The 56,841-nt window shown below is 66.6% G+C and carries 49 protein-coding genes, 1 pseudogene and 2 riboswitches (2 of these 52 running past the window's edge); of the genes and pseudogenes, 27 read left to right on the forward strand and 23 right to left on the reverse strand.

The window, feature by feature from the left end; all coding sequences use genetic code 11:
• Positions 1–286, reverse strand: partial view of an SDR family NAD(P)-dependent oxidoreductase gene (locus tag ACSQ3N_RS11555; protein WP_436146320.1) — the beginning only. It extends 479 nt beyond the left edge of the window; 286 of the gene's 765 nt are visible here — the first part of the coding sequence; its start codon is at positions 284–286; its stop codon lies off the left edge, out of view.
• Positions 287–335: 49 nt separating this feature from the next.
• Entirely contained in the window at positions 336–851 is a 516-nt protein-coding gene (locus tag ACSQ3N_RS11560; protein ID WP_436146321.1) for a MarR family winged helix-turn-helix transcriptional regulator, read from the reverse strand.
• Positions 852–927: 76 nt separating this feature from the next.
• On the opposite strand from ACSQ3N_RS11560, the gene ACSQ3N_RS11565 reads away from it, so the two are divergent.
• Positions 928–1,812, forward strand: coding sequence for an EamA family transporter (locus ACSQ3N_RS11565; RefSeq protein ID WP_436146322.1), 885 nt, complete (start codon positions 928–930; stop codon positions 1,810–1,812).
• Positions 1,813–1,914: 102 nt separating this feature from the next.
• On the opposite strand, the gene ACSQ3N_RS11570 is transcribed toward ACSQ3N_RS11565, so the two are convergent.
• Together ACSQ3N_RS11570 and ACSQ3N_RS11575 are read right to left on the reverse strand one after the other, a co-directional pair.
• The gene (locus ACSQ3N_RS11570) at positions 1,915–2,586 is read right to left on the reverse strand and encodes an RluA family pseudouridine synthase (RefSeq protein ID WP_436146323.1); all 672 of its coding nucleotides are present in this window, start codon (positions 2,584–2,586) and stop codon (positions 1,915–1,917) included.
• Positions 2,587–2,602: 16 nt separating this feature from the next.
• Complete coding sequence (locus ACSQ3N_RS11575) at positions 2,603–4,825, reverse strand: PAS domain-containing hybrid sensor histidine kinase/response regulator (RefSeq protein WP_436146324.1); 2,223 nt, start codon at positions 4,823–4,825, stop codon at positions 2,603–2,605.
• Positions 4,826–5,174: 349 nt separating this feature from the next.
• Here ACSQ3N_RS11575 and ACSQ3N_RS11580 point away from each other — a divergent pair, with 349 nt between their 5' ends.
• Entirely contained in the window at positions 5,175–5,849 is a 675-nt protein-coding gene (locus tag ACSQ3N_RS11580) for an NAD(P)H-dependent oxidoreductase (RefSeq protein WP_436146325.1), read from the forward strand.
• A gap of 69 nt (positions 5,850–5,918) precedes the next feature.
• On the opposite strand, the gene ACSQ3N_RS11585 is transcribed toward ACSQ3N_RS11580, so the two are convergent.
• The 10 genes from ACSQ3N_RS11585 to ACSQ3N_RS11630 all read right to left on the reverse strand — a co-directional run bounded on the left by ACSQ3N_RS11585 (position 5,919) and on the right by ACSQ3N_RS11630 (position 18,703).
• Positions 5,919–7,322: an MFS transporter gene (locus tag ACSQ3N_RS11585; RefSeq protein WP_436146326.1), complete on the reverse strand. Its 1,404-nt coding sequence runs from the start codon at positions 7,320–7,322 to the stop codon at positions 5,919–5,921.
• A complete protein-coding gene (locus tag ACSQ3N_RS11590) occupies positions 7,312–8,598 on the reverse strand; it encodes an acyltransferase family protein (RefSeq protein WP_436146327.1) in 1,287 nt (428 codons plus the stop codon). The genes ACSQ3N_RS11585 and ACSQ3N_RS11590 overlap by 11 nt, the downstream gene beginning before the upstream one ends.
• Positions 8,599–8,647: 49 nt before the next feature.
• A complete protein-coding gene (locus ACSQ3N_RS11595) occupies positions 8,648–9,745 on the reverse strand; it encodes a MerR family transcriptional regulator (RefSeq protein ID WP_082516939.1) in 1,098 nt (365 codons plus the stop codon).
• A gap of 11 nt (positions 9,746–9,756) precedes the next feature.
• Positions 9,757–10,161 carry an FKBP-type peptidyl-prolyl cis-trans isomerase gene (locus ACSQ3N_RS11600; protein WP_056168522.1) on the reverse strand — a complete coding sequence of 135 codons (405 nt, stop codon included), beginning with the start codon at positions 10,159–10,161 and terminating at the stop codon, positions 9,757–9,759.
• A 702-nt stretch (positions 10,162–10,863) separates the two neighbouring features.
• On the reverse strand, positions 10,864–13,773 hold the full coding sequence (gene gcvP / locus ACSQ3N_RS11605) for an aminomethyl-transferring glycine dehydrogenase (RefSeq protein ID WP_056168526.1): 2,910 nt from the start codon (positions 13,771–13,773) through the stop codon (positions 10,864–10,866).
• A gap of 74 nt (positions 13,774–13,847) precedes the next feature.
• Positions 13,848–14,222 carry a glycine cleavage system protein GcvH gene (gene gcvH, locus ACSQ3N_RS11610; RefSeq protein ID WP_056168529.1) on the reverse strand — a complete coding sequence of 125 codons (375 nt, stop codon included), beginning with the start codon at positions 14,220–14,222 and terminating at the stop codon, positions 13,848–13,850.
• A gap of 105 nt (positions 14,223–14,327) precedes the next feature.
• Positions 14,328–15,470, reverse strand: a complete 1,143-nt coding sequence (gene gcvT, locus ACSQ3N_RS11615; protein WP_056168531.1) for a glycine cleavage system aminomethyltransferase GcvT — start codon at positions 15,468–15,470, stop codon at positions 14,328–14,330.
• 55 nt (positions 15,471–15,525) lie between these two features.
• Positions 15,526–15,661: riboswitch (glycine riboswitch) on the reverse strand.
• Between the two features lie 13 nt (positions 15,662–15,674).
• A riboswitch (glycine riboswitch) is annotated at positions 15,675–15,765 on the reverse strand.
• Positions 15,766–15,806: 41 nt separating this feature from the next.
• Positions 15,807–17,102: a TRAP transporter large permease gene (locus ACSQ3N_RS11620; RefSeq protein WP_056168535.1), complete on the reverse strand. Its 1,296-nt coding sequence runs from the start codon at positions 17,100–17,102 to the stop codon at positions 15,807–15,809.
• Positions 17,099–17,611 (reverse strand): TRAP transporter small permease, encoded by a 513-nt coding sequence (locus tag ACSQ3N_RS11625; protein ID WP_056168538.1) that lies wholly within the window; start codon positions 17,609–17,611, stop codon positions 17,099–17,101. The genes ACSQ3N_RS11620 and ACSQ3N_RS11625 overlap by 4 nt, the downstream gene beginning before the upstream one ends.
• Positions 17,612–17,728: 117 nt before the next feature.
• Complete coding sequence (locus tag ACSQ3N_RS11630) at positions 17,729–18,703, reverse strand: TRAP transporter substrate-binding protein (RefSeq protein ID WP_056168540.1); 975 nt, start codon at positions 18,701–18,703, stop codon at positions 17,729–17,731.
• A gap of 548 nt (positions 18,704–19,251) precedes the next feature.
• On the opposite strand from ACSQ3N_RS11630, the gene ACSQ3N_RS11635 reads away from it, so the two are divergent.
• From ACSQ3N_RS11635 to ACSQ3N_RS11680, 10 genes are all read left to right on the forward strand, one after another.
• Entirely contained in the window at positions 19,252–19,710 is a 459-nt protein-coding gene (locus ACSQ3N_RS11635) for an Lrp/AsnC family transcriptional regulator (protein WP_056168542.1), read from the forward strand.
• 101 nt (positions 19,711–19,811) lie between these two features.
• Positions 19,812–20,717: a LysR family transcriptional regulator gene (locus ACSQ3N_RS11640; RefSeq protein ID WP_056168545.1), complete on the forward strand. Its 906-nt coding sequence runs from the start codon at positions 19,812–19,814 to the stop codon at positions 20,715–20,717.
• Between the two features lie 508 nt (positions 20,718–21,225).
• Positions 21,226–21,984, forward strand: a complete 759-nt coding sequence (locus ACSQ3N_RS11645) for a putative hydro-lyase (protein ID WP_056169316.1) — start codon at positions 21,226–21,228, stop codon at positions 21,982–21,984.
• Between the two features lie 49 nt (positions 21,985–22,033).
• Positions 22,034–23,299: an ABC transporter substrate-binding protein gene (locus tag ACSQ3N_RS11650; RefSeq protein ID WP_056168547.1), complete on the forward strand. Its 1,266-nt coding sequence runs from the start codon at positions 22,034–22,036 to the stop codon at positions 23,297–23,299.
• A 32-nt stretch (positions 23,300–23,331) separates the two neighbouring features.
• On the forward strand, positions 23,332–24,198 hold the full coding sequence (locus tag ACSQ3N_RS11655) for a branched-chain amino acid ABC transporter permease (protein ID WP_056168550.1): 867 nt from the start codon (positions 23,332–23,334) through the stop codon (positions 24,196–24,198).
• 5 nt (positions 24,199–24,203) lie between these two features.
• On the forward strand, positions 24,204–25,226 hold the full coding sequence (locus ACSQ3N_RS11660; RefSeq protein ID WP_436146328.1) for a branched-chain amino acid ABC transporter permease: 1,023 nt from the start codon (positions 24,204–24,206) through the stop codon (positions 25,224–25,226).
• On the forward strand, positions 25,226–25,939 hold the full coding sequence (locus ACSQ3N_RS11665; protein ID WP_436146329.1) for an ABC transporter ATP-binding protein: 714 nt from the start codon (positions 25,226–25,228) through the stop codon (positions 25,937–25,939). Before ACSQ3N_RS11660 ends, ACSQ3N_RS11665 begins: the two co-directional genes overlap by 1 nt.
• 2 nt (positions 25,940–25,941) lie before the next feature.
• Positions 25,942–26,646, forward strand: a complete 705-nt coding sequence (locus ACSQ3N_RS11670) for an ABC transporter ATP-binding protein (protein ID WP_056412445.1) — start codon at positions 25,942–25,944, stop codon at positions 26,644–26,646.
• Positions 26,647–26,714: 68 nt separating this feature from the next.
• Positions 26,715–27,698, forward strand: coding sequence for a TRAP transporter substrate-binding protein (locus tag ACSQ3N_RS11675; RefSeq protein ID WP_436146330.1), 984 nt, complete (start codon positions 26,715–26,717; stop codon positions 27,696–27,698).
• Positions 27,699–27,753: 55 nt separating this feature from the next.
• A complete protein-coding gene (locus tag ACSQ3N_RS11680; RefSeq protein WP_056412439.1) occupies positions 27,754–31,410 on the forward strand; it encodes a hydantoinase B/oxoprolinase family protein in 3,657 nt (1,218 codons plus the stop codon).
• Positions 31,411–31,497: 87 nt separating this feature from the next.
• On the opposite strand, the gene ACSQ3N_RS11685 is transcribed toward ACSQ3N_RS11680, so the two are convergent.
• On the reverse strand, positions 31,498–33,198 hold the full coding sequence (locus tag ACSQ3N_RS11685; RefSeq protein ID WP_436146331.1) for an electron transfer flavoprotein-ubiquinone oxidoreductase: 1,701 nt from the start codon (positions 33,196–33,198) through the stop codon (positions 31,498–31,500).
• A gap of 139 nt (positions 33,199–33,337) precedes the next feature.
• Between ACSQ3N_RS11685 and ACSQ3N_RS11690 the strand changes: the two genes are divergently transcribed.
• Positions 33,338–34,120: an SDR family oxidoreductase gene (locus ACSQ3N_RS11690; RefSeq protein ID WP_056168565.1), complete on the forward strand. Its 783-nt coding sequence runs from the start codon at positions 33,338–33,340 to the stop codon at positions 34,118–34,120.
• 140 nt (positions 34,121–34,260) lie between these two features.
• Positions 34,261–34,683 (forward strand): acyl-CoA thioesterase, encoded by a 423-nt coding sequence (locus tag ACSQ3N_RS11695; RefSeq protein ID WP_436146332.1) that lies wholly within the window; start codon positions 34,261–34,263, stop codon positions 34,681–34,683.
• A gap of 119 nt (positions 34,684–34,802) precedes the next feature.
• Here the strand turns inward: ACSQ3N_RS11695 and garD are convergent, their stop codons facing one another.
• The 3 genes from garD to ACSQ3N_RS11710 form a co-directional block, all read right to left on the reverse strand.
• Positions 34,803–36,380 carry a galactarate dehydratase gene (gene garD, locus ACSQ3N_RS11700; RefSeq protein WP_436146333.1) on the reverse strand — a complete coding sequence of 526 codons (1,578 nt, stop codon included), beginning with the start codon at positions 36,378–36,380 and terminating at the stop codon, positions 34,803–34,805.
• 110 nt (positions 36,381–36,490) lie between these two features.
• Positions 36,491–37,654 (reverse strand): L-talarate/galactarate dehydratase, encoded by a 1,164-nt coding sequence (locus ACSQ3N_RS11705; protein ID WP_436146334.1) that lies wholly within the window; start codon positions 37,652–37,654, stop codon positions 36,491–36,493.
• Positions 37,655–37,760: 106 nt separating this feature from the next.
• Positions 37,761–38,720 carry a Bug family tripartite tricarboxylate transporter substrate binding protein gene (locus ACSQ3N_RS11710; protein ID WP_436146335.1) on the reverse strand — a complete coding sequence of 320 codons (960 nt, stop codon included), beginning with the start codon at positions 38,718–38,720 and terminating at the stop codon, positions 37,761–37,763.
• A gap of 431 nt (positions 38,721–39,151) precedes the next feature.
• Here ACSQ3N_RS11710 and ACSQ3N_RS11715 point away from each other — a divergent pair, with 431 nt between their 5' ends.
• Entirely contained in the window at positions 39,152–40,162 is a 1,011-nt protein-coding gene (locus tag ACSQ3N_RS11715) for a LacI family DNA-binding transcriptional regulator (protein WP_436146336.1), read from the forward strand.
• A 56-nt stretch (positions 40,163–40,218) separates the two neighbouring features.
• Here the strand turns inward: ACSQ3N_RS11715 and ACSQ3N_RS11720 are convergent, their stop codons facing one another.
• Together ACSQ3N_RS11720 and ACSQ3N_RS11725 are read right to left on the reverse strand one after the other, a co-directional pair.
• Positions 40,219–40,797 (reverse strand): peroxidase-related enzyme, encoded by a 579-nt coding sequence (locus ACSQ3N_RS11720; RefSeq protein WP_056412419.1) that lies wholly within the window; start codon positions 40,795–40,797, stop codon positions 40,219–40,221.
• A gap of 182 nt (positions 40,798–40,979) precedes the next feature.
• Complete coding sequence (locus tag ACSQ3N_RS11725) at positions 40,980–41,819, reverse strand: IclR family transcriptional regulator (RefSeq protein ID WP_436146337.1); 840 nt, start codon at positions 41,817–41,819, stop codon at positions 40,980–40,982.
• A 134-nt stretch (positions 41,820–41,953) separates the two neighbouring features.
• On the opposite strand from ACSQ3N_RS11725, the gene ACSQ3N_RS11730 reads away from it, so the two are divergent.
• From ACSQ3N_RS11730 to ACSQ3N_RS11760, 7 genes and pseudogenes are all read left to right on the forward strand, one after another.
• Positions 41,954–42,958, forward strand: a complete 1,005-nt coding sequence (locus tag ACSQ3N_RS11730; RefSeq protein ID WP_436146338.1) for a Bug family tripartite tricarboxylate transporter substrate binding protein — start codon at positions 41,954–41,956, stop codon at positions 42,956–42,958.
• Positions 42,959–43,008: 50 nt separating this feature from the next.
• Positions 43,009–43,950, forward strand: a complete 942-nt coding sequence (locus ACSQ3N_RS11735; protein ID WP_436146339.1) for an amidohydrolase family protein — start codon at positions 43,009–43,011, stop codon at positions 43,948–43,950.
• A gap of 19 nt (positions 43,951–43,969) precedes the next feature.
• Positions 43,970–44,989 (forward strand): Bug family tripartite tricarboxylate transporter substrate binding protein, encoded by a 1,020-nt coding sequence (locus ACSQ3N_RS11740; protein ID WP_436146340.1) that lies wholly within the window; start codon positions 43,970–43,972, stop codon positions 44,987–44,989.
• A gap of 66 nt (positions 44,990–45,055) precedes the next feature.
• Complete coding sequence (locus ACSQ3N_RS11745) at positions 45,056–45,742, forward strand: diguanylate cyclase (protein WP_056168586.1); 687 nt, start codon at positions 45,056–45,058, stop codon at positions 45,740–45,742.
• Positions 45,739–46,683, forward strand: coding sequence for an NAD(P)-dependent oxidoreductase (locus ACSQ3N_RS11750; protein WP_436146341.1), 945 nt, complete (start codon positions 45,739–45,741; stop codon positions 46,681–46,683). Before ACSQ3N_RS11745 ends, ACSQ3N_RS11750 begins: the two co-directional genes overlap by 4 nt.
• A gap of 137 nt (positions 46,684–46,820) precedes the next feature.
• A pseudogene (locus tag ACSQ3N_RS11755) lies at positions 46,821–47,440 on the forward strand (Bug family tripartite tricarboxylate transporter substrate binding protein).
• Positions 47,441–47,565: 125 nt separating this feature from the next.
• Complete coding sequence (locus ACSQ3N_RS11760) at positions 47,566–48,501, forward strand: SMP-30/gluconolactonase/LRE family protein (RefSeq protein WP_056168596.1); 936 nt, start codon at positions 47,566–47,568, stop codon at positions 48,499–48,501.
• Between the two features lie 262 nt (positions 48,502–48,763).
• On the opposite strand, the gene ACSQ3N_RS11765 is transcribed toward ACSQ3N_RS11760, so the two are convergent.
• The gene (locus tag ACSQ3N_RS11765) at positions 48,764–49,231 is read right to left on the reverse strand and encodes a DUF1348 family protein (protein WP_056168599.1); all 468 of its coding nucleotides are present in this window, start codon (positions 49,229–49,231) and stop codon (positions 48,764–48,766) included.
• An 82-nt stretch (positions 49,232–49,313) separates the two neighbouring features.
• Here ACSQ3N_RS11765 and ACSQ3N_RS11770 point away from each other — a divergent pair, with 82 nt between their 5' ends.
• Complete coding sequence (locus tag ACSQ3N_RS11770) at positions 49,314–49,880, forward strand: TetR/AcrR family transcriptional regulator (RefSeq protein WP_056168602.1); 567 nt, start codon at positions 49,314–49,316, stop codon at positions 49,878–49,880.
• A gap of 80 nt (positions 49,881–49,960) precedes the next feature.
• Here ACSQ3N_RS11770 and ACSQ3N_RS11775 read toward each other — a convergent pair whose 3' ends face one another.
• Complete coding sequence (locus ACSQ3N_RS11775; protein ID WP_436146342.1) at positions 49,961–51,088, reverse strand: NADH:flavin oxidoreductase/NADH oxidase; 1,128 nt, start codon at positions 51,086–51,088, stop codon at positions 49,961–49,963.
• A gap of 134 nt (positions 51,089–51,222) precedes the next feature.
• On the opposite strand from ACSQ3N_RS11775, the gene ACSQ3N_RS11780 reads away from it, so the two are divergent.
• The 4 genes from ACSQ3N_RS11780 (at position 51,223) to ACSQ3N_RS11795 (ending at position 56,251) form a co-directional block, all read left to right on the forward strand.
• Positions 51,223–52,164: a LysR family transcriptional regulator gene (locus ACSQ3N_RS11780; protein ID WP_436146343.1), complete on the forward strand. Its 942-nt coding sequence runs from the start codon at positions 51,223–51,225 to the stop codon at positions 52,162–52,164.
• Positions 52,165–52,257: 93 nt separating this feature from the next.
• On the forward strand, positions 52,258–54,456 hold the full coding sequence (katG, locus tag ACSQ3N_RS11785; RefSeq protein ID WP_436146344.1) for a catalase/peroxidase HPI: 2,199 nt from the start codon (positions 52,258–52,260) through the stop codon (positions 54,454–54,456).
• A gap of 162 nt (positions 54,457–54,618) precedes the next feature.
• Positions 54,619–55,011, forward strand: coding sequence for a 4-carboxymuconolactone decarboxylase (gene pcaC, locus ACSQ3N_RS11790; RefSeq protein WP_436146345.1), 393 nt, complete (start codon positions 54,619–54,621; stop codon positions 55,009–55,011).
• Between the two features lie 286 nt (positions 55,012–55,297).
• A complete protein-coding gene (locus ACSQ3N_RS11795; RefSeq protein ID WP_436146346.1) occupies positions 55,298–56,251 on the forward strand; it encodes an IS110 family transposase in 954 nt (317 codons plus the stop codon).
• A gap of 78 nt (positions 56,252–56,329) precedes the next feature.
• On the opposite strand, the gene ACSQ3N_RS11800 is transcribed toward ACSQ3N_RS11795, so the two are convergent.
• A protein-coding gene (locus ACSQ3N_RS11800; RefSeq protein WP_056168618.1) for a PAS and helix-turn-helix domain-containing protein crosses the window boundary here: on the reverse strand, positions 56,330–56,841 show its 3' portion. It continues 34 nt past the right edge of the window; 512 of the gene's 546 nt are visible here — the last part of the coding sequence; its start codon lies beyond the right edge, outside the window; its stop codon occupies positions 56,330–56,332.

Here is a 56,841-nt window from a genome sequence, read left to right on the forward strand (position 1 = left end):
GCGGGATCATGCCGGCGTTGTTGATCAGCGTGGCGCTGGCAAACGCCTGCGGGCCCTGCGTTGCCAGCCAGGCCTGCAGCTTGTGCGCGGCCTGCTCGCCCTGCGACAGGTCGAGCTGCCATTGTTCGATGGTGACGCCTGCGGCCTTGGCCTCGGTGGCCAGGTCTGCGCTGGCGCTGCGGGCGATGCAGATCAGGGTGTTGCCGCTACGCAAAAGCTGCTGGACCATGGCCAGGCCCATGCCGCGCGATGTGCCGGTCAGGATGTAGAGGTGGTTTTGGGGCATCCCGCCATGTTACTGCGCAGTACGCATCGCCGAGCATGCCGGTGGGTAACTACTGCCCCGTGGGGGACTCCAGCGCCGACAGCAGCAACGACAGCCGTGCGTCCAGCGCGGCCAGGTCGGCGGCCTTGAGCGGCGCCAGGATGCGGTGCTCGTTGGCTACATGCGCCTCCACGGCCCGGTCGATGAGCGCCAGGCCCGCAGGCGTGAGCTGCACCAGCGAGCTGCGTGCGTCCTGAGGGTTGGGCAGCCGGGTGATCCAGCCGCAGGCTTCGAGCTTGCCCATGCGGTGCGTCATGGTGCCCGAGGTGACCATGAGCGTGGAAAACAGCGTGGTCGGCGCCAGGCAATACGGCGCGCCAGAGCGGCGCAGCGTGGCCAGCATGTCGAACTCCCACACGCTCAGGCCGAACTCGGCAAAGGTCTCGTCCAGCCGGCGCTCCAGCAGGGCGGTGCAGCGCTTGATGCGGCCGATCGGCCCCATGGGGCTGACGTCGAGGTCGGGGCGCTCGCGGTGCCACTGAGCCAGGATGGCGTCCACGGCGTCGGGTTGGCGTTGTGTGGCCATCGTGTCGGGCTTCAAAGTATCTTGATTTCAAGATTGTATGGTAGAGTTATTTATCTTGAATTGAAGATAAATAACCATGCAAGACACCCGCTCCGCTCCCTGGCTCGATGCGCTGACCACCGCGGTGGGCCCTGTGATCTGGGGTTCCACCTACATCGTCACCACCGAGCTGCTGCCGCCCGACCGGCCCTTCACCGCCGCGCTGCTGCGCACGCTGCCGGCCGGCCTGCTGCTGGTGCTGTGGTGCCGCCGCTGGCCGGCATGGGGCGACTGGACCGGCTGGCGGCGCCTGGTGGTGCTGGCGGCGCTGAACATCGGCGTGTTCCAGGCGCTGCTGTTCGTGGCGGCGTACCGGCTGCCGGGTGGCGTGGCCGCGGTGGTGGGCGCCATCGGCCCGCTGGTGGTGATGGGGCTGAGCTGGGCGATGGACCACCGGCGCCCACCCGCCGTGGCCCTGGCGGCCGGTGCCCTGGGCGTGCTGGGCATGGCGGCGCTGCTGCTGTCGCCCGGCGCACGCTGGGACATGGTGGGCGTGGCCGCAGCGCTGGTGGGCACGCTGTGCATGGCGGCGGGCACGTTCTGGTCGCGCCGCTGGCGGTCCGACCTGCCGGTGCTGGCCTTCACGGGCTGGCAACTGCTGGCGGGCGGCATCATGCTGGCGCCCGTGGCCTGGCTGGTGGACCCGCCGCTGCCCCCGCTGACCGCTGCCAACGTGGCCGGCTATGTGTACCTGAGCGTGGCGGGCGCTCTACTGGCCTATGCGCTGTGGTTCCGCGGCATTGCGCGGCTGCCGTCGGTGGCGGTGTCGTCGCTGGGCCTGCTGAGCCCGGTGACCGCCGTGGTGCTGGGCTGGGCGCTGCTGGGGCAGTCGATGCGGGGCATCTCGCTGGTGGGCATGCTGGTGGTGCTGGGCAGCATCCTGGCGGTGCAGTGGGCGATGTCGCGGCCGGCGGCGGCGTAGCCAGGAGTGCGGCTACCCGGACTGCTGCACGGAGCGGTCACATGCAGTTGCTATAGAAATAATAGCTGATAGCGCTTTATCAGAGCGCGGTAGGCCCTTCTTTTATTCAAAATTTGCAGGCCATTCCAGCGCCACCTCTGCCCCTGTGGCCGGGTGCAAAAAGCGCAGGTGGCTTGCATGCAGCAGCAGCCGCGGGGCTTGGGTCTGCGTGGCGGCATCGGCGTACAGCGCGTCGCCCAAAATGGGGTGGCCCACTGCGGCCAAGTGCACGCGCAGCTGGTGGGTGCGGCCGGTCACGGGCTCGAGTTCGACGTGGGTGGTGCCGGTGGCCGCGTTGTGACGCAGGGGCCGCCAGCGGGTGAGGCTGGGCTTGCCCAGCACGGCGTCGATCACGCGCAGCGGACGGCGCTCCCAGTCGGCGGCAATCGGCAGGTCGATGTCCTGCCAGGCCGTGGCATCGCCTGGGTGGGGCTGCATGCAGCCTTGCACCACCGCCTGGTAGCGCTTATGTACTTGGCGCTCGGCAAACGCGTGGCTCAGCCGCCGCTGGGCGTCGATGTGGCGCGCCATGATCACCAGGCCCGAGGTCGCTTGGTCAAGCCGGTGCACGATGAGCGCGCCGGGCCAGCGCTCTTGCGCGCGGGCGCTCAGGCAGTCCTGCTTGTCCGGCCCGCGTCCGGGCACGCACAGCAGGCCTGAGGGCTTTTGCAGCACCAGCAGGTCGGCGTCTTCGTACACGGCGTGCACCCCGGGCGCAGCCGACTCGGCGTGCATAGCGTGCACCGCCTGCTCAGGCCGAGTCATCGCCTGCTGCGCTACCGGCAATGAGCCGCTGCACCGTGGCGCAGAGCTCTTCCACATCGTTGGGCTTGTGGATCAAAGCGCGTGCGCCTTCGGCCAGCGCTTCCTGTTCGATCTCGGCCGTCACGTAGCCCGACGCCAGTGCCACCGGCAGGTCGGGGCGGATGAGCCGGGCCTCGCGCACCAGGTCCACGCCGCAGAACCCGGGCATGTTGTAGTCGGTCACCAGCAGGTCGTAGCAGTGGGGGGCGGCCCGCAGCGCGTCCGTGGCCTCGTGCGGGTCGGTGAAGCCGCTGACTTCGTAACCCCGGCGGCGCAGCAGCCGCTGCACCAAAAACACCAGCGCCTGGTCGTCGTCCACGTACATCACATGCGGCTTGCGCGGTGGCGGTGCGCAGTCGGCCACCTCGGGCTCGGGGGGCGGTGCGGCTGGCGGGGTGTGCGGCACAGGGGGCGGGGTGGGCAGGGTGCTGGCCGGCGCCACCGGAAAGTACAGCGTGAACCGGCTGCCCTGGCCGGGCGCGCTTTGCACGTCCACGCCGCCCTCGTGCGTGCGCATCACGCCATGCACCACCGCCAGGCCCAGGCCCGTGCCCTGGCCCACGGGCTTGGTGGTGAAGAAGGGCTCGAAGATGCGCTCCAGCGTGCCGGCGTCCATGCCCTGGCCGCTGTCGCGCACTGTCAGTGCCACGTAGTCGGCGGACGCCAGGCCCAGCCGCTCGGACAAGCGCAGGTCGGGCTGCACCGCGGCGGCCTCGACATGGATGCTGCCCCGCTCGGAACCCTGGCCCTGGATGGCGTGGACGGCATTGGTGCACAGGTTGAGCAGGGCCTGTTCTACCTGCGTGGCGTCGCCCAGTACGGGCGGCAGGCCCTGCTGCAGGTGCATGTGCAGCTCCACCGCCGGGGGCAGCGTCACGCGCAGCAGGCGCTCGGTGTCATGCACCACCTCGGCCAGCGACACGGCGGTGCGCCGGGGTGGCTCGTTTCGGCTGAAGGTGAGGATCTGGCGCACCAGATCGCGCGCGCGGCGGCCGGCTTTATCGATCTCCAGCAGGCTCTCCAGCACGGGCGAGTCGGGTGTGCAGTCGGCCTTGGCCAGCTCCACGTTGCCCAGGATCGCGCCCAGGATGTTGTTGAAGTCGTGCGCAATGCCGCCGGCCATGGTGCCCACGGCCTGCATCTTCTGCGACTCGCGCAGCTGCGCCTCCAGCTCGTTGCGGTGCGCCTCGGCCTTCTTGCGACCGGTCAGGTCGCGGGCGAACACCGTGGTGGTCTCGCCCTCGGCGTGGCGCTCGAACGAGACGCTGACTTCCACCGCCAGCTCCTTACCGCTGGCTGTCAGCGCCGTCATCTCGCCCAGCATGGCCTGCGTGGTGAGCTGCGCAAACGCCAGCGCTTGCGATGCGTCGGGCAGAAAGCGGTCGAGCGTGCTGCCCAGCGCGTCGCCTGCGCTGCACTGGAACAGCGCCGCCGCCGTGGGGTTGAATACGGTGATGCGCTGGTGCTGGTCCACACACAGAATGGCGTCGAGCGCCGAATTGATGATGGCCTCCAGCCGCTTTTCGCCGGCGTACAGCTGTTGGTTGCGCTGCTGCAGTGCCTGCGCGCTGTGCTGCAACGCCTGGCGCTCGGCCAGCACGGGGCCCTGGTCGATCACGGCGCACAGAAACTGCGGCATTGGCGGCCCGCTGGCCTGCGGCGCCTCGATGTGCGCGATGTGCAGGTCGCCGATGATGCGGGTGTCGTCGTTGATGCTGAACACCACCTCCTTGACCTCGCTGTGGCCCAAGTCCTCGGCCAGTGCGAAGGCCTCGCGCACGCGGCGGGCGTCCTGCTCGCGCACGAAGGGCATCAGCGCGGTCAGTGGCCGGTCGCGTTCGGTGGGCTGAAACGACCGGTGGGCCATGGAGTTGGCCTGCACCACCAGGTCGTGCTCGTCCACCACCATCAGCGCCAGGGGCACGCTCGCAAACAACGTCTCGAACCGCTCGTAAGCGCTCTCGGCCACGGTCTGGCTGTAGCGCAGCACCTTGTTCTGGCTTTCCAGCTCGGCCTGGTAGGCGCGCAGCTCGGCCACCAGGCCGTCGGCAGGCGCGCCAGGCTGCAGCGCGGGCGGGCCGGTGCGCACCACCGGTGGGCCCGGCCCACCGGCTGCCTCGGCGGGCATGCGGCGGGAAGGGTCCAGAAAAGACAGATCGGGTTCGCTCATGGGAAGAAGGCCGCGCGGTCTCCACGCAAATGCAGTGCAGGGCCAGTACCGTGCGCTGCCGGCAGTGCTGGGCTTGCGGAAGGGCCGCAAGGCATGCGCCGAAGTGTACGCCCGCAGGTGGCGGCGCGGCAGCGGGCGCCTGCAAGACCACAGGCTGCCAGGTGCGTTGCCCACGGCGCTTTTGGCCGCACCGGGCTGCTGCAAAAGCAGCGATTGTTGACCAAACGCGAACAATCCTTTTCCCGTTGATGGCTTACCGGGCGGCCGGGGCTTGCATACATTTCATATGCCGCAGCCTGACACAAGGCACGCGCAACCATCACGGCCCAGATCACAGGACTATTCCAACATGACCACTGCCAACAACAACACCACCACCGCTGCCGCTGCACAGCCGCTGCTCGACCAACTGCAATGGCGCTACGCCGCCAAGAAGCTGAACCCTGAAAAGAAGGTTCCGCAAGACAAGGTCGAGCGCATCCTGGAGGCCGCACGCCTGGCCCCCACGTCCAGCGGTCTGCAACCGTTCGAGATCATCGTTGTGACCGACCCCGCCGTGCGCGCCAAGATCCAGCCCATCGCCTGGAACCAGGCGCAGATCACCGACGGCTCGCACCTGCTGGTGTTCGCCGCGTGGGACAACTACACGGCCGATCGCATCAACATGATGTTCGACCTGACCAACGACCAGCGCGGCTTCAAGAACGAAGGCTGGGAGAACTACCGCCAAATGCTGCTGAGCAGCTACCCCCAGCGCGATGCGGAAGTGAACTTTCAGCACGCGGCCCGCCAGGCCTACATCGGCCTGAGCGCCGCCCTGATCGCTGCCGCTTTCGAGCAAGTGGACTCCACCCCCATGGAAGGGTTCGACCCCAATGCCCTGGACGAGATCCTGGGCCTGCGGGCACGCGGCCTGCGCAGCGTGTCGATCCTGCCACTGGGCTACCGTGCCGACGAAGGCGACTGGCTGGTGAACCTGAAGAAGGTGCGCCGCCCCCGCGAACAGTTTGTGACCGAGGTCTGAACCTGAGGCTTCAGGCGACCCATAAAAAAAATGCCGGGCACACGCCCGGCATTTTTCATGAAGCGGCGCTCAGCGGGCCACGGGTGCCGCATCCGTCACGCGGCGCATGGGCGTCAGCACCAGGGCCAGCGCAGCCAGCACCACCAGCGTGCCGCCGCTGGCAACGAACAGCTGGGTCAGCGTGACGCTCTTCATCAACCAGCCGGTGACGGCGGCAGAGATGGGCGCCAGGCCCATGAAGATGAACATGAACAGACTCATCGCGCGGCCCAGCAGCATGGGCGGCACGCGCTGCTGGATCCAGGTGAACACGCTCACCTGCATGAAGCCGCCCAACAGGCCGATGGCCAGCATCAGCGCAGCCCCCTGCCACACGGCGGTGATCAGGCCCATGGGCATGAACAGCGCGCCGATGATCGCGTCAAACGCGAGAATGGTCATGCCCAGGCTGCCGATGCGCAGCTTCGGCACCATGCCCGACACCACCATGCCGAGCAGCGTGCCTGCGCCATGCGCGCCCACGATGATGCCGAAGGCGGCCGCGCCCAGCCCGGGCGCGCTGCTGGCCAGCACCGGAATGGCAATGTGGATGGGCCCCATGATGAACAGCGCAATCGCGCTCCAGTAGAGAAAACAGGTGCGCAGTTCGGTGTCGCGCCAGAAGTGCACCAGGCCCTGCGCCACCGATGCCAGCACGGCCTGTGGTGGTGCTGCAGGTGCTGCGGCAGACGGTGCACCGCCACCGCCGAGCGTGCGCACCTGGGCTAACGTCCAGGCCGACACCGCAAAGCTCAGCGCATCGAGCGCAAACGCCAGGCCGATGCCGGTGGCGTTAGCGCGCGCTTCACTGCCGCCGCTGGGGTGCGCTGCGGTGGCATCCCCGAACAGCGCGATCAGCACGCCCGCCAGCAGCGGCCCGAGAAACATCGTGAGCTGGCGCAGGCCCAGGTTCACGCCGTTGGCGGCCTGCAGCTGGTGGCGGGCCACCACGTGCGGCATCATCGCAACGCCCGCCGGAATGCTGAACGCCGTGGCCAGGCCAATGGCCAGCGACAACGCATACACCATCCACAGCGTGAGGCTGCCGGCCAGCACCAGGGCGGCCAGCACGGCCAGCAGCACCAGGTTGATGTACTTGGTGATCATCAGCACCTGCTTGGGCGAATGGCGGTCCACCAGTGCACCGCCGATCAGGATGAACAGCGCACGCGGCACGCTGATGAGCGCCAGCACGGTGCCCAGCACCAGGGTGTCGCCGGTCATCTGCAGCACCAGCCAGGGCAGGGCGATGAGCGTGAACTGGTCGCCCAGCATCGACAGGAAGGCGCCGCCGGTCAGCCAGCGGAAGTTGCGGTCCTTGAGCAACGCGGCGCGCTGGTCCTGGCCTGCGGGGTTTGCCGGGCTTGAGGGGGCAGGCTGGGCATGTCCAGCGCGCGGCGGCGGGTTGTTGCGGGTGGGGCTGTCAGTGGGCATGGGCAGGTTCTCCAGATAAGGTGCGGGAATGGCGGTGGCCGTTGAGCAACTGGCCCACCGCGGTAAAACGAACGAACAGGTGGTAGCTGGCCAGGCACAGAGCCGTGGTCGCCAACACGTTGAGAAAAATCTTGGCAATCGCAGGGATGGGCACGCCATACAGCAGCGCGCCAAAGCCCACCGTCAGCGGCAGGTGCACCAGGTACACCCAGTACGCGCTGTCTGCCAGGTAGGCCAGCCAGGCCCGGGGCCGCGCCACATGCCGCAGAAACAGGCCGATGAGCGCAAAGCTCCACAGCCACGACGCCGCGTTGTAGGCCAGCGCCATCCAGAACTGCAGATGCCGGATGGCCGACACCGGCGCGGCCAGCACGTCGGTGAAGCCACCGGTCAGCAGCACCAGCGCAAAGGCCGATGCTTCGGGCTGGGCCAATATCTCTGACAGGAACCCGGTCACCACAAAGCACGCCAGCCCTGCAGCGGCGAACACCGGCCAATGCCTTTCGTAGCGCGCCATCAGCAGGCGCCGCTGGCTGTACAGGCACAGGCCGAACGCGTAGAACAAGCCGTTGTGCACCCATTCCGCCAGCGGCGGCAAAAACGACCCGCTCGGCGTGACGATGCCGTGGTCGTACTGCGCGCCGATCCACCCCAGCGGCAGCGTGAGCAGCACGCCACCCAGCGGCGATGCGCACAGCCATGCCACCGCAGCCTGCAGCGTGCGCTGCACCGCCTTGGGCAGCGCACGGGCCGCAGCCCACACCGGCGGGGTGAGCAAGGTCAGCCACAGCAGCATCCACAAAAACCACAGGTGCATGGTGGGTGGGCCCTGCGGCACATTGGGGCCGCGCGGCAGCAGGCTGCGGTCCAACCCCCAGACCCCCCAGGTGCCGTGCGCCATGCGGTGCAGGAACATCAGCCCGAGCAGCGCCGTCGCCATGAACAGCGGCGGCCAGAACACCACGAACGGCAGGCCCAGGCGGCGCACGCGGTGGCGGGCCATGCCGGCCAGGCCCCGCTGCTGCACCAGCAGCGCCACGAAGAAGCCCGCCAGGATGAAGAACAGCGGCATGCGAAACGCATGGATCACCGCCACCAGCAGGTCGGCCACCGGCGTGGACAGGTCGTCGTGCCACGGCAGGGGCGACGGTGCTGCCATGTACGCAATGGAGGCGTGCAGCACGATGCCCAGCCACATCATGGTGGCGCGCAGGTGGTCCAGCGCGTGCAGGCGCCCGGAGGCCGCGGCGGGAGAGGGGGAGGGGTCAGCAGTCATGTGTCGGTCAATCAAGAGACCGACTGTCAAGCCTCACGTTGCGTGAGGGTCAAGCGATTTTTGCTGCTTTTTTGCGTTGGGGTGGCGAGGACGCTTTCGCCGCCGTCTTCGCATCCGCTGCTGTGCCGTGTGCATGGGTGTGCGCATGACCGTGGGCCAGCGCGGCGTGCAGGTAGGCCCGCACGGGCGCGCTCAGCGGCGAGCCCGCCTGCAGCAAGGGCTCCTGCATCGACGCGGTGAGCAGCTTTTGGCGCAGTGCGGCGTCGCTGCGAGTCAGCTGGTTGAACAAGGCGTCCCAGTGCCGCACGGCGGCCGCACCGTCAGCGTGCTGCGGGGCCACGCCGCGCGCCAGCAGTTGCTGCACCCAGTCTTCCAGCGCCGCCCACTGCGTGTGGGATACATGACCCAGCGCGCGCAGGTCGTCGCGGGTCAGGTACTTGTCCAGCAGGTTCATGCGCAGCTTGATGGCCACTTCGACGTACTCGATCATCTCGCCCGGCGGCGCATGGTTGCGGCCATGGGTCGTGGGCTCGGTGCGGAACATGTGGCCCCAGCGCTCCAGCAGGTCCATGTCGCCGCCCATCCAGTGCAGCATCAGCGCCATCCAGCGGTATGCCAGCGCCTGCACCTCGGGGTCTTCGGGTGGCAACTGGCGGTCCATGGCACTCTGCACCAGCTCCTTCACCACCAGCCAATCGGACTCGATCAGGCTCCAGTTGGTGAAGATCTGCTTGAGCTCGGCCGAGCTGAAGTACTTGCCGTAGGTGGTCATCAGCGCCAGCGCTTCGAGCCAGTTGCCCATGTCGGGCTCGGCCCCCGCCATGAGCCCGTCGCGCAGCATGGTCAAGCGCCCCCGCAGTTCGGTGGCCTGCGATATCTGCTGGTCCAGCGCGCGGATCTGCTGGCCGATGATGCGTTCGGGCGCCATCGTGTCGCCCACCAGCAGGTCGCCGATGTCGCTGAGCGCCAAGCCCATCTGCCGCATCGTCTGGATGCCGTGCAGCCGCTGCACGTCGGCCTGGCTGTACAGCCGATAGCCCGCGTCCGACCGGCCCGAAGGCTTGAGCAGCCCGATCTCGTCGTAATGGTGCAGCGTGCGCACCGTGAGGCCGGTGCGCCGCGCGAGATCACCGACCTTCAGCAGCATGGGTCTTCTTCTTACTTGCGCACCGAGATCAGTTCGATCTCGAAGTTGAGCGTGCTGTTGGGCGGAATCACGCCACCTGCGCCCGCAGCGCCGTACGCAATGGCAGGTGGGCAGGTCAGCTTGGCCTTGCCGCCGGGCTTCATGCGCTGCACACCTTCGGTCCAGCAGGGGATCACGCGGTTGAGCGGAAACTCGGTGGGCTCGCCGCGCTTGTAGGAACTGTCGAACTCCTTGCCGTCGAGGAATGTGCCCTTGTAGTGCACCTTCACGGTGTCGGTGGACTTGGGCGAATCGCCTGAGCCTTCCTTCAAGGATTCAAACACCAGGCCGCTGGCGGTGGTGACGGGCTGGGCGGTTTGTGCCTGAGCAACTGGGGCAAAGGCAAGAGAGGCGAGCAGTGCGAGAAGAACACGCATGAAGAAAACTCCAGGAAAAAACAAAGGCCTGATGTTAGGGCCTTTCGCTTTTAGCGCATTGCATATTGCCGCAGTGTGTTTGACCCGTTGGTGAGTCTCACGGCGTCATGGCGACCCAAGACATGCGGTTGCTTGAGGTAGCAGAGGACCCAGTGATGCTGTTGGTATTTTTTCCGTCTGAATCGCTGATGGGGTTGGCGGAATTCCAGTCAGATTGAGCTCAGCGGACTCAATGCGCCACTCCGACTTGCGCAATGTGAAGTAGAGGATCTTTCTTGCGTAGAACTCAGTGGATTCATCTCCTGGCTTTGCGGGAGCCGTGCGACAGTTGAACCGTACCTCCATTTGAGTGCGATGGCGTTTTTTCGGACCCGACGAAACCTGCCGTGTCTCGCAAGTGGCGCGGACCCGACGTTGACCTTCGGCGATCGGAATATTCAATTCGAAATCGGAGTCGTGAAGGACGCTCTTGCAGGGCGCTACCAACGCGTGATAGCTGTCAGCCGCGTCTGCAATTGAAGTGATCGAGAGGGCAAGAAGCACAGTCAATGCGGTGAACGCGCAACGGAGCTTTTGGCCGTCCCGACAGACCGTTCGGATAGGCAAAACAGACGGTTGTGACTTACTCATTGTGTGAAGATGGTCTGCAGAATGAGAGTCCTTGTGATAGCCCAGGCTTGGGTGCGGTGCGCGATATTTGGCTTACGCCAGGTCACCTACCGGCACACAACTGCAGAACAGATTCCGATCCCCATACACATTGTCCACGCGTCCCACAGGCGACCAGTACTTACCTTGTCGCAGGGCCGCCACAGGGTAGGCAGCAGCTTCGCGCGTGTACGGGCGGGCCCACTCGCCGGTCAGAAGATTCTCCGCCGTGTGCGGCGCGTTCTTCAGCGGGTTGTTGTCCTGCGGCAGTTTGCCCGCCTCGATCTGGCGGATCTCTTCGCGGATGGCGATCATCGCGTCGATGAAGCGGTCGATCTCGAACAGCGTCTCGCTCTCCGTGGGCTCCACCATCAGCGTGTTGGGCACGGGAAAGCTCAGCGTGGGCGCATGAAAGCCGTAGTCGATCAGGCGCTTGGCGACGTCCTCGGCCATCACGCCGCTGGTCTCCTTCAGGCCGCGCAGGTCCAGGATGCACTCGTGCGCCACATGGCCGTTGGCGCTGGCGTACAGCGTGGGGTAGTGGTCCTTCAGGCGCGCGCTGATGTAGTTGGCAGACAGGATGGCCGTCTCGGTCGCGGCCTGCAGGCCTTCGGCGCCCATCATGCGGATGTACATCCAGCTGATGGGTAGCACAGCGGCGTTGCCCAGCGGGGCTGCGCTAACCGGGCCCACCTTGCCGTCGGCGGGGGACAGCGGCTGGTCGCCCTGGCCTGGCAGGCCGGGCAGGTAGGGCACGAGGTCTTCGACCACGCACACGGGGCCGACGCCCGGGCCGCCACCGCCGTGGGGGATGCAGAAGGTCTTGTGCAGGTTCAGGTGGCTCACGTCGCCGCCGAACTCGCCGGGGGCGGCCACGCCCACCAGGGCGTTCATGTTGGCGCCGTCTACGTACACGCGGCCCCCGTGGCTGTGCACCAGGGCGCACAGCTCCTTGACCTGGGTCTCGAATACGCCGTGCGTGCTGGGGTAGGTGATCATCACGCAGGCAATGCTGCCGCTGTGCTGCTCGCACTTGGCCTTGAGGTCGGCCAGGTCCACGTTGCCGTTGTCATCGCACTTTGTCACCACCACCTGCATGCCCACCATTTGCGCGCTGGCGGGGTTGGTGCCGTGTGCGCTGCTGGGGATGAGGCAGATGTTGCGGTGGCCTTCGCCGCGCGCCCGGTGGTAGGCCTGGATGGCCAGCAGGCCCGCGTATTCGCCCTGGCTGCCGGCGTTGGGCTGCAGGCTGATGCCGGCGTAGCCGGTGGCCTGGCACAGCCAGGCGCGCAACTGCTCGTCCAGCTCGCGGTAGCCGGTCTGCTGGTCGGCGGGCGCAAAGGGGTGCATGTGCGCGAACTCGGGCCAGGTGATGGGGATCATCTCGCTGGTGGCGTTGAGCTTCATGGTGCAGCTGCCCAGCGGGATCATGCTGCGGTCCAGCGCCAGGTCCTTGTCGGACAGCTGGCGGATGTAGCGCAGCATACCGGTTTCGGAATGGTGGGTGTTGAACACCGGGTGCGTGAGGTAGCTGCTGGTGCGGCGCAGTGCAGCCGGGATCAGCGGCTCGACGCCGTTCTCGAACGCGTCGAACGTGGGCAGCGCCTGGCCGTCCTGGGCGAAGACCTTCCACAGCAGCTCGATGTCCGCGCGCGTGGTGGTCTCGTCCAGCGAGATGCACAGGTACTCTTCAAAGTAAATGCGCAGGTTGGCGCCCGCCTGGACTGCGCGAGCAGCTATCGATTTGGTAGCATCACCGGTATGCAGGCTCAGCGTGTCGAAGGTGGCTTGGGGGCGTACCGGCGCGCCCAACTGCACCAGGCCCTGGGCCAGGATGGCGGTGTAGCTGGCCACGCGTTGGGCGATGCGTTGCAGGCCTTCGGGGCCGTGGTACACGGCGTACATGCTGGCGATGACGGCGGGCAGCACCTGCGCAGTGCAGATGTTGGACGTGGCTTTCTCGCGGCGGATGTGCTGCTCGCGCGTCTGCAGGGCCAGACGGTAGGCGGGTTTGCCGTGCACGTCCACACTCACTCCCACCAGGCGGCCGGGCAGGCTGCGCTTGAACTCGTCGCGGCAGGCCATGTAGGCAGCGTGCGGGCCGCCCGCGCCCATGGGCATGCCAAAGCGCTGCGTGGTGCCCACCACGATGTCGGCGCCGTATTCGCCGGGCGGCGTGATGAGCGTCAGCGCCAGCAGGTCGGCGGCCACAATGAAGGCGGCCTGCTTGGCGTGGGCTTTTTCCACATCGGCTCGCAGGTCTTCGATGCGGCCGCTGGTGGCGGGGTACTGGGCCAGCACGGCGAAGTAGTCGCCGGCCAGCAGGTCGTTCCATTCCTCGGCTGAGTTGGCCAGGCGCACTTCCAGGCCCAGGGGCTTGGCGCGGGTCTGGATGACTTCGATGGTCTGAGGGTGCGCGTCGCCCGCCACCACGAAGACATTGCTCTTGGATTTGACTGAGCGCCTGGCCAGGGTCATGGCCTCGGCGGCGGCGGTGGCTTCGTCCAGCATGGATGCGTTGGCAATGGGCATGCCGGTCAGGTCGCACACCATGGTCTGGAAGTTGACCAAGGCCTCCATACGGCCTTGCGAGATCTCGGCCTGGTAGGGCGTGTAGGCGGTGTACCAGGCGGGGTTCTCCAGAATGTTGCGCAGGATGACGCCCGGCGTGTGCGTGCCGTAGTAGCCCTGGCCGATGAAGCTGCGCAGGACCTTGTTCTTGCCCGCAATCGCCTTGAGCTCGGCCAGCGCTGCCGCTTCGGTGACGGGCAGGGGCAGGTCCATGGGCGTGGTGCGCGCGATGGAGCGCGGCACGATGCTTTCGATGAGGGCGCTGCGCGAGGCCTCGCCGATCACCGACAGCATGTGGGTTTCATCCGCAGCGTCGATGCCGATGTGGCGGGGCAGGAATTCGGTGGCGTTCTCGAGCGCGGCGAGGGAGGGCAGGGGGGCTTGGGAGGTCATCGGCGGCGGCGGCAAGGGCGGGGACACATGGCCCGGCAGGTGGCTGCCGGGCCGCGAAGGGAGGGGCAGTCCGATCAGGCGTTCTTGGCGAACTCGGCGTAGGCCGGCTCGTCCATGAGCGCGTCGAACTGCGTCATGTCGGTCACGTGGACCTTGAAGAACCAGCCAGCGCCCATCGGGTCGCTGTTGGCCAGGGACGGGTCGGCGCGCAGCGCCTCGTTCACTTCGACGATCTCGCCGGTGACGGGCATGTACACGTCGGCCGCGGCCTTGACGGACTCGACCACGCCGGCCACTTCACCCTGGGTGAAGGTGGTGCCGACGGCGGGCAGGTCCACGAACACCACGTCGCCCAGCGCGTCCTGCGCATGCAGCGTGATGCCGACGGTGGCGGCTTCGTGGTCAGAGATGTCGATCCACTCGTGGTCCTTGGAATACTTGACAGTCATGGGGGCTCCAGAAAAAGGGTTGTCTAAAAAAGTGCCGATGCCAGCTGCCACTGTAGCCGGGCTGGGGCGCAGGCGATGCAATGCGCGGCAAACGAATGCGGTGGTTCAGCCGCGGTAGTAGCGCGCGGGGGTGAAAGGCATGGCACGCACCTCCATCGGCACGGCCTTGCCGCGCACGATGGCGTTCAAGCGCGTGCCGATGGCCGCGAATTCAGGGACGACGTAGCCCATGGCCACGGGCTCGTTCACCGTGGGGCCGAGCAGGCCGCTCGTGACTTCGCCGATCTTCTGGCCGTCGGTACTCTGCAGTTCGGTGTGCTCGCGCACGGGCACGCGTTCCAGCGCCACGAGGCCGACGCGCTTGCGTTGCAGGGTGGCGGGGTTGTCGATCTGCGCGAGGATCTTGTCCGCGCCCGGAAAGCCCCCCGCCCGTGCGCCGCCGGTGCGGCGCACCTTCTGGATGGCCCAGTTCAGGGCCGCTTCGGGCGGGGTGGTGGTGGTGTCGATGTCGTTGCCGTACAGGCACAGGCCCGCTTCCAGGCGCAGCGAGTTGCGCGCGCCCAGGCCGATGGGTTTGACTTCGGGCTGGGCCAGCAGTGCGCGCGCCAGGGTGTCGGCCTGGGCTGCGGGCACCGAGATTTCAAAGCCGTCTTCGCCGGTGTAGCCGCTGCGGGTGACGAAGCAGTCGCAGCCCGCAATGTCGAACGCGCCGCCGGTCATGAACACCAGCTGGTCCACACCCGGCGCCAGGCGGGCGAGGGCGGTGACCGCCTGCGGGCCTTGCAGCGCCAGCAGCGCATGGTCGGGCATGGGCACCACCTGGCAGCGCTGGCCGATGCGGGCCTCTATGTGGGCGATGTCGCCCACCTTGCAGGCGCCGTTGACGATGACGAACAGGGTGGGCTCGCCTTCGACCGTGCCCTGGTTGAAGAACATCAGGTCGTCGATGACCGTGCCCTCATCGGTCAGCAGCAGGCCGTAGCGCTGCTTGCCCACGGGCAGGTCGATCACATCGACCGGCATCAGGGTTTCGAAGGCGGCCGCAGCGTCCGGGCCGACGAGCTTGAGCTGGCCCATGTGGGAGACATCGAACAGCCCCGCTGCGGTGCGGGTGTGCAGGTGCTCGGCCATGAGGCCGGCCGGGTACTGCACGGGCATGGAATAGCCGGCGAACGGCACCATGCGGGCGCCCAGCTCGATGTGCAGTGCGTTCAGGGGCGTGGTGAGCAGGGGAGCGGTGGCTGACATGGCGGGCTTCTCAGGACAAGGCAAATGAAAGCCGCAGCCTGTACCAGGCCACGGTATTTGCCCTGCTGTCCGCTTTACCTGAGAGATTCACCGCAGCGCCCTGGCTGGCCGTGCGGCTTGCTCCTTCGGTGGATGGGTGCCGCGGTGGGTATGGTGTGCCCGGCGGTCCATCTCTCTCCAGCAAGGAAACGCCCGCATCACTGCGGGCGGTTGCCAGTCCTTTTGCCTGAGCGTTCGGGTTGTCCCTGCGCCTTCGGCGGCCCCCGCGAAGGGGGCTCTCTCCTGACGGGCGCCAGTATATCCGCTGGCGCGTGGCACCCCCGCTGGAAAGCCCCGCTACTTGATGAACCCCCACACCTTCGGCAGCCAGGTGGACAGTTGCGGGATGAAGGTCAGCATCACCAGCACCACGCCATGCGCCCACAGGAAGGGCACCAGCTCGCGCACCAGTTGCGACATCGGCACGCGCGAGACGTTGCAGGTGACGAAGAGTAGCCCTCCGACCGGAGGCGTGATCATCCCGAGCGTGAGGTTGTAGATCACGATCATCGCAAAGTGCACCGGGTCCACGCCCAGCTTCACTGCCACGGGCGCGAGGATGGGCGCAAGCACCATCACCCCCGGCAGCGGCTCGATGAAGATGCCGAACAGCAGCAGGAAGATGTTGACGATGATGAGGAACATCCAGGGCGACAGGTTCATGCTGATGAGCCACTCGGCCATCTGCTGCGGAATGCCCTCGATGGTCAAAATCCACGCGAATGCGGCCGACAGCCCGATGATGATCAGCACCGACGCCGACAGCAGGGCCGAGCGCGCGAGGATGTCAGGCAGCGCCTTCCACTGCAGCGTGCGGTAGACGAACTTGCCGCACACCAGCGCGTAGAACACGGCCACGACCGAGGCCTCGGTGGGCGTGAACCAGCCCGCGCGCATGCCGCCCAGGATCACCACGGGCAGCAAGATGGCGGGCAGCGCCTTCCAGGTGGTGGTCAGGATCTCGGCCATGGGCGGCATCTTGCCGTCGCCCTTGTAGTTGCGCTTCTTCGACACATGGAAGTTCACGATGCACATGGCCACCGCGATCAGCAGGCCCGGCAGCAGGCCGGCCACGAACAGCGCACCCACCGACACCGTTTCATCCTGCAGCGCATAGATGATCATGATGATGGACGGCGGAATGATGGGCCCCACGATGGCAGTGGACGCGGTGAGCGCCGCTGCATACGAACGGTCGTAGCCCGCCCTGTCCATCATGCGGATCAGCATCGAGCCCGGGCCGGCCGCATCGGCCAGCGCCGAGCCCGAGATGCCCGAAAAGAACGTCAGCGACACCACGTTGGTGTAGCCCAGCCCGCCACGCTTGTGGCCCACAAACTGGCCTGCGAAGCGCAGCAGTACCTCGGTCAACGACCCGCCGCTCATGAGCTCGGCCGCCAGAATGAAGAACGGTACGGCCATCAGCGGAAAGCTGTCGATGCCGGTGAAGGTCTCCTTGAGCAGCACCATCAGCGGGTAGCTCTCGGCCAGGATCAGCGTGGCCGCGGTGGCCAGGCCCAGGGCAAACGCCACCGGCACGCCGATGGCCAGGAACAGGCAGGCCGAAACGATGAGGATGATGGACGCGCTCATAGGGAGGCACTCGCATTAGCGTCGAAGTGCTCATCGGCCGCGAAGGTGCGGTCGAGCACATAGCCACGCACGACGAACGCAAAGTGCACGATGAGCAACACCCCGCCGATCAGCATGGCGCTGTAGATGTAGGCGAAGGGCACCTGCGTCACGGCCGTCATCTGGAACATGGTGCGCTGCATGTACAGCCAGCCGTACCAGACCATGAAGCCGAAGAAAGCGAACAGCAGCGCGGCCACCACCGCGCGGATGGCAATGCCGCCGGCGCGGGGCAGGGCGTCCTGCAGGTTCTCCACCGCAATGTGGCCGCCGTAGCGCAGCACCGGGCCCGCGCCCAGGAAGGTCAGCCAGATCATCATGTGGCGCGAGACCTCTTCAGCCCACTCCAGCGAGTTGTGGGTTACGTAGCGCATGACCACGTTGGTGAAGATGATGATCGACATGGCCGCCAGCAGCAGGATCAGCGCCCAGCGGTTGGCGGCAAGGAAATAGCGTTCGAAGGCTTTCACGGTGTTGTTCTCGGTTCTGGCTGAAAGCGAAAAAAAACCGTTCGGGCTGAGCTTGTCGAAGCCTTGCGCGGCGCTTCGACAGGCTCAGCGTGAACGGTTGGAGTTTGTCTGCTCGGGTTAACGAACGTCCTGGATCTTCTTGATGTTGTCGGCCCCGAACTCCTTGGCATAGCCCACATACGCCGGCTTGAGCGCTTCGCGGAAGGCTGCGCCGTCCACCGTCTTCGTGACCTTCATGCCTTGCGATTCAAGCAGCGCTATGCCGTTGTTCTCATCGTCGTTGACCTTCTTGCGCTGCGCCACCGAAGCGCTCTTGGCGGCGTCGGTGAAGACCTTCTTGTCGGCATCGTTGAGCTTGTTCCACACCTTGGGCGAGAGCAGCAGAAGCGCGGGCGAGTACACGTGGCCGGTCAGCGACAGGTGCTTTTGCACCTGCGAGAACTTGGCCGACAGGATCACCGGGATAGGGTTCTCCTGGCCGTCCACCGTGCCCTGCTGCATGGCACCGAACAGCTCGGGGAAGGCCATGGGCGTGGGCAGGATGCCGAAGGTGCGGTAGCCGTCCATGTGCACCTTGTTCTCCATGGTGCGCATCTTCAGGCCCTTGGCGTCCTCGGGCTTGACGATGTCGCGCTTGCTGTTGGTCATGTGGCGAAAGCCGTTTTCGGTCCAGGCCAGCGCGATGATGCCCTTGCTCGGGAACTTGGTCAGGATGTCCTGGCCGATGGGGCCGTCCATCACCTTGCGTGCATGGTCGTAATCGCGGAACAGGAACGGAATGTCCACGATCTTCACTTCGGGCACGAAGTTGCCCACAGGGCCGGTGGAGGTGTTCACCAGGTCCTGCGTGCCGAGCTGGATGGCCTCGATCTGCTCGCGCTCGCCGCCCAGCGCCGAGTTGGGAAAGTACTGGCACTTGTAGCGCCCCTGCGTGCCTTTTTCGACTTCATCGCAGAACACCTTGGAGCCCACGCCATAGTGCGAATCGGGCGCCGTGGCGTAGCCGATCTTGAGCGTCGTGGTCTGCGCGCCGGCCGTGGCGATCAAGCCGAACGCAAGGCCCAGGCCCGCGGCGAGAGAAGTCAGTTGCATGGTGTCTCCTGTATATGTGGTTCTTGCCGTGGTCGCCTGCGTACCTGTCGCTGGAGGCTTCGCGCAGCCAGTGCCACGGACTCAAAAATTATGGCGCTGCAACATGCCGCAGGGCATCGGGGTTTGTGCTGGTAAGCGTGCTTACTAAACAAGGCAGTCGCCACGGGCTTCGCGGCACCAGTGCACGCGTCGCGCGGGCGACAGGACAGGTGAAGGCGGGCGGCGCCATGGAAGTCGGGCTGGCGTGCGGCGAGGTGCCGCTCTGATGGAGCGGCACCGGCCCGTGATGTGAGACTCCGCGGCGGGTGCCCGTGGCGCGGTGAGTCGGTGAAGCGCAAGGGCGTGTGCCGCCACTGCCGTCTTGCCAAGTGCCCCGGTCCGGCGGTAACCGGTCCGGGGCCCTGTCAGTTCGTGCGCTCCGGTAAGAACGCCTTGATGGATGAAGTATGCGCGGCAAGGCTCAGTAGTTCTTGCTGTTCTTTGCTTCAAAAGTCGGCTGTTGCAGAAAATCCTTCTGTATTTGCGCAGTTCAAGGAATAATCCGCAGCATGGACCGTTTAGACAGAAAAATTCTCGCTGTGCTGCAGGGCGACGCGCGCGCCAGTCTGCAGGAGATCGGGCAGGCCGTCGGCCTGAGCCCTTCGCCGTGTTGGGGTCGCATCAAGAAGATGGAAGAGGCCGGTGTCATCCAGGGCTACACCGTGCGGCTCAACCCGCAGGCGCTGGGCCTGTCCGACACGGTGCTGGTGCAGGTCACGCTCGACAGCCACTCGGACAACACGCTGGAGAAGTTCGGCGAGACGCTGGCCAGCATTCCGGAGGTGATCGAAGCCCACCTGGTCTCAGGCGACTACGACTACCTGCTGCGCGTGGTGGTCAAGGACACGCGCGACTACGAGCGCCTGCTGCGCGAGAAGCTCTACAAGATCAAGGGCATACGCCACAGCCGCTCGAGCTTCGTGCTGCGCACGCTGAAAAAGGCCGACATGCCGCTCTACGTGGACTAAGGCCTAAGGCGCTGGCACGTTCGCTGCTCTGCGGGCTGGCACAGGTGCAGAATCCAGCCGCCGCACACACCGTCCACACCGCCAGTACCGCGCCACACACCATGAACCTGCGTTTCGTCGAAGCCTTCTATTGGGTCGCCTCTCTGCGCAGCGTGACGCGCGCCGCCGAAAAACTGTTCCTCACCCAGTCGGCCATGTCCAGCCGCGTGGCGGCGCTGGAGGAAGAGCTGGGCGTGCTGCTGCTGGACCGCAGCGACAAGCGCTTCAAGCTCACGGTGGCGGGCACGCGGTTTCTGACCTATGCGAAGCGCATGCTGGAATTGCAGCGCCAGCTGAAGGCCGAGATGGGGTCGGGCGGGCCGATGGAGGTGTCCATCCGCCTGGGCGCGATCGAGTCGGTGCTGCACTCCTGGCTGATTCCGTGGATCGAGCAACTGCGCAAGGACAACCCGGCGCTGGAGCTCGAACTCACCATGGAAACCACGCCCGTGCTGCTGGACCAGATCCGCCGCGGCGCGCTGGACACGGTGTTTGCAGCGCTGCCGGCGTCCGCCGAAGGCATCCGCACCCAGGCCCTGGCGCCCATGGAGATGGTGTTCGTCGGCAACAGCAAGTTGCACCGCAAGCGGCGCTACGCGCTGGCGGATTTTGCCGAGATGGACATCCTGACCTTCCAGCGCGGCTCGCACCCGCACGTAACGTTGCTGGATGCGCTGCGCCAGGCCCAGGTGGAGCCGCGCCGCGTGCACACCATCTCGTCCATCTCGGCCATGGTGCAGTTGGTGCAGGGCGGCTTCGGCATCGCGACCTTGCCGCGCCACGCCGTGCAGCGGCTGCTGGCGTTTCCGGACCTGCGGGCGCTGGCCTGCGACACGGAGTTGCGGCCCTTGCCCATCCACCTGAGCTACCGCGAAGACCCGTCCACCCCGGTCGACAGCGTGGTGCGCTCGGCCATGGCGTTCCTCGAACTGCAGTCCGAACGCACCAAGGTGCGCGCCAAAACCTGAAGCCAAGCTGACGGACGGCGCGTCTCCCGCGTCGCCACGGCGGTGGCCTGCGCGCTGCGCAAGCCTTTGGGGTGCGCTGCGTGGCTGCCGCGCGCACTCTCCAATGGTCTCCATCGCGTTCCAGTGCCTGCTGTTGGTGCATGCCATCGGCACGCACAAGCCCGGGTGCGGCCGGCATCGTCTGGATGGCGCGCCATCACCATCGGCCACAAAAGCCCGCCGCACGGGGCTTGCGGCGGTATCGGCCAGGCGCGCGACGGTGCGGATTCCAGGGGCCTAGGGTTTTCACTGAGCACCAAGTTGGGTGAAGTGTGCTCCAGCGTAGTGCATCGAAAAAATCGATGAAGTGAGAGAAAATTTTTGAATTTGCCAGTGCTCGCACCCCGCCAACACAATCCTCCCATCGTCATGCATTTGACATTTTTCGATGCGAGGAAACACGGTGGAACCGGAAGCAAAAAACACACTGGCAGCCTTCGGCCCTGAGGGCCACGGCGACGCAGCCCATGTGCGCGGCGTCATTCGCAAAGGGCTGTGGACCCTGCACACCAGTGGCTTGGCGCATGGCCATGTGCAGGGCAACCTCGTCATCCTGCCCGAGGCGCTGGCCGGCGACTTCCTGCGCTTTTGCCAGCGCAACCCCAAGCCCTGCCCGGTGCTGGCCGTGGGCGAGCCCGGCCAGGTGGGCCTGCCCAGCCTGGGCGAGGACATCGACATCCGCAGCGATGTGCCGATGTACCGCGTCTGGCGCCACGGCGAGCTCAAGGACGAAGTCGCCGACATCACGGACCTGTGGCGCCCCGACCTGGTGACCTTCGTGCTGGGCTGCTCATTCTCGTTCGAGCATGCGCTGCAGGAGGCCGGCATCCGCCTGCGCCACATCGACGAGAGCCGCAACGTGGCGATGTACCGCACCAACATCGCGACCGAGCCTGCCGGTCCCTTCAGCGGCGCCATGGTCGTGTCCATGCGGCCCATGCCCGCGGCCGATGTCATCCGGGCGGTGCAGGTCACCTCGCGCTTTCCCAACGTGCACGGCGCGCCGGTGCACATCGGCGACCCGTCGCTCATCGGCATCAAGGACCTGGCCCGGCCCGACTACGGCGACGCGGTGGAGCTGGCCCCCGGCGACATCCCTGTCTTCTGGGCCTGTGGCGTCACCCCCCAGTCGGCCATCCTGACCGCGCAGCCTGCGTTCTGCATCACGCATGCACCCGGGGCCATGTTGGTGACCTCGTTGCTCAACCACCACCTCGCGTCTTTCTGAGTTCTTCACCCCGCGACGAATCCTTCAACCTTTCAAAGGAGTATCTGAGATGAAAAAGACCCTCTGGGCCCGTGTGGCCGCGGCTATCGGTGGCGCCTGCATGACCTTGGCCGCCCATGCGCAGCAGGAAGTCAAGATCGGCGTGATCTACCCGCTGACCGGCACCGGCGCGGCCGTGGGCGCCGAGCTGCGCAGTGCGCTGGAGCTGGCCGCCGACATCGTCAACAACGGTGCTCCCTCGGTCCCCAACCTGCCGTTCGCGGCCGGCAAGGGCCTGCCCAACCTCAAGGGCGCCAAGATCAAGCTCGTGTTCGCCGACCACCAGTCCAACCCGCAGATCGGCGCGACGGAAGCCGAGCGCCTGATCACCCAGGAAAAGGTGGTCGCCCTGATCGGTTCGTACAACAGCAACGTCACGGCCACGGCCAGCCAGGTGGCCGAACGGGCCGGCATTCCGTTCCTGAACCCCGAGTCGTCCTCGGCCTCGCTCACGCAGCGCAACTTCAAGTGGTTCTTCCGCACCACGCCGCATGACGATCTGTTCGTGCACAACGCGTTCGAGTTTTTGAAGGAGTTCGAGGCCAAGCGGGGCATCAAGCCCAAGGTGATCGCATCGCTCAACGAGAACGGCCTGTGGGGCGCCGAGACGACCAAGCTGCAGACCAAGCTGGCGACAGAGTTCGGCCAGAACATCGTCAAGCAGGTGTCCTACCCGGCCAAGACCACGCAGCTCACGTCCGAGGTGCAGACCCTGAAGGCGGCCAACCCCAACCTGGTGCTGCAGTCGTCCTATACGGCAGACGCCATCATGTCCATCAAGACGTACAAGGAACTGGGCTTCTCGCCGGACATGATCCTGGCCAACAACGCGGGCTTCACCGACACCGACTTCATCCGCACGCTGGGCAAGGACGCCGACTTCATCATCACCCGCGAGACCTGGGCGCTGGACCTGGCCACGCGCAACCCGATGATCAAGGAAGTCAACGACCTCTTTCAGAAGCGCTACAAGATCAACTTCACCGGCAACAGCTCGCGCACCTTCACCGGCCTGATGGTGATGGCCGACGCGATCAACCGTGCGGGCTCCACCGAGCCCGAGGCCGTGCGCACCGCGCTCACGCAGACCAACATCCGCGCCGACGACATCATCATGCCGTGGAAGGGCGTGAAGTTCGACACCTCGGGCCAGAACACGCTGGGCCGCGGCATCCTGGTGCAGATCATCGACGGCAAATACCACACGGTCTGGCCCTTCAACATGGCGACCCGCGAAGTGGTGTGGCCCATGCCCAAGTGGGACCAGCGCAAGTGAAGGCCCCACGGGCTGAATCCTGAAAGAAAACCATGACTGCGGAAATTCTGTTTCAGACGCTGGCCTCGGGCGTGATGATCGGGTTGATATATGCGCTGGTTGCGATCGGATTGACCATGATTTTCGGGGTCATGGACATCGTTAACTTCGCGCACGGTGAGTTCCTGATGCTGGGCATGTACTCGGCCTTCTGGATGTTCTCGCTGTACGCGCTCGACCCCCTCTACACCCTGCCGCTCACGGTCCTCATGCTGTTCGCGTTCGGTGTGCTGCTGTACCAGTTCGTGATCGTGCGCATCATCAATGCGCCCATGCTCTCGCAGATCTTCACGACCTTCGGAATCATGATCCTGCTGCGCGGTGTGGCCCAGTTCTTCTGGAAGCCTGACTTCCGCTCCATCGAGAACTCGCTGGTCAGCGGCACCGTCAAGGGCTTCGGCGTGCAGGTCGGGCAGCCCCAGCTGGTGGCGGGCATCGGGGCCATCGTCATCACCGGCCTCATCTACTTCTTCCTCAACAAAACGCGCCTGGGAGCGGCGCTGGAAGCCACCGCGTCCGACAAGGAAGCCGCGCGCCTGATGGGCATCGACTCGCACAAGATGTTTGCGCTGGCCTGGGGCGTGGCAGCTGCCTGCGCCGGCGCTGCCGGGGTGCTGCTGTCGACCTTCTTTCCCATCTTTCCGGACGTCGGCGCGAACTTCATCCTGCTGGCCTTCGTGGTGGTGAACCTGGGCGGCTTCGGCAGCATCACCGGTGCGTTCTGGGCCGGGATTCTGGTCGGCGTGATCGAGGTGATGGGGGGCCTGTTGCTCGGGCCCCAGTACAAGACCGCGGTGGTGCTGGTGCTCTTCCTCGGAGTGCTGATGTTCCGCCCGCAAGGCCTCATGGGCAAAGCGTGATCACCATGAAAAACTCAATCCTTATCGCAGCGCTGCTGCTGGCCACCCTGGCGCTGCCGTCCTTCGTGGATGCGTCGCACCTGAATATGGCCATCCTCGTGCTCATGGCCGCCCAGCTGGGCGTGGCGTGGAACATGCTCGGCGGCTACGCCGGGCAGGTGTCGCTGGGCCATGCCGCGTTCTTCGGGCTGGGGGCCTATACCTCCACGCTGCTGCTGCTCAAGTTCGGCGTCAACCCGTGGATCGGCGCGCTGATCGGCGGGGCCCTGTCGTCCTTGCTCAGCCTGGCGTTCGGCTGGTCGTGCTTTCGCTTGAAGGGCCACTACTTCGCCATGGCCACCATTGCCGTGGCCGAGCTGGTGCAGATCTTCTTCAACGAGTGGGAGTACGGCGGCGCCGCCGTGGGCCTGTACGTGCCCATGGACAAGCAGGGCTGGCTGTGGATGAACTTCGCCACCAAGCTGCCGTACTACTGGCTGGCGCTGGGCCTGCTGGTGCTGACCCTGGCCGCCAACTGGTGGGTGGAACGCAGCTACCTGGGCTACTACTTCCGGGCCATCAAGGACGAGCCCGATGCTGCGCGCAGCGTGGGCATCAACATCGCCCGCTACAAGCAGGTCGCCTTGTCGCTGAGCGCCTTCTTTGCGGCGCTGGGGGGCAGCCTGTATGCCCAGAAGGAGCTGTTCATCGACCCGGGCTCGGTGCTGTCCACGGCGCTGTCGATCAAGATGGCCCTGGTGGCCATCCTGGGCGGGGTGGGCACACTGTTCGGTCCGGTGGTGGGGTCCATCGTGCTCACCAGCATTGAAGAGTTCACCCGCATCGTCTTCGGTGGCACGGGCCGCGGTACGGACGTGATCATCTACGCCACCATGATCATCCTGATCGCCGTGTACTACCCCATGGGCATTCTCGGGTGGGTCAAGAGCTTCAAGGAGCGGCGGGCGGCCCGGGCCGACGCATCGCGCCAGGTGGCCGAGCATGCAGCAGGCGCTGCACCTCTGCAGTCGGCAAAGGGAGAGGTCTGATGAAACTGCTCGAAGTCAAACAAGTCAGCAAGCGCTTTGGCGGGCTGACCGCCAACCAGGACGTCTCGTTCGATGTGGACAAGGGCACCGTCGTGGGCCTGATCGGTCCCAACGGCGCGGGCAAGACCACCATGTTCAACTGCGTAGCGGGCTACTTCGCACCCACCGAGGGCAGCATCCTGCTGGGCGGGCGCAACATCGCCGGCCTGCCGCCCGAGGCCTGTGCCCGGGCCGGCGTGGCGCGCACTTTTCAGGTGGCGCGCAGCTTTACCAGCATGACAGCGTGCGAGAACGTGATGACCGGCGCCATGCTGCTGCAGCACAACGTCGCCAAGGCCCGGGCATCGGCCCTGCAGTGGCTGGCGTTCGTCAACCTGCAGCGCTTTGCCGACAAGCCTGCGGGCAGCATGACCATCAGCGAACAGCGCCGCTTGGCGGTGGCCCGCGCGCTGGCCATCGAGCCGCAGATATTGCTGATGGACGAAGTGATGGCGGGGCTGAACCCATCCGAAGTGCGCGAGGCCGTGGACGTGGTGCTCAAGATCCGAGAGCGCGGCATCGCATGCCTGATCGTGGAGCACGTGCTCGAGGGCATCATGCCCATCGCCGACAAGATCGTGGTGCTGGACCGGGGCGTGAAGATCGCGGAGGGCACGCCACAGCAGGTCTCCAGCGACCCGCACGTCATCTCCGCCTACCTGGGAGACGAATGAAAATGCTCGACATCCAAAACCTCAAGGTCTGCTACGACGACGTGCTGGCCATCTCGGACGTGAGCCTTACCGTGGGGGCCGGCGAGATCGTGGCCCTGGTGGGCGGCAACGGCAACGGCAAGTCCACCACCTTGCGCGCGGTGGCAGGGCTCAACGCGGCTGCGGCTGGCAAGGTGTCCTTCAACGGCCAGTCCATCGGCGGGCTGCCAGCCCACAAGCGGGTGTCGCTGGGGCTATCCCTGGTGCCCGAAGGGCGCCGGCTGTTCCCGCGCCTCACGGTGCTGCGCAACCTGGAGCTTGGCGCCTTCACCCGAGGAGACAAGCACGAGGTGGCCAGCAGCATCGACGAGATGCTGGGGCTGTTCCCCATCCTCAAGGAGCGCGCGACGCAGCTCGCGGGCACCATGAGCGGTGGCGAGCAGCAGATGCTGGCCATCGCCCGCGGGTTGATGGCGCGACCCAAGCTGCTGATGCTGGACGAACCCTCGTGGGGCATCGCGCCCAAGTTCGTGACCAAGGTGCTGGACGTGATCCAGCAGATCAACGCCAAGGGCGTCTCCATCTTGCTGGTGGAGCAGAACCTGCACAAGGCGCTGGCCATCGCACACCGCGGCTACGTCATACAGACCGGGCGCATTGCGATGGAAGGCCCGGCCCAGACGCTGCTGCACGACGAAGGCGTCAAGAAGGCGTACCTGGGCCTTTAATCCCGCGCGCCTGCGTGCCCGACCTGCCACGCCCAGCCAGCCGGTCATTTCACCTCCCAGGAGTTCCTGTGAAAGCTTTTTGGATGACCGCACTGTGTGCGGCGGGGATGGGCTGCGCCTTCGGTGTGCCGGCCCAGACGCCGGTGCAATGGAAGCTGGCCACGGGCTACCGTGCCGAATCGTTCCACACGCGCAACCTGGTGCAGTTCGCGCAGGATGTCGAGGCCGCATCGTCGGGTGCGCTGCGCATCGAGGTGCACGCCAACAACACGCTGGCCAAGCTGGCCGACATTCCTGCGGCAGTGCAGGGCGGCAAGGTCCAGGCAGGTGAGACCATCATGACCAGCCTCGTGGCCGAGATGCCCATCGCCGGTGCCGATGCCGTGCCCTTCGTGGTGCACAGCTATGCCGACGCGCGGCGCATGTGGGGACTGCAGCGGCCGCTGATCGAGGGGCATTTCGCGCGCAAGGGGCTCAAGGCCCTGTACGCGGTGCCGTGGCCGCCGCAGGGGTTGTTCTCCGTGGCGCCCGTGAAGTCGTCCGCCGACTTCAAGGGCACCCGCATGCGCACCTACAACCCCGCCACCGTGCGCATCGCCGAGCTGCTGGGCGCCACGCCGGTGGACGTGCCCATGGTCGAGGTCAACAAGGCGCTGGCCGGCGGGCAGCTCGACTCCATGATCACCTCAGCCCTCACCGGCGTGGAGAACCAAGTCTGGGGCCAGATCCGCCAGTACTACGGCATCGACGCGTGGTTCCCCAAGAACATCGTGTTCGTCAACCAGCAGGCGTTCGACGCGCTGCCGCCACCCGTGCGCCAGGCCGTCACCAAGGCGGCAGCCGAGGCGGAAACCCGCGGCTGGGCGATGAGCGAGGCCATCGCGCAGGAGTCGGTCGGCGAACTGCAGCGCAAGGGCATCAAGGTGGAGCGCCCCACCGCCGAGCTCAACGCCGAACTCAAGCGGCTGGGCGAACGCTTCTCGCGCGAGTGGGTGCGAACGGTTGGCAGCGAGGCCAACCAGCTTTTCATTCCTTATTACACGCAGCGCTGAACGGCGCGTTGCGGCATCCCGTTTTTCATTTCTCAACTGTCGGAACCATCACACCATGAATAACCTGACACCCCCCACACACACGCCCCGCTGGCAGTTCTGGATCGACCGGGGCGGCACTTTCACCGACATCGTGGCCAAGCGGCCCGATGGCTCGCTCACCACCCACAAGCTGCTGTCCGAAAACCCCGAGCAGTACAAGGACGCCGCGGTGGCCGGCATTCGCCACCTGCTGGGTTTGAAGCCCGGCGAGCCGGTGACGCCCGCCCAGGTCGAGTGCGTGAAGATGGGCACCACCGTGGCCACCAATGCACTGCTGGAGCGCAAGGGCGAGCCCACGCTGCTGGTCACCACGCGCGGCTTTCGCGATGCGCTGCGCATTGCGTACCAGAACCGCCCGCGCCTGTTCGACCGCCATATCCAGTTGCCCGAGCTGCTCTACACCGAGGTGATCGAGGCCCGCGAACGCATGGGTGCGCACGGCAGCGTGATGCTGCCCCTGGACGAGCCCACGCTGCGCGGCGATTTGCTGGCAGCCTATGCGCGCGGCCTGCGCAGCGTGGCCATCGTGTTCATGCACGGCTACCGCTACGCGCAGCACGAAAAGGCGGCGCAGCGTATCGCGCGGTCGGTCGGGTTCACGCAGATCAGCACATCGCATGAAACCAGCCCCATGATGAAGTTCGTGAGCCGCGGCGACACCACGGTGGTGGATGCATACCTCTCGCCCATCCTGCGCCGCTACGTGGACCAGGTGGCCAGCGAGATGCCGGGCGTCAAGCTGTTCTTCATGCAGTCGTCCGGTGGCCTGACCGATGCCGGCACCTTCCAGGGCAAGGACGCCATCCTGTCCGGCCCGGCCGGCGGTATCGTGGGCATGGCGCGCACGGCAGGGCTGGCGGGGCATGAGAAGGTCATCGGCTTCGACATGGGCGGCACGTCCACCGACGTGAGCCACTACGCCGGTGCGTTCGAGCGTGAGTTCGAAACCCATGTGGCCGGCGTGCGCATGCGCGCACCCATGATGAGCATCCACACCGTGGCAGCCGGCGGCGGGTCGGTGCTGGCGTACGACGGCTCGCGGTTCCGGGTGGGCCCGGAGAGCGCGGGTGCCAACCCCGGCCCCGTCAGCTACCGCCGCGGCGGCCCGCTGGCCGTGACGGACGCGAACGTGATGGTCGGCAAGGTGCAGCCACGCTACTTCCCCAGCGTGTTCGGCCCGGCCGCCAACGAGACGCTGGATGCCGACGCGGTGCGCGCACGTTTTCAGGACATCGCCACGCAGACCCAGCGCAAGCCCGAGGAAGTGGCCGAAGGCTTCATCCAGATCGCCGTGCAGCAGATGGCCAACGCGATCAAGAAGATCAGCGTGGCGCGCGGCTACGACGTCACGCGCTACACGCTGCAGTGCTTTGGCGGCGCGGGCGGCCAGCACGCCTGCCTGGTGGCCGACGCCCTGGGCATGACGCGGGTGTTCGTGCACCCGCTGGCGGGCGTGCTCAGCGCCTACGGCATGGGCCTGGCGGACCAGAACGTGATCCGTGAGCAGGCAGTGGAGATGCCGCTCGCCACCGAGGTGCTGCCCCTGATTGCCGAGCGGCTGGACGCGCTGGGCTCTGCCGCCCAGGCCGAGCTGGAGCGCCAGCAGGTCAGCGCCAACCCGGTGCAGGTGCGCCACAACGTGCATGTGCGCTACGAGGGCACCGACTCCGCGCTGGTCGTGCCCTTCGGCGACATGGCGACCATCCAGTCCGCCTTCGAAGCGGCGTACCGCCAGCGCTTTGCCTTCCTGATGGTGGGCAAGGGCCTGGTGGTGGAAGCCGTGTCGGTCGAGGCGGTGATCGCCGGCGATGCGCCTGCAGAGCCGCGCCTGCCGGTGCACGCCCATCGCAAGCACCCGCTGCGCGAGACGGTGCAGATGTATTCGGGCAGCGAGTGGCACGACGCAGCCCTGGTGGTGCGCGAGGACCTGCGCCCCGGCGACGTGGTCCCGGGCCCCGCGATCATTGCCGAGAAGAACACCACCACCGTGGTGGAGCCCGGCTGGTCGGCGCGCCTGACCGACCTGGACCACCTGGTGCTGGACCGCGTGACCGCGCGCAAGGTCCAGTACGCCGCCGGCACCACGGTGGACCCGGTGCTGCTGGAGGTGTTCAACAACCTGTTCATGAACATCGCCGAGCAGATGGGCCTGCAGCTGCAGAACACGGCCTATTCGGTGAACATCAAGGAGCGCCTGGACTTCAGCTGCGCGTTGTTCGATGCTGCCGGCAACCTCATTGCCAACGCGCCGCACATGCCGGTGCACCTGGGTTCGATGGGCGAGAGCATCAAGACCGTGATCCGCGAGAACACCGGCAAGATGCACCCGGGCGATGTGTTCATGCTCAACGACCCCTACCACGGCGGCACCCATCTGCCCGATGTGACGGTGATCACGCCGGTCTACGTGGCCGCAGGCGCAGAGCCCACGTTCTACGTCGGCAGCCGGGGCCACCATGCGGACATTGGCGGCACCACGCCGGGCTCCATGCCGCCGTTTTCGACGCGCATCGACGAAGAGGGCGTGCAGATCAACAACGTGAAGCTGGTGGACCGCGGCATCTTCCTGGAAGAGGAGGTGCGCACGCTGCTGGCCACGGGCGGCGGTACCACCCAGTACCCCAGCCGCAACCCCCAGCAGAACCTGGCCGACCTGCGCGCGCAGATCGCGGCCAACGAAAAGGGCGTGCAGGAACTGTCCAAGATGGTGGAGCAGTTCGGCCTGCCCGTCGTGCAGGCCTACATGCGCCATGTGCAGGACAACGCCGAAGAGTCGGTGCGCCGCGTGATCACGCAGCTCAAGGACGGGCAGTTCACCCTGCCGCTCGACAACGGCGCGCAGATCAGCGTGTCGGTCAAGGTCAATGTGGCTGAGCGCAGCGCGGTGATCGACTTTGCGGGCACCAGCGCGCAGCAGACCAACAACTTCAACGCGCCGCGTGCGGTGTGCATGGCCGCGGTGCTGTACGTGTTCCGCACGCTGGTGGACGACGATATTCCGCTCAACGCCGGGTGCTTGAAGCCCTTGCAGGTCATCATCCCGCAGGGCTCCATGCTCAACCCCAACCCGCCGGCCTCGGTGGTGGCGGGCAATGTGGAGACCTCTACCTGCATCACCAACGCGCTGTTCGGCGCCCTGGGCGTGATGGCGGGCAGCCAGCCCACGATGAACAACTTCACCTTCGGCAACGCGCAGTACCAGTACTACGAAACCATTGCTGGCGGCAGCGGTGCGGGTGCGGTGTTCGATGCATCAGGCCGCGCGGTGCGCGGGTTCGACGGCACCAGCGTGGTCCAGACCCACATGACCAACTCGCGCCTCACGGACCCCGAGGTGCTGGAGTTCCGCTTCCCGGTGGTGCTCGACAGCTACGAGATCCAGCGTGGGTCAGGCGGCGCGGGGCGCTGGGCCGGTGGTGACGGCGGCGTGCGGCGCGTGCGCTTTCTGGAGGCCATGACGGCCAGCATCCTGTCCAACGGGCGGCTCAACCCCGCCTTCGGCATGGCGGGCGGCCAGCCGGGCCGCGCAGGCGCCAACCGGGTGCTGCGCGCGAATGGCCAAGTCGAGGAACTGGGCCACATCGGCGCCGCGCAGATGGAGCCGGGCGATGTGTTTGAGATCTCCACCCCGGGCGGTGGCGGGTTCGGCGAATGCGTGGCCGCTGAGTGAACCGGGCCTGCGGGCCCGCGCCATGAAAAAGGGCCTGCATGGCAGGCCCTTTGATCTGGGTGGCTGGCGGCGTATCGCCAGCGCGGGTCACATGCCCGAATAGTTCGGGCCGCCGCCACCTTCGGGCGTGACCCACACGATGTTCTGCGTCGGGTCCTTGATGTCGCAGGTCTTGCAGTGCACGCAGTTTTGCGCGTTGATCTGCAGGCGCTGCGCGTCGCCGCCCTTGGCCACATCGGGCACGAACTCGTACACACCCGCCGGGCAGTAGCGCGCCTCGGGGCCGGCGTACTTGGCCAGGTTGATGTTGACCGGCACGCTCGCGTCCTTGAGCGTCAAGTGGGCCGGCTGGTTCTCTTCGTGGTTGGTGTTGCTGATGAACACGCTGCTGAGGCGGTCGAACGTGAGCTTGCCATCGGGCTTGGGGTAGACGATGGGCTTGCACTCGGCCGCGGGCTTGAGGTAGGCGTGGTCGGGCTTGTCGCGGTGCAGCGTCCAGGGCATGCGGCCGCGCAGTATCAGCTGCTCGAAGCCGTTCATCACCGTGGCCGTGGTCAGGCCGTACTTGAACCAGTTTTTGAAGTTGCGGTCCTTGTTCAGCTCGGTGTAGAGCCAGCTTTCCTCGAAAGCCTTGGGGTAGGCCTTGAGTTCGTCGTGCTGGCGGCCGGCCACGACGGCGTCGTACGCAGCCTCGGCGGCCAGCATGCCCGTCTTGATGGCGGCGTGGCTGCCCTTGATGCGGCCCACGTTCAGGTAGCCTGCGTTGCAGCCCACGAGTGCGCCACCCGGGAAGATGGTCTTGGGCAGGGCGTTGATGCCGCTGGCGTTGATGGCGCGCGCGCCGTAGGACAGGCGCTTGGCCGTGATCTCGCCTTTTTCGTTCTCGAAGTAGTAGCGGACGTTGGGGTGGGTCTTCCAGCGCTGGAATTCCTCGAACGGGCTGAGGTAGGGGTTCTTGTAGCCCAGGCCGGTCACGAAGCCGAGCGCGATCTTGTTGTCGTCCAGGTGGTACAGGAACGCGCCGCCGTAGGTGTCGTTCTCCATGGGCCAGCCTGCGGTGTGCATCACGAAGCCGGGCTGGTGCTTCTTGGGGTCGATCTCCCACAGCTCCTTCACGCCCAGGCCAAAGCTCTGCGGGTCGCGGCCTTCGGACAGGTGAAAGCGCTCGATCAGCTGGCGGCCCAGGTGGCCGCGTGCGCCTTCGGCGAACACGGTGTACTTGCCCAGCAGTTCCATGCCCAGCTGGAAGTTCTCGGTAGGCTCGCCGTCCTTGCCCACGCCCATGTTGCCAGTGGCCACGCCCTTGACCGAACCATTCTCGTTGTAGAGCACTTCGGCGGCGGCAAAGCCGGGGAAGATCTCCACGCCCAGGGCTTCGGCCTGTTCGGCCATCCATTTGGTCACGTCGCCCAGGCGCACGATGTAGTTGCCGTGGTTTTGTGCGAACGGTGGCAAAAACACATTGGGCACGCGCAGGCCCGATTTTTCCGACAGGAAGATGTAGGCGTCGTCGGTGACGGGCTGGTTCAGCGGGGCGCCGCGCTTTTTCCAGTCGGGGATCAGCTCGGTCAGCGCCTTGGGGTCCATGATGGCGCCCGACAGGATGTGCGCGCCGGGCTCGGAGCCTTTTTCCAGCACCACCACCGAGACATCCTGGCCCTTTTCTGCCGCCAGTTGTTTCAGACGGATCGCGGTGGCCAGGCCGCCGGGGCCGCCACCGACGACCACCACGTCGTATTCCATCGATTCACGGGGACCATACTGGGCGATGATTTCTTCGTTTGTCATGGGCTTCTCGTCGGGCGTTTGATAATGGATATTTTGAACAGAGCAGGATGCAATGCCCTGTCTGGCTGGCGACTGATTGTATTCATGGAATAGCGACAATCGAACGACCGTTCTATTTTGTTGAGTGGAGAGACTCTAAATGGCTTACAGCATCGACTTGTCCGGCCGGGTGGCCTTCATCACGGGCGCCTCCAGCGGCCTGGGCGCACAGTTTGCCCGCACGCTGGCCCGCGCCGGCGCCGGGGTGGTGCTGGCCAGCCGCCGGGTCGAAAAGCTCAAGGAGCTGCGCGCGCGCATCGAAGGCGAGGGCGGTGACGCCCACGTGATCGAGCTCGATGTGACCGACCATGACTCCATCAAGTCCGCCGTGGCGCACGCCGAGACCGAAATGGGCTCCATCGACATCCTGGTCAACAACTCGGGCGTGAGCACCACGCAGCGCCTGCAGGACGTGACGCCCGAGGACTACGACTTCATCTTCGACACTAACGTGAAGGGTGCGTTCTTCGTGGCGCAGGAGGTCGGCAAGCGCATGCTGGCCCGCTCGCGCGGTGCCGCGCCTGGCAGCTTCACGGGTGGGCGCATCATCAACATCGCCTCGATGGCGGGCCTCAAGGTGCTGCCGCAGATCGGCGCCTACTGCATGAGCAAGGCCGCCGTGGTGCAGATGACCCGCGCCATGGCCATGGAATGGGGCAAGTTCGGCATCAACACCAACGCGATCTGCCCCGGCTACATCGACACCGAGATCAACCACCACCACTGGGACACCGAGCAGGGCAAGAAGCTCATTGCCATGCTCCCCCGCAAACGCGTGGGCAGCCCGCAGGACCTGGATGCCTTGCTGGTCATGCTGGCCAGCGACCAGAGCCATTTCATCAACGGCGCCGTCATCGCCGCCGACGACGGCTTCGCTGTGTAGAAGAGCCCCCCTGAGGCGCTGCGCGCCATCCCCCGAGGGGGACGCCACCGGTGGCCTGGCGGAGCCAGTTCCACGGTGGCACTGGCCTGGGGGCGCGCCAGTTGCAGAGCGCTGGGCGGTACCACCAAACTGGACTATCGATGAAGATTGAAATTCCTGAAGCCAAGAAGCAGGTCTACGAGATGCGCTTTCCCGTGCGTTGGGGCGACATGGATGCGATGGGCCATGTCAACAACACGGTGTACTTCAGGTACCTGGAGACGGCGCGCATCGACTGGCTGGTGTCGGTGGGCTGCAACCCCGACCCGCAGGGCCAGGGGCCGGTCATCGTCAACGCGTTCTGCAACTTCTACCGGCAGCTGGAGTACCCGGCCGATGTGCTGCTCAAGCTCTACGTGAGCGACCCGGGCCGCACCACGTTCGAGACCTGGGGCACGATGGAGCGCGTGGACCAGCCGGGCGTGGTGTGCGCGGCAGGCGGCGCCACCACCATCTGGGTGGACTTTCCGCGGCAGAAGGCCACGGACCTGCCCGACTGGATGCGGGCGCTCGTCAGTGCCTGATGGGGTATTGAAAATTCAAGCGAAATAGTGCTCTACCGCGCACTGGTAAAGCGCCAGCAGCTATTGAAATAGTAGCATTCTGCTGGGGCTCAGCTCAGCTCAGCTCAGATCAGATCAGCTCAAGTCACCGGCGCCGGGTTGAACAGCACCAGCGCATTGCGCAGCTTCCAGTGTTCGGCCCAGGTCTTCTTGCGGCCGCTGGCCACCTCCAGCATGAGGTGGAACATCTCCCAGCCCACGTCTTCGATGGTGTTCTCGCCGGTGGCGATGGTGCCGGCGTTGACGTCCATCAGGTCGTGCCAGCGGCGTGCCAGGTCGTCGCGCGTGGCGACCTTGATGACGGGCACCTCGGCCAGGCCGTAGGGCGTGCCGCGGCCGGTGGTGAAGACGTGCAGGTTCATGCCGGCTGCCACCTGTAGCGTGCCGCAGATGAAGTCGCTGGCGGGCGTGGCGGCGTAGATCAGGCCCTTTTGTTGGAGCTTCTCGCCCGGGGAGATCACGCCGGTGATGGGCGAGCTGCCTGACTTGACGATGGAGCCCATGGCCTTTTCCACGATGTTGGACAGGCCGCCCTTCTTGTTGCCCGGCGTGGTGTTGGCGCTGCGGTCCACCCGGCCGCGCTGCAGGTAGGCGTCGTACCAGGCCATCTCGCGGATCATGGCGTCGGCCACCTCGGGGGTGGAGGCGCGCGCGGTCAGCTGGTCGATGCCGTCGCGCACCTCGGTCACTTCGCTGAACATCACCGTGGCGCCCGCGCGCACCAGCAGGTCGGTGCAAAAGCCCACGGCCGGGTTGGCGGTGACGCCGCTGAAGGCGTCGCTGCCGCCGCACTGCACGCCCACGACGAGTTCGCTGGCGGGCACGGTTTCGCGGCGGCGCTGGTTCAGGCGCTGCAGGTGCCGCTCGGCCTGGCGCATCACCGAATCGACCATGGACATGAAGCCCACGTGTGCCTCGTCCTGCAGGCAGACCACGTCCAGCGGGGTGTCTGCCTGCGTGCGTTCGTCCACCAGCGGGATGGAGCCGGGGGGCAGCAGGCGCTCGGGTTGCAGCTTCTCGCAGCCCAGGCTCACCACCATCACCTCGCCGCCGAAGTTGGGGTTCAGGCTGATGTTGCGCAGCGTGCGGATGGGGATCACGGCGTCGGGCGCGTCGATGGCCACGCCGCAGCCGTAGGTGTGGGCCAGGGCGACCACGTCGTCCACGTTCGGGTACTTCGGCAGCAGCTCGGCCTTGATGCGCTGCACCGCGAACTCGGTCACCCCGGCCACGCACTGCACGGTCTCGGTGATGGCCAGGATGTTGCGCGTGCCCACGGAGCCGTCTGCGTTGCGGTAGCCCTCGAAGGTGTAGCCCGTGAGCGGCGGTAGTGCAGCCGGCTTCACGGTGGCGATGGGCAGGCCGTCGAGCGAGCGCGCATCGGGCATGTCCAGCAGCTTTTCATGCACCCAGCTGCCGGCCGGGATGGCGCGGATGGCATAGCCGATGGGCACGTTGTAGCGCCGCACCACGCCGCCTTGGGGGATGTCCTGGAGCGCCACCTTGTGCGCCTGGGGCACGGCATCCACCAGCGTCACGCCCGCAGGCAGGGTGGTGCCGGCGGGCAGGCCACCGTCGTTGGCGACGATCGCGACGTTGTCGGCCTCGTGCATCTGGATGCACAGAGGAGGGCGCAAGGAAGTGGTTCTGGCGTTCATGGGGCTGGCTCCTGGGCACGCAGGGCGTGCCGTGGGTTCGATGCGCTGGCGGGTTGTGGGTTGTGGTGATTGCGGGATGGGCGGCGGGGTGGGCAACGCAGGGTGAGCCGTCAGGCCCGCTGGCCCACCTCGACGGATTCGCGGGTCCAGGCGCGGGCCTGCTCGGTGAGCGAAAGGCCGAGGCCCGGGCGGGTGGGCACCAGCATGCGGCCGTCTTTGAGCTCCAGGCGTTCGTTGAACAGGGGCTCCAGCCAGTCGAAATGCTCGACCCAGGGCTCGCTGGGGTACACGGCGCCCAGGTGCACGTGCAGCTCCATCGCGAAGTGCGGGGCCAGCATCACGTTGGCCATTTCGGCCTGCGCCGCGACCTTGAGGAAGGGCGTGATGCCGCCCAGGCGCGGGCCGTCGGGCATGAGGAAGTCGGCGCTGCGGTGGCGGATCAGCTCGCCATGCTCGGCGGCGCTGGTCAGCATCTCGCCGGTGGCGATGGGGGTGTCGAACTGCGCGGCCAGCGCGGCGTGGCCCTCGTAGTCGTAGGCGTCCAGCGGCTCTTCGATCCAGATCAGGTTGTACTGCTCGAAGATGCGGCACATGCGCTGGGCGGTGGGGCGGTCCCACTGCTGGTTGGCGTCGACCATGATGGGGGTGGCGTCGCCCAGGTGCTCGCGCATGGCCTGCACCCGCTGGATGTCCAGCGCGCAGTCGGGCTGGCCCACCTTGAGCTTGATGCCGCCGATGCCCCGGTCCAGCGAGGCCCGGGCGTTCACCTTGAGTTGATCGAGCGGTGTGTGCAGGAAGCCGCCCGATGTGTTGTAGCACCGCACGGACTCGCGCTGCGAGCCCAGCAGCTTGGACAGCGACAGGTGGGCGCGGCGGGCCTTCAGGTCCCACAGCGCCACGTCGAACGCGCCGATGGCCTGCACGCCCATGCCACTGCGGCCCACCGAGGCGCCCGCCCAGCACAGCTTGGTCCACAGGCGGGCGATGTCGTTCGGGTCTTCGCCGATGAGCGCGGGGGCGATCTCCCTGGCATGCGCGAACTGGCCGGGGCCGCCGGCGCGCTTGGAGTAGCTCAGGCCCAGGCCCCGGTGGCCCTCGCGGGTCTCGATCTCGGCGAACAGCATCGCGATCTCGGTCATGGGCTTTTGGCGGCCGGTCAGCACCTTGGCGTCGCTGATGGGGTTGGCCAGCGGCAGGTAGCACGACGAGAGGCGGATCCAGGCGATGCTGTCGGGGCTCAGCGGGGTGTTGTCGGCGGATGAGAGAGCGGTCATGGCGTTCAAGCGGTGGGGCGAGAGGGAGAGAAAAAGCGTGCTCGGAGCGGAGCGGCAGTGAGAGGGAAACCCGCCACAGGATGCGCAGGTTTCCCTCGGCCACGCGTCAGTCGATGGTGATCTTTCCGGCCTGGATCACGGTCTTCCAGCGGTCGTATTCCTTGCGCTGGAAGGCGGCGAATTCTTCCGGCGTGTTGGCCACCATCTCGAACCCGATGGAGACGAACTGCTCCTTCACCTTGGGGTCGTTCAGCGCTTCCACGAACGCCGCATGGGCCTTCTGGCGCACGGCGGGGGGCAGGCCCTTGGGCGCGACGATGGCTTGCCAGGATGCGACTTCGACGTTCTTCACGCCTGCCTCGGCCAGCGTGGGCAGATCCGGCAGCACGGGCGAGCGCTTGGGGCTGGTCACGGCCAGTGCGCGCATCTTGCCGCCCTTGATGTACTGGATCACGGCGTTGATGTTCTGGAACGACGCGTCCACCTGGCCGCCGATCAGGTCGGTGTGCGCGGGAGCGCCGCCCTTGTAGGGGATGTGCACGCCCTGGGTGCCCGTCTGCTGCCAGAACAGCTCGGCCGTGAGGTGGTCGCTGGAGCCATTGCCGGCGGACGCGAAGCTCATCTTGTTGGGGTTGGCCTTGAGGTGCGCGATCACGTCGGCCACGCTCTTGTGGGGCGAGTTGGCGGGCACCACCAGCACGTTGGGCGAGGCCACGGCCACGGTGATGAAGTCGAAGTCCTTGGTGGGGTCGTAGGGCAGGCTCTTGAGCAGGTGCGGCACGATGACCAGCGGGCCGAGCGATGTGACCAGGAAGGTGTGGCCATCGGCCGGAGCCCGCTGCACGAAGGTGGCGCCGATCGTGCCGGTGGCGCCGGCCCGGTTGTCGACCGTGAACGGCTGCTTGAGCTTGTCGGTCAGGCGGGGGCTCACGGCACGGGCGACCTGGTCGGTAGAGCCGCCGGGCGGGAAGGGCACCACCAGCGTGACGGCCTTGTCGGGCCAGGCGAGGGCCGAGGTGCTCAGCGTTGCCATGGCCAGGGCTGCGGTAATCCAAAGTTTCTTCATGCTTGTCTCCTTGATGGTTGAATGACATCGTTGTCATTTTTGGGCAAATGCCAGCATCTGTTTTATTTCTGTCGCCATGAACTCTGTTTTTTTGTTGGCCGGATAAATGATATCGTTGTCATTTCAAAAGTCAATGCGGGGCGATCTGCTGCATGTTTCGCTGGGTGCGGCCCCAACGGCACCTGCTGCGCGCTGCCAGGGGGTGGTGGTTAGCAGGCGCTCCTCGCAGCCTTCGCGCAGGCGGGCACCGGGGCGGGGCCGCTGCGCTATCTGCTAACGTCGCGCATGGCGGGTCGCGCTGTGGGTTGTGCGCTGAAGCGCACGGCCGCCAGAGCCCACTGCACTGGCCGTGGCCCCCACCGGCCGCTTCTCGCACCGACATCCGCCTGTCCGCACCTTCCTCTCTTTCCGCAGTCCCCGCCGTACCCTTCATGAACCTGCCACCGCCCCGCAAGCCCGCCACCCTGCACGACGTTGCCCAGGCGGCTGGCGTCTCGCCCATCACGGCGTCGCGTGCGCTGGGGAACCCCGGCATCGTGTCGGAGAAGACGCGGGCGCGCGTGCAGCAGGCGGTGGAGGCCACGGGCTACATCCCCAATCTGCTGGCCGGCGGGCTCAAGTCCAAGCGCAGCCGCATGGTGGCGGGGATCGTGCCGGCGCTGTCGGTGTCGCAGTTCCTGCCCACGGTGCAGTCGCTCACCGCCACGCTGGCGGAAGAGGGCTACCAACTCCTGCTGGGCCAGACGTTCTACGACGCGCAGCGCGAGATCGACGTGCTCAATGCCATGGTCAGCCGGCAGCCGGACGGCATCGTGATGATGGGCCTGGTGCAGTCCGAAGCCGCGCGCGACCGCCTGCGCAAGGCGGGCGTGCCGGTGGTGGAGACCTGGGACATCAGCGACCGGCCGGTGGACATGGTGATCGGGTTTTCGCACCTCAAGGTCGGCAGTGCGCTGGCGGGGTACTTCCTGTCGCGGGGCTACCAGCGCGTGGGCATCGCCACCGGCGGCGACCAGCGCGCGATGGAGCGGCGCGAGGGTTTTCTGGCCGCCTGGGGCCGCGACGTACCCACGGCCGTGGTGCCCGCGCCCAGCACGCTGGAGCTGGGCCGCAGGGCGCTGTGCGAGCTGCTCGCCCGGGAGCCCGGCCTGCAGGCGGTGGTGTGCAGCTCGGACATGCTGGCCCACGGCATTCTGGTGGAGGCGCAGGCGCGCGGTCTGCGCGTGCCGCAGGACCTGGCGATCTCCGGCTTTGGCAATGCGGACTTCAGCGCGCACATGGTGCCGCCCATCACCACCGTGCACGTGGACGGGCCCGAGATCGGCCGCCTGGCAGCGCAGCTCATCATGGACCGCTGCCGCGGCGTGCAGCCGCAGCGCTCGACGTTCGACCTAGGGTTCGAGCTGATCGAGCGGGCCTCCACCGCAGCCGTGCCGGGCTGACGCCGCGGCCGGATCGGCCACGTTGTAAGGGCCCCCCGGGCTTGCCGGGGCCGCACCTACTTGTTCTTCTCACGCGGCAGGCGGCCCATCAGATAGAACTCGGGGTTGGGCTGCATGCCGGCAAAGCTGGCCATGCGGTTCGACAGCCCGAAGAACGCGGTGATGGCCGCGATGTCCCAGATGTCCTCGTCGTCGAAGCCGTGCGGGTGCAGGGCCTCGAAGTCGGCGTCCTCGATCTCGTGCGAGCGCTGGCAGACCTTCATCGCAAAGTCCAGCATGGCGCGCTCGCGCGGGCTGATGTCGGCCTTGCGGTGGTTGACCGCCACCTGGTCGGCAATCAGCGGCTTCTTCTCGTAGATGCGCAGGATGGCGCCGTGGGCCACCACGCAGTACAGGCACTGGTTGGCAGCGCTGGTGGTGGTGACGATCATCTCGCGCTCGCCCTTGGTCAGGCTGCCTTCTTCCTTGAGCATGAGCGCATCGTGGTACGCAAAGAAGGCGCGCCACTCGGCAGGGCGGCGCGCAAACGCCAGGAACACGTTGGGGATGAAGCCGGCCTTCTCCTGCACTTCCACGATGCGTGCGCGGATGTCGTCGGGCAGGGTGTTCAGGTCGGGAAAGGGATAGCGGCTCACGAAGGTCTCCTTGGCTGTGTTTTGTTGTGTCGTGGATGCCAGTATCCGCGATGCATGCGTCGCCCACGCCCCCCCGAAACTGGCGCTGACCATGCCAGTGCACCCGTGGATCCGGCTCCGCCGGTCCACCGGGTGCGTCCCCCTTAGGGGGAAGACGCCGCCAGGCGGCTCAGGGGGGGGGGTCAAGGATGCCAGTGCGTGGCCCGCACAGGGCTTTGCGCGGGCGCTGCCGTGTTGCCCGCCAGCGCATACGACAGCTGCGTGGCCGCGGCGATCACCGTCTGGGCCAGGGCTTCGAGTTTTTCAGCGGGCAGGCGCGATGCGGGGCCCGAGATGCACACGGACCCCATCAGGCGCCAGTGCATGCCGAACACCGGCGCCGACACCGTGGCCACGCCTTGCTCGCGCTCGCCGATGGACCAGTGGTAGCCCTTCTTGCGGATGTCCTCATACGCCTTGCCCGGCTCGCCCGAGAACGCCAGGATCACGCGACCCGGCGAGCCTTTGTCGAGCGGCAGGCCTTCGCCCATGCGGGCGTGGTGGCGCAGTGCCTGGGGGCCCTCCACGCGCACCAGGCAGGTCCGCACCTGGCCTTCGCGCACGTAGAAGGCCGCGCTTTCGCCCGTGGCGTGGGTCAGTTCGCGCAGCGCGGGCTCCAGCACGTTCTGCACGTCAAAGCCCGCCTGGTAGCGCGCGCCCAGCCAGCCCGCGGCGGGGCCCAGGCGCCAGTCGCCATCCTCGCGCTGCACCATGAAGCCCGACTGCGCCAGCGTGCGCGCCAGGCGCAGCACCGTGGTCTTGTGCAGGCCGCAGCGGCGGCTCAGCTCGGCCAGCGGCAGGCTGGATTCGCCCAGGGCAAAAGCCTCCAGCACCTGCAGGGCCCGGGTGACGGCGATGACGCCCGTCGCAGGCTCGGAGTCTGCAGCCCCTGAGGCCTCTGGGGCTGGCGTTGGAGCCGGTGGCTCGGGCGCCGGTGCACGGTGGACGGCAGGGCGCGCTGGCTTGCTGGGGCTGTTGCTCATGGTGCCATTCGTTTCATTGTGTGCAACGCCATTGTATGGGTTGAAACGTCTGCGTAAAGTCGCGGCCACGGCGCCGGGCCGTCGCAGGTTCTGCGGACCGGCGTGACGAACCACCATAAAACGGAGACAAATCCATGCCAGCTTTTCCATCGCTTTCGCGTGCTGTCGGCGCGCACCTGTGCGCAGCCTTGATGGGCCTTGCCGCAACCGCTGTGCCCGTGGCCGCCCAGGCCCAGGCCGCCTACCCCAACAAACCCATCCGCCTGATCGTGCCGTTTCCACCCGGTGGCGGCACCGACATGATCGCGCGCACCGTGGCGCAAAAGCTCACGGACCAGAACAAGTGGAACGTGATCGTGGACAACCGCCCCGGCGCAGGCGGCAACCTGGGCGTGGACGCCGCGGCCAAGTCCGCTCCTGACGGCTACACGCTGGTCATGGGCCAGACCAGCAATCTGGCGATCAACCCCACGCTGTACCCCAAGCTGCCCTACGACCCCATCAAGGACCTGGTGCCCGTGGCACTGGTGTCGTCGTCGCCCATCGTGATCGCCGCGCCGGCCAATTCGCCGTACAAGACCTTTGCCGACGTGGTGGCCGCATCCAAGGGCAAGCCTGACGCACTCACCCTGGGCTACTCGGGCAACGGCACGGTGGCCCACCTGGCCGGCGAACTGGCCGAGAACGCGGCCGGCATCAAGCTGCGCCACATCCCCTACAAGGGCGCGGCCCAGGCCATGACGGACCTGGTGGGCGGGCAGATCGATCTGTACATGTCCTCCGTGCCCACGCTGCTCGGCCAGGTGCGCAACGGCAAGCTCAAGGTGCTGGCCATCACGTCGGCCAAGCGCTCGTCGCAGCTGCCGGATGTGCCCACGCTGGCCGAGTCGGGCTACAAGGGCTTCGAGGCCGTGACCTGGTTCGGCATCCTGGCGCCCGCTGGCACGCCCGCGCCCATCGTGGCGCAGCTCAACAAGGCGATCAACCAGGCACTGCAGCACGCCGAAGTGGCCGAGAAGCTGCGCTCCGAAGGCGGCGACATCCTGGGCGGATCGGCCGATCAGTTCGGCCAGCTGCTGCGCACCGAAGTGCCGCGCTGGGGCAAGATCGTCAAGGACTCGGGCGCCAGCCTGGACTGACCGGCAGCGCCGCCACAGCGACCGCTTCACGCCCCCCAAGAGTCCGCGCCATGCACCGCGACAGCCTTGTCACGCCTGTGCGTACCGCCCACGCCGTGCGGTTTTCAGCCGGTACTGCCGTGCCGCGCACCCTGGTGCCGGCCGGTGCCTGCGACTGCCATGTGCATGTGTACGACAGCCGCTTTCCGGCCGCGCCGCAGGCCAGGCTGCTGCCGCCCGATGCGTCGGCGCTGGACTATGCAGCGCTGCAGCAGCGCATCGGCACCACGCGAGTGGTGCTGGTCACGCCATCGACCTACGGCACCGACAACCGCCCGATGCTCGAAGGCCTGGCCGCGCTGGGCGCCATGGGCGTGCCAGCCCGTGGCGTGGCGGTGATCGACGGCACCGAGAGCGATGCAGCGCTGCAGCGCCTGCACGCCGCCGGCGTGCGCGGCGTGCGGCTGAACCTGTCGCTGGGCGTGTCGGGCACGGCGGATTCGCTGCTGCCGCTGGCCCGCCGCATCGCGCCGCTGGGCTGGCACCTGCAACTGCTGATGGCGCCCGATGTGCTGATCGCGCAGGCCGATGTGCTGCGCCAGTTGCCCGTGCCGGTGGTGTTCGACCACTTCGGCCGCATCGCTCCCGCGCAGGCGGGGCGGCACCCCGCCCATGCGCTGCTGCTGGCGCTGCTGCAGTGCGGGCAGGCGTGGGTCAAGCTGTCGGGCGGCTACATCGTGAGCGAACAGCACTCGGTGGAAGACCCCGCGCTCGACACCCTGGCTGCCAGCTACCTGCGCTGCGCGCCCCACCGCGTGGTATGGGGCAGCGACTGGCCGCATGCCACCGCATCGGCCGGCGTGCAGCCCCTGCCCGACGACGCCCGCCAGGTGGACCGGCTGGCCGACTGGGCGCGCGAGGCTGGCGACAGCAGCGCGACGCTGCAGCGCGTGCTGGTGGACAACCCGGCCGCGCTCTACGGCTTCGCGCCGACCATTTCTTCATTGTCTTGATAACCGGGGAGACACCACCGTGACCGAATCCACCACTGACCTTCCATCTGCCGGCCTGTCGCGCCGTGGCGTGCTCGCCGCCGGCGGTGCCGCGCTGCTGGCCCCGTGGCTGGCCGCCCCAGCACGAGCCCAGGGCGACTGGCCCGCCGGCCGCGTCATCACCTGGGTGGTGCCGTACCCCCCAGGCGGCAGCACCGACGTGCTGGGCCGCAACGTGGCGCAGCGCATCGGCGCGGCGCTGTCCACCAACGTGATCGTGGACAACAAGGCCGGCGCCACCGGCACCATCGGCGCGGCCTTCGTCGCCAAGGCGGTGCCCGATGGCACCACGCTGCTGGGTACCTCCATCGGGCCGCAGGCGATCGCGCCGCACCTGATGGGCAAGCTGCCGTACGACCACATCACGGCCTTCGAGCCCGTGGTCATCATCGGCACCATTCCGCACATTTTGGTGGTGGGCACGGACCAGCCGTTCAAGACGGTGGCCGACCTGCTGGCCGCTGCCAAGGCCCAGCCGGGCAAGCTTGCCTTCGCCTCGGGCGGCAACGGCACCATCTTGCAGATGCAGGGCGAGCTGCTGCAGCAGCAGACCGGCGCGCGCTTCATCCACGTGCCCTACAAGGGCGACACCCCGGCGCTGCAGGACACGCTGGCCAGCCAGGTGCAGTTCATGTTCGCGCCCGCGGCCGCCGCGCTGCCGCATGTGCAGGCGGGCAAGCTGCGCGCGCTGGCCGTCACCTCGGCCCAGCGCCTCAAATCCCTGCCGGCCGTGCCCACGATGGCCGAGGTGGGCATGAAGGACTTCGTGGTGGAGCAGTGGCAGGCCGTGTTCGCGCCGGCCAAGACGCCCACTGCGGTCGTGCAGCGCCTGAACCAGGAGATCAACAAGGCCCTGAAGGACCCCGCCGTGGTCGCCCTGGCCGACAAGCTGGGCGTGACGCTGGTGGGCGGCACGCCCCAGCAGCTGGGCGACCTGCAAAAGGCCGACTCCGCCAAGTGGGCCAAGGTCATCAAAGACGGAAACATAAAAGCTGAGTAAGACCGCCTTTGCAGCCGGCATTGTCTGCACGCACCCCTTCTTCATTTTTCAAACGGACAGAACACCATGAGCCAACTCCCCGACATCATCCGTGACATCGAGCGCGTGAGCGCCGACGTCGTGAGCAAAGCCGCGACCTTCCAGGCCGCCATCCTGGCCGACGTGGCGGGCCGCCGCGGCACGATGCACGGCCGCGTGGCGCCGGTGCACCAGGGCATGCAGGTGGCAGGCCCGGCCTTCACCGTGGAAGTGCGCCCCGGCGACAACCTCATGATCCACGCCGCCATTGCGCTGGCCCAGCCCGGCGACGTGCTGGTGATCGACGGCAAGGGCGACCTGACCGCCGCCCTCATGGGCACGCTGATGCTCAGCGCCTGCAAGAAGCGCGGCCTGGCCGGCGTGATCGTGGACGCCGCCATCCGCGACAAGCTGGAGATCCTGGAGCTGGACTTCCCGGTGTTCAGCGCAGGCTTCAACCCCGCCGGGCCCACCAAGTACGTGCCCGGCCGCATCAACCACCCCATCTCTGCCGGCGGCGCAACCGTGAACCCGGGGGACCTGGTGGTGGGCGATGCCGACGGCGTGGTTGTGATCGAGCGCGCCAAGGCCCCCGGCATGATGGCCCTGGCCGACAAGAAGTTGGCCGACGAGGCCGCCCGCATCGAAGCCATCGCCCGTGGCGACACGGCCTCCAAGTGGCTGCCCGCCGCGCTGCGTGCGGCCGGTGTCCTGGCGGAAGGGGAATCGCTGTGAGCACCAACCCCACCATCATCGTCACAGGCGCCGACCTGGCGCAGCAGGCGCTCGGCCTGCTCAGCGGCTACGACATCGTCTACGCCGGCAAGACGCCCACCGAAGACGACCTGGTCGCCCTCGCCAGGCAACACGACCCGGTGGCCATCATCGTGCGCTACGGCAAGGTGGGCCCGGCCGTGATGGACGCGGCGCCTTCGCTCAAGGTGATCTCCAAGCACGGCAGCGGCACCGACACCATCGACAAGGTGGCGGCCCAGGCGCGCGGCATCCAGGTGGTGGCCGCCGTGGGCGCCAATGCTGCGGCCGTGGCCGAGCAGGCGCTGGCACTGCTGCTGGCCTGTGCCAAGTCGGTGGTGCAGCTGGATGCGCGCATGCATGCCGGCCATTGGGACAAGGCAACGCACAAGAGCCTGGAGCTCGGCGGCCGCACCGTGGGCCTGGTGGGCCTGGGCGCCATCGGCCTGCGCTTTGCGAAGATGGCCGATGCGTTGGGCATGCGCGTGATCGGCTTCGATCCGTTCGCCAAGAACCTGCCGGACTACGTGCAGAGCGTGAGCCTGGAGACCATCTGGCGCGAGGCGGACGCCGTGTCCCTGCACTGCCCGCTGACCGACGAGAACCGCGGCATGCTGAACGCCGCCACGCTCGCTCAGTGCAAGCGCGGCGTGATCGTGGTGAACACCGCGCGCGGCGGCCTCATCGACGAAGCCGCGCTGCTCGCAGCCGTGCGCTCGGGCCAGGTGATGGCGGCGGGCCTGGACAGTTTTGCGGTGGAGCCCATGGTGGCCGGCCACCCGTTCCAGGGCGAGAAGAATTTCATCCTCAGCCCGCACATCGGCGGCGTGACCAGCGACGCCTACGTGAACATGGGCGTGGGTGCGGCCACGAACCTGCTGGCAGTGCTGGCCCGCGAGACGCCAGCGATGCGTGCCGCGTAGGCATGGCAGGGAAAGCCCGGCGAACAGGATTTTGAATAAAAAATGGCCTCTACCGCTTGTCCATCAAGCGGTTATAGCTATGTTATTAATAGCATTTGGGCTGAATGCCCGCATGAACGATGGATCGGAGACAAGACATGTTGCGTTTTCTCAAACCCCTGATCACCGCCTGCGCCCTGGCCACGGGCCTGGCCCATGCCGCGTTCCCCGAGCGCCCGATCACCATCGTCGTGCCGTATGCGCCCGGCGGTGCGGCCGACGCCGTGGCCCGCGTGCTGGCCACGCGCCTGGGTGCCAGGGCCAGCAGCTGAACCTGGACATGATGCACGTGCCCTACAAGAGCGGCGGCCCCGCCATCACCGACGTGATGGCCGGCCAGGTGGACTTCATGTTCGGTACCGTGGCGGCCACCTACCCGCACGTGTCGGGCGGCAAGCTGCGCGCACTGGCCGTGTCGGCACCCGAACGGTCCAAGCGCCTGCCCGACGTGCCCACGGTGGCCGAGACGGTGATCCCCGGCTACGAAGCATATGAATGGAACGGCATGTTCCTGCCCGCAGGCACGCCCGAGCCTATCGCTGCCAAGCTGCGCGAGGCCGTGCAGGAGGTGATGAAGGAAGACGAGCTCAAGCAGCGCCTGGCCGACATGGGCGCGCAGCCCGTGGGCTCCACGCCCGCCGAGTTCGCGGCCTTCCTCAAGAAGGAAGACAGCAAGTGGGGCGATGTGGTGCGCAAGGGCAACATCAAGCTGGACTGATCGCCCATGGTCCTGCCGTTGCGCGATGCCATGCCGCATGGATGCGGTGGGGGCCGCCTCGTCGACAACCCGGCACGGCGGTATGGTTTCGGCGCTCCTGCCTGAACAACAAGAAAGACACCGCCATGTTTCTGCTGCAACCACCCCAGGTCCGTGACCTGGATGTGTTCACCTCCATGCCCGACCACTTTCGCCGCCGCGAGCGCAGCGAGTGGGCCGATGCCAACCGGGGCGGCACCGTCACCGATTCGTTTCTGGAGGGCCCGGTGTTCGACGACGCAGGCCACCTGTACGTGACCGACATCCCGTGGGGCCGCATCTTTCGCATCAGCCCAGAGGGCGCGTGGACGCTGGTGGCCGAGTACGACGGCGAGCCCAACGGCATGAAGTTCATGGACGTCGGCACGCTGCTGATCACCGACTACAAGAACGGCCTCATGCGCCTGGATGTGGCCACCGGCACCGTCACGCCGCACCTGGAGCGCCGCAACAGCGAGCGCTTCAAGGGCGTGAACGATTTGATCTTCGACGCCGACGGCAACCTGTACTTCACCGACCAGGGCCAGAGCGGCCTGCACGACCCGAGCGGCCGCCTGTACCGCCTGCGCCCGAATGGCCAGCTCGACCTGCTGCTGGCCAATGTGCCCAGCCCCAACGGCGTGGCCCTGTCGCCCGACGGGCGCGTGCTGTATCTGGCGGTGACCCGCGGCAACTGCGTGTGGCGCGTGCCGTTGCTGCACGACGGCAGCGTGGCCAAGGTGGGGCAGTTCTTCACGTCCTACGGCCCCAGCGGCCCCGACGGCCTGGCCGTGGATGCGCAGGGCCGGCTGCTGGTGGCCAACCCGGGCCTGGGTTATGTCTGGGTGCTCAACCACCGGGCCGAGCCCGAGCTGGTGCTGCGCGGGCCGGCGGGGGCATCGACCACCAACCTGGCTTTTGGCTGCGGGGCAGGCGAGGGCGCCCGCACGCTGTACGTGACCGACTCCACGCACGGTCATATCCTGCGCGCGGACATGGACGCATCCGGCCTGCCATTGCACGCAGCGCGCGGTCGTCAGTAAATCAACGGTAGCCGCGGCGGCGGCAAAACAGCGCAGCGGCTTTGGGCCGTGGGTGACCATTTTTTGGTCGTGCGATGACACTGCAAGCCAGGCGCCCGGTACGTGTCGGTGGTGGTGTGAGGTGAAGACCTGGGCGGCCGCGGTGGCTGCCGGGGGCCGACTGCACTCTTGTGCGGCAACCCCGCCACAATTGCCCTGCGGCCTTGGGGCGCACGGCTGAGTCGCTCAGCCCGTGTCACCCTCTGCCTTGTCGGGATACTCTTCACAAACCCAGATCGGACAGACCGGGGTGGTCATCGGGGCGGCGACCCAGAGGCCAGTGGAATTTGCGCTCCGATTCCTTGATGGGCATGTCGTTGATGCACGCGAAGCGCCGTTGCATGAGCCCGTCGGCCGCGAATTCCCAATTCTCGTTGCCATACGAGCGGAACCAATTCCCAGCGTCGTCATGCCACTCGTAGGCGTACCGAACCGCGATGCGGTTGTCGCCATACAGCCAGAGTTCCTTGATGAGCCGGTAATCAAGCTCCTTCGTCCACTTTCTCTCCAGGAAGGCCTGGGCTTCGGCGCGGCTGTTGGCGAACTCGGCCCGGTTGCGCCACTGCGTGTCGGGGGTGTAGGCCATCGCAACCTTGGCCGCGTCGCGGGTGTTCCAGCCGTCTTCGGCCAGACGGACCTTTTGAACAGCGCTTGCCAATGAGAACGGGGGAACGGGTGGGCGAGTTTCCATGAGGTGACCTTTGAAGTAAGTAGAACGATCTGTCTACATGACAATATTAATGTGTGTGGAACGATCTGTCTACAATATCCGCATGAAAACTTCTGACCAGACCCCAGAGCCATTGCCACCCCGGGAGCGCATCCTGATGGCGGCCCATGCGCTCTTCTACGGAGAAGGCATCCGGGCCACCGGCGTGGACAAAATCATCGAGCGGTCTTCGGTCAGCAAAGTCACGTTCTACCGGCAGTACGCCAGCAAAGACGACCTGATCAGGGCCTACCTTGACTACCGCCATGCCAAATGGATGGACTGGTTCCAAGGCAGTTTGGCGCACGCCACGGCTGCGGGTTCGTCAGCGGTGGGGGCACTCGTCACGACCCTTAAAAGTTGGTTCAGCCAGCCTGACTTCAGGGGTTGTGCATTTCTCAATGCAGCGGCGGAACTGGGGTCGTCCGATCCCGAAATCCTCGCCACGGTCCGTCGCCACAAGCAGGAGATGTCGTCCGTGCTGGACGACCTGTTCAGCCGCGATGCCGCGTCTTCGGGGCGTGCACTATCGCTGGTGATCGATGGCGCCATCGTTCATGCGCAGATGGGTCATGGCGTGGATGATGTGATGAAAGACTTCGAGGCCGTGGTCTCACGCCATGTGCGCTGACTGAGGTGCTCTCAGCCTGGCGCCGCACCCAGGAGCCAGGACCTGCGGGGTCGCGGAGAGCGGCGCCTGATACCCCAGCCTCAAGCCGTCTGCTGGGTAGAGCGCGCAGCGCCCCGGTAGCGCGATAGCCAGTGGGCATACGGCGCGGGCAGCGTGGTCCATTCGGGCTTGGGCGCGCCCAGCACCTGGGCCAGGTGGTAGGTGTAGTGCGGGTTGGACAGGTGGGCGCGGCCGATCATCACCAGGTCCATCTGCCCATCCGCCACCGAGCGCTCGGCGACCTGCGGATCATCGATGCCCCATGACGATGCCACGGGCAGGCCGGCTTCGCTGCGCACGCGCTGGGCCACCGGGGCCAGGAAGGCCGGCGTGGCCCAGGGGATCTGCGTCTCTGCGATCACGAAATTGGCGCTCACGTTGACCATGTCCAGGCCGCGCTCGCGCATCTGGCGCACCAGCTCGATGGATTCGGCCACGGTTTCCTCGTCGCGGCCGTCGTATTCGATCACGCCGAAACGTGCCGTGAGCGGCAGGTGCGCGGGCCAGACCTTGCGCACCGCCTCCACCGTTTCCAGCAGAAAGCGTGCGCGGTTGTCGAAGCTGCCGCCGTACTGGTCGGTGCGCTGGTTGCTGTGGGCCGAGAAGAAGCTCTGCGCGAGGTAGCCGTGGGCAAAGTGCAGTTCCAGCCATTCGAAGCCCGCGGCCACCGCACGGCGGGCAGCGGCGACGAAATCGGCCTGCACGCGGGCAATGTCCTCCAGCGTCATGGCCTTGGGCACACGGGGCAGGCCGCCGCCATAAGCAATGGCGGACGGGGCGATGGGTTGCCAGGCACGCGGGTCGTCCGCAGGGATGTGATCGTCGCCTTCCCACGGGCGCTGGGCGCTGGCCTTTCGGCCGGCATGGCCGATCTGGATGCCGGCCACGGCGCCAGCGGCCTTGATGTTGGCGGCGATGCGGGCCAGGCCTTCGATCTGCTGGTCGTTCCACAGGCCCGTGCACGCCGGGGTGATGCGGCCTTCGGGCGACACGCCCGTGGCTTCCACGATGACCAGGCCGGCGCCGCCGCGGGCAAGGCCGGCGTAGTGCGCCTGGTGCCATTCATTGGTCAGGCCGTCGGTGGCACTGTACTGGCACATCGGCGGGACGGCGATGCGGTTGCGCAGGGTGACGCTTTGGAGCTGGAACGGGGTGAACAGGGCAGACATGCAGCTTTCTTTCTTGTGGGAGGCTGAAAAATGGAGTGAAGCGGGGAGGCCAAAAGAAGTAGTGGCCACGCACGGTGAGGATGGTGGGTACGATCCAGCCATAAACCAAATCGATATTTCTTATTTTTGAAATCATGAAAATAGATATCAGATCCATGGACCTCAACCTGCTCAAGGCCCTGGATGCGCTGCTGGACGAGCGCAGCGTGACCCGCGCAGCGCAGCGCCTGTCCCTGACCCAGCCGGCAGTGAGCGGCATGCTGACCCGGCTGCGCGAGAGTTTTGACGACCCGCTGTTCGTGCGCACGCAGCGCGGCATCACGCCCACCTTGCGGGCGCAGGAGCTGGCCGCGCCCGTCAAGGAATTGCTGGGCGGGATCGAGTCCTTGCTGCAGCCCCGGGCGTTCGACCCGGCCACGGCGCAGATGACCGTGCACCTTGCTTCCACCGACTACGCGCTGCAGGTGGTGGTCGTGCCGTTCCTGGCCCGGCTGCGGCGGCATGCGCCCGGTGTGCGTGTGGCCGTGGTGCCCGCCCAGCACTTGCCGGTGTACGAGCGGCTGGAGCGCGGCGACATCGACCTGGCCCTGATCAGCCCGGAGAACACGGCGCCCGACCTGTACGCCCGTCACCTGTTCGACGAGCGCTATGTCTGCGTGATGCGCGAGGGGCACCCGGATGCCCAGGGTGGTGTGCTGTCGCTCGACCGTTTCTGTGCGCTGGACCATGCGCTCATCTCGTACACCGGCGGCAGCTTCTGCGGCGTGACGGACGAGGCGCTGGCACGCCTGGGCCGGTCGCGCCGGGTGGCGCTGTCGATCACCAGCTTTCTGGTACTGCCGCAGATTCTGCGCACCAGCGATTTGATCGCGGTCGTGCCGCAGCGGGTGGTGGCCGATGCGCCGGGGCTGGTCGTCATGGAGCCGCCGGTGGCCATACCGGGATTCGTGAAAACTGCCGCCTGGCACGAACGCACCCACCGCTCCGCGGGGCATCGCTGGGTGCGCTCCGTGCTGTTCGATACCTGTGGTTGCGGGGAGCCTGAAGCTCCGTTGAAGCTGGCTCATTTTCAATAAAAACTATCGCCTTGATGAAGATGATTGCCTTTTCAATGGGGTGCACATTTTTTAGGATCGGAGCCGTTCATCAGCCATAACAAGGAGTGACCCATGACGACAGACGCAAAGTGCCCCTTCGATCACACCCAGGCCGCCGCGCCCAAGGGCCGTGGCAACGCCGACTGGTGGCCCAACCAGCTCAACCTGCGCCCCCTGAACCAAAGCTCGCCGCTGGTCGACCCCATGGGCGACGGCTTCAACTACGCCCAAGAGTTCAAGAGCCTGGACCTGGCCGCGGTGAAGGCCGACCTGCGCGCGCTGATGACCGACTCGCAGGACTGGTGGCCGGCCGACTTCGGCCACTACGGTCCACTCTTCGTGCGCATGGCCTGGCACAGCGCCGGCACCTACCGCCTGGCCGATGGCCGCGGCGGCGCCGGGGCAGGGCAGCAGCGTTTTGCGCCCCTGAACAGCTGGCCCGACAACGCCAACCTGGACAAGGCCCGCCGCCTGCTCTGGCCCATCAAGCAGAAATACGGCCGCAAGATCTCGTGGGCGGACCTGATGATCCTCACGGGCAACGTGGCTCTGGAGTCGATGGGCTTCAAGACCTTCGGCTTTGCCGGTGGCCGCCCCGACGTGTGGGAGCCCGGTGAAAACGTGTACTGGGGCGCAGAGAGCACGTGGCTCGGCGGCGACAAGCGCTACAGCGGCGAGCGCGACCTGGCCAAGCCCCTGGCCGCCGTGCAGATGGGCCTGATCTACGTGAACCCCGAAGGCCCGAACGGCAACCCCGACCCCCTGGCCGCAGCGCGCGACATCCGCGACACCTTTGCCCGCATGGCCATGGACGACGAAGAAACCGTGGCGCTGATCGCCGGCGGCCACACCTTCGGCAAGACCCACGGCGCGGGCGACGCGGCCCTGGTGGGCCTGGAGCCCGAAGGCGGTGGCATTGAAGACCAGGGCTTCGGCTGGATCAGCAAGCACGGCAGCGGCTTTGGCGGCGACGCCATCACCAGCGGCCTGGAAGTCACCTGGACCACCACGCCCACGCAGTGGAGCAACAACTTCTTCGAAAACCTGTTCGGCTTTGAGTGGGAGCTGACCAAGAGCCCCGCCGGCGCGCACCAGTGGACCGCCAAGAATGCCGAGGCGTCCATCCCGCATGCGCACGACCCATCCAAGAAGCTGGTGCCCACCATGCTGACCACCGATTTGTCGCTGCGCTTCGACCCGGCCTACGAGAAGATCTCGCGCCGCTTCCTCGAGCACCCCGAACAGTTCGCCGATGCGTTTGCCCGCGCCTGGTTCAAGCTGACCCACCGCGACATGGGCCCGCGCTCGCGCTACCTGGGCGCAGACGTGCCGGCCGAAGTGCTGGTGTGGCAAGACCCGGTGCCGGATGTGGACCATGCGCTGGTCGATGCGCAGGATGTGGCGGCGCTCAAGGCCAAGGTATTGGCATCGGGCCTGTCGATCGCCGAGCTGGTGTCCACCGCCTGGGCGTCGGCCTCCACCTTCCGGGGTGGCGACAAGCGCGGCGGTGCCAACGGTGCGCGCATCCGCCTGGCGCCGCAAAAGGATTGGGAGGTGAACCAGCCCGCGCAACTGGCCAAGGTGCTGGGCCAGCTCGAAGCGATTCAGCAGGCGTTCAATGCAGCGCAACAGACCAGCGGCAGCGGCAAGAAGATCTCTCTGGCCGACCTGATCGTGCTGGCCGGTGGCGCCGCGGTGGAAGCCGCAGCCAAGAAGGCCGGGCAGGATGTGACGGTACCGTTCACCCCCGGCCGCACCGATGCATCGCAAGAGCAAACCGATGTGCCATCCTTCGAGGTCATGGAGCCTGCGGCCGATGGCTTTCGCAACTATGTGAAGCCGGGCATGGAAGGCGCCGTGGCCGAGCTGCTGATCGACCGGGCCAACCAGCTCACGCTGACCGGGCCCGAGATGACGGTGCTGGTGGGCGGCCTGCGCGTGCTGGGTGCCAACGTGGCGGCCGCGTCGGCGCACGGCAACTTCACGCAGCGCCCGCAGACGCTGAGCAACGACTTCTTCGTGAACCTGCTGGACATGCGCACCAAGTGGCAGAAGTCCGCAACGTCGGCCGGCGTGCTAGAAGGTGTGGACCGCGCCGGTGGCGCGCCGAAGTGGACGGGCACGGTGGCCGACCTGGTGTTCGGCTCCAACTCGCAACTGCGCGCCCTGGCCGAGGTGTACGGCAGCAGCGATGCGCAGGCGGTGTTCGTGAAGGACTTCGTGAAAGCCTGGACCAAGGTGATGAACCTTGATCGATTTGATGTGGCGTGATGATGCACAGTGCCGCTGAGTGAGCGGTAGTAGCCTGCTGCTCACTCAAAACAAACCAACGCCGCGCAGCCCATGGCTTGCGCGGCGTTGGTGTTTGTGGGCATCGCTACCATTGATCGGTTGCCGAATCGACCATTCCGAAACCATGAAGGAGAAGACCGCATGACACAGACCCCCGCATCGAAGGACTACGAACAAGGCCTGGCCACCCGCCGTGAGGTCATGGGCGACGACTACGTGGACCGCGCACTGGGCAATGCCACGGCGTTCACCCAGCCCATCCAAGAGTTCATCACGCGCAATGCGTGGGGCGATGTGTGGCAACGGCCCGGGCTGGACCGCCGCACGCGCAGCATGATCACCGTGGCGATGCTGATCGCCATGGGCAAGCAGCACGAACTCAAGGCCCACGTGCGCGGCGCGCTCAACAACGGTGTGACGGCCAAGGAACTGCAGGAGTTGCTGCTGCACGCGAGCATCTATTGCGGCTTGCCCAGCGCCGTAGACGCATTCCGCACGGCTGCCGAAGTGGTTGACGGACCCATGAAGGGGTAACGGACAGGAAGTTCAAAACCGAGTCCTGCGATCTGCACGCGGCCTTTGCCACTGGCGCGATCCACGCCAGTGCACCCGTGGAACTGGCTTGTATGGTGGAGGTGTTGGGGTGGAGGGCCTGAATACCGGCTATCGGCTTTGACCGACTGGCAAAGATAGCCCCCACCCCGCCCCTGAGCGTCGATAAGGAACTGAGCCGCACCTCAGCGCCGATCTGTAAGCAAGCTAACGCCTGTGGCGGGATTCCACCCCAACGATCGTCATTGTTCATTGGAGGAATCTCATCATGCAAGTACCCCTTTGTTTCATCGGCGTGGACGTCTCCAAGGCTGAGCTGGTCGTGGCCACCCACGGCCAGGACGCTTGCCTTGCCGTCTCTAACGAGTCCACTGCCATCGTGCAGTGGTTGCACACCCTGCCCCCTGGCGCGCTCTTGGCCATGGAGTCCACCGGCCGCTTTCACCAGCTGCTGGCCACCCTGGCCGCCGGCATGGGTTTGACGGTGTTCGTGCTCAACGCCCGCGATGTGTACTTCTACGCCAAGGGCCTGGGCGCGCGCGGCAAGACCGACCGGGTGGATGCCCGGATCATTGCCCGCTACCTGGCCGAGCACCACGAGCGGCTGCACCCGCACCGTGTCCCCAGCGCCTGTCAGGCCGAACTGGAGCAGTTGCTGGGCCAGCGCTGGACGGCGGTGACCAAGCGCACCGCGCTGCGTCAGTCGCTGCGCGGCTGCAGCACGAGCATCGCGCAGGCGGCCGCGGGGCTGGAGGACGCCTTTGGCACCTTGCTGCACACCATCGATGGGCGCATTACGCAGTTGATCAAAGAGCAAGAGCAGTTGCACCGCGCTCGCACGTTGCTGCAAAGCATCGTGGGCATCGGTCCCCAATCGAGCGCGTTGCTGGTCACCGTGCTCGATCGCGTGGCGTTTTGCAGCTGTGATGCGCTGGTGGCCTACAGCGGGCTGGATCCCCGGGCCCACGACTCTGGGCGTAGCAGGGGGCGCAGGCACTTGTCCAAGCGAGGGAATCCGGCGCTGCGCCACCAGATGTTCATGGCGGCGATGTCGGCGTGCCACACGGTCACGTTTGCGGCGACCTACCAGGCGTTGCGCGCCCGGGGTCTCAAGAGCACCGAGGCTCTGGTCGTGCTGGCGCGCAAGCTGCTGCGCATTGCCTTTGCTGTGTGGCGATCGGGCAAGCCGTTTGATGCTCATCGCATCACCCCAAGCGCTTGACTCGAACCATAGAACCTTTGCCAGGCCACCGGGTGCGTCCCCCTTGGGGGAAGACGCGAAGCGGCTCAGGGGGGCTTGTTAACTCCCAGCGAGGAGTTTCTGCACGAGATCGGCGGCGGTGGAGGCGTTGTACTTGCGCATGAGCCGCGCCCGGTAGATCTCCACCGTGCGGTGGCTGATCTCCAGCGCCTTGCCGATCTCCTTGGACGTGAGCCCTTCGAGCAGCCGGGCGGCCACCTCGCGCTCGCGGCCCGTCAGCTCGGCCTTCACCGGGCGTTGGGCCGACAGGTCTTCGAAGCTCCAGATGCCCGAGGCATGCGGGTCGGCGCGGTTCAAGGCGCGGCCCGACACATGGCACCAGAAGACCTCTCCGTTGGCGCGCTTCATGATGCGGTTGTCGGCGTAGTGGCCTTTGGCGTTCAGGATGGGCTCCATGTGCGCGCCCAGGCGTTCGTACTCGTCGGCGCTAGGGTACAGGACCTGGAAGGACTGGCCGATCAGCACCTCGCGCGAGGCGCCGAACATCTCGCAGACATGCCGGTTGCAGTCCACCATGGTGCGGTTGCGCGAGAGCACCAGGCCTACGGGGG

This window comes from Acidovorax sp. LjRoot194 (genome assembly GCF_964253015.1).
Lineage (GTDB): Bacteria > Pseudomonadota > Gammaproteobacteria > Burkholderiales > Burkholderiaceae_C > Acidovorax.

Coding starts and splice junctions, on each gene's coding strand:
- ACSQ3N_RS11770 (WP_056168602.1), top strand. CDS start 49,314: ATGAAAACTTCTGACCAGACCCCAGAGCCATTGCCACCCCGGGAGCGC.
- ACSQ3N_RS11665 (WP_436146329.1), top strand. CDS start 25,226: ATGAAACTGCTCGAAGTCAAACAAGTCAGCAAGCGCTTTGGCGGGCTG.
- ACSQ3N_RS11715 (WP_436146336.1), top strand. CDS start 39,152: ATGAACCTGCCACCGCCCCGCAAGCCCGCCACCCTGCACGACGTTGCC.
- ACSQ3N_RS11735 (WP_436146339.1), top strand. CDS start 43,009: ATGCACCGCGACAGCCTTGTCACGCCTGTGCGTACCGCCCACGCCGTG.
- garD (WP_436146333.1), bottom strand. CDS start 36,380: ATGAACGCCAGAACCACTTCCTTGCGCCCTCCTCTGTGCATCCAGATG.
- katG (WP_436146344.1), top strand. CDS start 52,258: ATGACGACAGACGCAAAGTGCCCCTTCGATCACACCCAGGCCGCCGCG.
- ACSQ3N_RS11760 (WP_056168596.1), top strand. CDS start 47,566: ATGTTTCTGCTGCAACCACCCCAGGTCCGTGACCTGGATGTGTTCACC.
- ACSQ3N_RS11765 (WP_056168599.1), bottom strand. CDS start 49,231: ATGGAAACTCGCCCACCCGTTCCCCCGTTCTCATTGGCAAGCGCTGTT.
- gcvT (WP_056168531.1), bottom strand. CDS start 15,470: ATGTCAGCCACCGCTCCCCTGCTCACCACGCCCCTGAACGCACTGCAC.
- ACSQ3N_RS11680 (WP_056412439.1), top strand. CDS start 27,754: ATGAATAACCTGACACCCCCCACACACACGCCCCGCTGGCAGTTCTGG.
- ACSQ3N_RS11695 (WP_436146332.1), top strand. CDS start 34,261: ATGAAGATTGAAATTCCTGAAGCCAAGAAGCAGGTCTACGAGATGCGC.
- ACSQ3N_RS11660 (WP_436146328.1), top strand. CDS start 24,204: ATGAAAAACTCAATCCTTATCGCAGCGCTGCTGCTGGCCACCCTGGCG.
- ACSQ3N_RS11565 (WP_436146322.1), top strand. CDS start 928: ATGCAAGACACCCGCTCCGCTCCCTGGCTCGATGCGCTGACCACCGCG.
- ACSQ3N_RS11570 (WP_436146323.1), bottom strand. CDS start 2,586: ATGCACGCCGAGTCGGCTGCGCCCGGGGTGCACGCCGTGTACGAAGAC.
- ACSQ3N_RS11640 (WP_056168545.1), top strand. CDS start 19,812: ATGAACCTGCGTTTCGTCGAAGCCTTCTATTGGGTCGCCTCTCTGCGC.
- ACSQ3N_RS11745 (WP_056168586.1), top strand. CDS start 45,056: ATGAGCCAACTCCCCGACATCATCCGTGACATCGAGCGCGTGAGCGCC.
- ACSQ3N_RS11795 (WP_436146346.1), top strand. CDS start 55,298: ATGCAAGTACCCCTTTGTTTCATCGGCGTGGACGTCTCCAAGGCTGAG.
- gcvP (WP_056168526.1), bottom strand. CDS start 13,773: ATGACCTCCCAAGCCCCCCTGCCCTCCCTCGCCGCGCTCGAGAACGCC.
- ACSQ3N_RS11775 (WP_436146342.1), bottom strand. CDS start 51,088: ATGTCTGCCCTGTTCACCCCGTTCCAGCTCCAAAGCGTCACCCTGCGC.
- gcvH (WP_056168529.1), bottom strand. CDS start 14,222: ATGACTGTCAAGTATTCCAAGGACCACGAGTGGATCGACATCTCTGAC.
- ACSQ3N_RS11560 (WP_436146321.1), bottom strand. CDS start 851: ATGGCCACACAACGCCAACCCGACGCCGTGGACGCCATCCTGGCTCAG.
- ACSQ3N_RS11575 (WP_436146324.1), bottom strand. CDS start 4,825: ATGAGCGAACCCGATCTGTCTTTTCTGGACCCTTCCCGCCGCATGCCC.
- ACSQ3N_RS11670 (WP_056412445.1), top strand. CDS start 25,942: ATGCTCGACATCCAAAACCTCAAGGTCTGCTACGACGACGTGCTGGCC.
- ACSQ3N_RS11620 (WP_056168535.1), bottom strand. CDS start 17,102: ATGAGCGCGTCCATCATCCTCATCGTTTCGGCCTGCCTGTTCCTGGCC.
- ACSQ3N_RS11710 (WP_436146335.1), bottom strand. CDS start 38,720: ATGAAGAAACTTTGGATTACCGCAGCCCTGGCCATGGCAACGCTGAGC.
- ACSQ3N_RS11655 (WP_056168550.1), top strand. CDS start 23,332: ATGACTGCGGAAATTCTGTTTCAGACGCTGGCCTCGGGCGTGATGATC.
- ACSQ3N_RS11650 (WP_056168547.1), top strand. CDS start 22,034: ATGAAAAAGACCCTCTGGGCCCGTGTGGCCGCGGCTATCGGTGGCGCC.
- ACSQ3N_RS11600 (WP_056168522.1), bottom strand. CDS start 10,161: ATGCGTGTTCTTCTCGCACTGCTCGCCTCTCTTGCCTTTGCCCCAGTT.
- ACSQ3N_RS11590 (WP_436146327.1), bottom strand. CDS start 8,598: ATGACTGCTGACCCCTCCCCCTCTCCCGCCGCGGCCTCCGGGCGCCTG.
- ACSQ3N_RS11690 (WP_056168565.1), top strand. CDS start 33,338: ATGGCTTACAGCATCGACTTGTCCGGCCGGGTGGCCTTCATCACGGGC.
- ACSQ3N_RS11725 (WP_436146337.1), bottom strand. CDS start 41,819: ATGAGCAACAGCCCCAGCAAGCCAGCGCGCCCTGCCGTCCACCGTGCA.
- ACSQ3N_RS11780 (WP_436146343.1), top strand. CDS start 51,223: ATGAAAATAGATATCAGATCCATGGACCTCAACCTGCTCAAGGCCCTG.
- ACSQ3N_RS11635 (WP_056168542.1), top strand. CDS start 19,252: ATGGACCGTTTAGACAGAAAAATTCTCGCTGTGCTGCAGGGCGACGCG.
- ACSQ3N_RS11730 (WP_436146338.1), top strand. CDS start 41,954: ATGCCAGCTTTTCCATCGCTTTCGCGTGCTGTCGGCGCGCACCTGTGC.
- ACSQ3N_RS11685 (WP_436146331.1), bottom strand. CDS start 33,198: ATGACAAACGAAGAAATCATCGCCCAGTATGGTCCCCGTGAATCGATG.
- pcaC (WP_436146345.1), top strand. CDS start 54,619: ATGACACAGACCCCCGCATCGAAGGACTACGAACAAGGCCTGGCCACC.
- ACSQ3N_RS11630 (WP_056168540.1), bottom strand. CDS start 18,703: ATGCAACTGACTTCTCTCGCCGCGGGCCTGGGCCTTGCGTTCGGCTTG.
- ACSQ3N_RS11585 (WP_436146326.1), bottom strand. CDS start 7,322: ATGCCCACTGACAGCCCCACCCGCAACAACCCGCCGCCGCGCGCTGGA.
- ACSQ3N_RS11580 (WP_436146325.1), top strand. CDS start 5,175: ATGACCACTGCCAACAACAACACCACCACCGCTGCCGCTGCACAGCCG.
- ACSQ3N_RS11595 (WP_082516939.1), bottom strand. CDS start 9,745: ATGCTGCTGAAGGTCGGTGATCTCGCGCGGCGCACCGGCCTCACGGTG.
- ACSQ3N_RS11705 (WP_436146334.1), bottom strand. CDS start 37,654: ATGACCGCTCTCTCATCCGCCGACAACACCCCGCTGAGCCCCGACAGC.